Source organism: Aestuariispira insulae, from assembly GCF_003385955.1.
Classification (GTDB): Bacteria; Pseudomonadota; Alphaproteobacteria; order UBA8366; family Aestuariispiraceae; genus Aestuariispira; species Aestuariispira insulae.
This window is the reverse complement of the sequence record NZ_QRDW01000004.1, coordinates 230,686-287,360: the sequence shown is the minus strand read 5'-3', so window position 1 is coordinate 287,360 and position 56,675 is coordinate 230,686. Positions and strand designations below refer to the sequence as shown.

Here is a 56,675-nt window from a genome sequence, read left to right as displayed (position 1 = left end):
CATGAAAGCTGCGGAATAAAGGGAGGCGGATACCATGAATGATACTGGAATTGGCGCGTCCGTCAGGCGCAAGGAAGATTTCCGTTTTCTCACCGGCCAGGGAACCTATACGGATGACATCAACCGTCCGGGCCAGACATATGGTTATATCCTGCGCAGCCCGGTTGCCCACGCGAAAATCAATGGCATCGATCTGGCTGAAGCCAAAGCGGCACCCGGTGTGGTGGCGATTTTCACCGGCGATGACATGCAGGTCGGTTCAATCCCTTGCGGATGGGGCGTGAATAACAAGGATGGCTCACCTATGAACGAGCCCCCTCACCCGGCCCTGGCCCAGGGCAAGGTCCGCCATGTGGGCGACCAGGTGGCGATCGTGATCGCCGAAAGCTATGCTGAGGCACGGGCCGCGGCAGAGCTGATTGATGTGGATTATGAAGAGCTGCCGGCCGTCGCCGACCTGGCAACCGCGCTGGATCAATCCACTCTGGTTCATGATGAAGCGCCCGGAAATCTTTGTTATGACTGGGAAATTGGCGAAGAGGCTCAGGTTAATGCAATCTTTGAAAGCGCCCATCATGTGACCTCGATGGATATCGTCAATAACCGCCTTGTGCCCAATGCCATGGAGCCCAGGGCCGCCATCGGCGAATATGATTCCGCAACGGGCGAATATACCCTCTATACCACCAGCCAAAACCCGCATGTGATCCGGCTCTTGATGGGGGCATTCGTGCTCCAGATCCCGGAACATAAACTGCGGGTCGTTGCCCCCGATGTTGGCGGCGGCTTTGGCTCCAAGATTTTTCATTATGCGGAAGAAGCAATTGTCACCTGGGCAGCGCAAAAGGTTCGCCGTCCAATCAAATGGCGCGCGGAACGCTCGGAATCTTTTCTGTCCGATGCCCATGGTCGCGATCATGTGACAAAGGCGGAGCTGGCTTTGGATCAAGACGGAAAATTCATCGGCCTGCGCTGTTACACAAAGGCCAATATGGGTGCCTACCTCTCCACCTTCTCCACCTGTGTTCCAACCTATCTGCATGCCACTTTGTTGGCCGGTGTTTACACGACACCTGCCATTTATTGCAATGTGAAGGCGGTTTTCACCAATACTGTGCCGGTGGATGCCTATCGTGGCGCCGGTCGGCCGGAGGCAACCTACCTGCTGGAACGGCTGGTGGATCGGGCGGCCCGGGAAACAGGGATGAGCCAGTCGGAAATCCGGCGCAAAAACTTCATCCCGGAAGACGCCTTCCCCTATCAGACACCGGTGGCACTGCAATATGATTCAGGCAATTACACGGCCACCTTGGACCGGGCCGAAGAGCTTGCCGATGTAGCCGGTTTCCAGGCAAGACGGTCGGAAGCGGCCAGCCGGGGCAAGTTGCGGGGCCTGGGCTATTCCACTTATGTGGAAGCGTGCGGCATTGCCCCAAGCGCTGTTGTCGGCTCGCTTGGGGCACGCGCAGGGCTTTTTGAATCAGCCAATATCCGTGTGCATCCCACAGGATCGGTGACGGTCTATACCGGTTCCCACAGCCATGGACAGGGGCATGAAACCACCTTCGCCCAACTGGTTTCCGACAGTCTCGGTATCCCGATCGAGAATGTAGATATCAGCCACGGTGACACCAACAAAGTGGCGTTCGGCATGGGGACCTATGGCTCCCGTTCACTTGCGGTCGGCGGTGAGGCCATCATGAAGGCGCTGGACAAAGTCATCACCAAATCCAAGAAGATCGCAGCCCATGTGCTGGAAGCTGACAGTGCCGATATCGAATTCAAGGATGGTAAATTCACTGTGGCCGGCACGGATCGGGAAATGGCTTTTGGCGATGTGGCGCTGACCGCCTATGTGCCTCATAACTTCCCCCATGACGAGCTGGAACCCGGGTTAGAGGAACAAGCCTTCTATGACCCGATGAACTTCACCTATCCCGCCGGCTGTCATATCTGCGAGGTGGAAATTGACCCGGATACCGGCGTTGTCGAGGTTGTGGCCATGACCGCCATGGATGATGTCGGCCGAGTGATCAATCCGATGATTGTGGAGGGGCAGATCCATGGCGGGTTGGCGCAAGGGATCGGCCAAGCTTTGATGGAAGGTGCCCGTTATGATGATGACGGACAACTGCTGACCGGATCCTATATGGATTATTGCATGCCGCGTGCCGATGACCTGCCGGATTTCAAGGTCGGCACCACCACTACGCTTTGCACCCATAACTCGCTGGGGGTGAAAGGCTGCGGTGAAGTGGGTGCCATCGGCTCTCCACCAGCCGTGATTAATGCGGTCGTGGATGCGCTCTGGGATCAGGGCGTTCGGGATATTGCCATGCCGGCCACACCAAACGCCGTCTGGAATGCGCTCAACGGTGCAAAAACCGCCATGGCCGCGGAATAAGGAGGGAGATGGATCATGTATGAATTCAACTATCATAAAGCCAGTTCCGTCTCTGATGCGGAGCAAGCCCTGAGGAATGCCAGTGACGGCAAGATTGTGGCCGGCGGCCAGACATTGCTGCCAACGCTTAAGCAGCGGTTGGCCTCTCCCAGTGACCTTATTGACCTTGGCGGTTGCAGTGAGCTTTGCGGCATCTCTGTCGATGGCGATACTGTCACCATTGGGGCCATGACTACCCATGCCATGGTCGCTAATTCAGCAGAGGTTCAATCGGCAATACCGGCTCTGGCGGGGCTGGCCTCCAATATCGGCGATGCGCAGGTGCGTAATCTGGGCACGATCGGCGGCTCTATTGCCAATAATGATCCTGCAGCGGATTATCCAGCGGCCTGTCTTGGTCTTGGGGCGGTAATTGTGACTGACAAGCGTGAAATTGTGGCAGATGACTTTTTCACCGGCCTGTTTGAAACAGCGCTGGATGAGCATGAAATCATCACAGCCATCCGATTTCCCAAGCCGGAAAAGGCCTGTTATCAGAAGTTCCCCAATCCGGCTTCGCGCTATGCCTTGGTCGGTGTGATGGTGGCCAAGATGTCCAGCGGCGTCAGGGTTGCTGTGACCGGAGCCGGGGCTGACGGCGTTTTCCGGGTTGATGCTTTCGAGTCGGCTCTAGACGGCAGTTTTTCGGCCTCCTCCCTTGATATCGAAATGGTTCATCTACCGGACCTTCTTGAGGATATCCATGGCAGTCCCGGTTATCGGGAAAATCTGATCCGGGTCATGGGGAAGCGGGCTGTGGAAGCCTGCGGTTAAGCTGCATTTTCCTCGGTTTCATTCTATGAGAGCAGGCTTCGGTCACTACCGGAGCCTGTTTTTCCTTTCTTGCCTTACTATTTGGAATTAAAGTGTATTCCCAAACTAATGAGCTGTTATGAGGCTGGATTAGCCTATGAATTTGCATGGGGTGAAAAAATCCCGGATCAAGCTACCGGAAGGTGAGACGCTGTTCTCCGAGGGGGATCCCAGCGATTGCGCGTTCTTGTTGAATACTGGAAGCGTTGAGGTCTTCAAGAATATCGATGGCGAAGACCGACCGCTGACGGTACTTGGTGCTGGCGAATTGCTCGGTGAGATGGGGTTGATCGATGGTCAACCACGCAGTGCTACTTTGATCACTAAAACCGAAGCCACCCTGGACCGAATTGAAAAAGAAGATTTCCTTCGGGAGCTGGAAGAAAATTCACGCTTCGCGGCTGAGGTGATGGGCATCCTGGTTCAACGTCTGCGGGGGCAGTTACCAGCGGAAGGCAGTCCAGTCCTGTTGCAGTCCGGTGAGGATATTTCTAATAATACCAACAATTTAAAAGATGGTTCCTCCGAAGATGAAAAAGACAAGACCGCTGCTAGCGGCAGTGTCAGACCGGAATTGCAAACTCGACAATCCGCTGCCGACGGACGAGTGATCCTGCCGATGGTTCTGGGTGACCGGGATGGACGCATTACCGGTATGCTGGCGGACCGTCTGCGCAATTGTTATGGCCTGACGGTTATCGGACAGGAGAAACAGGTCGGCAAAGCTGGCTCCTTTGCGGATCCTGTCCTGATGCAAAAGGCCGCGGCCAATGCCAGGCGCATGCTAGCGGAAAAGGATGCTGCTGTCCTTCTGCATGCCATGGTGGATGATGGTATGGCAGAAGATGCCATGATCTCAATTAGGATTGTTAGTCGGTGGCTGGATGAAGAAGGTCGCCTGGGCGGGGTATCCATCTTCGATCAGATGGAGTTGCCTGTTGATTTTGAAGGACCGGCAGGTGATCTGTTTGCCGCGTGGGTATTGGCTGGAACCCAAATGAGCGGTGAAGAAGCTGCAAAAGCTATCTCGCACTTATTGCCGGATACGATGCAAGAAGCGCTAAAAACAGGCGCGATAGATCAAAGCCGGTGTTCGAAACAGCAATATGTCCGGATGCTTTCCTGCTATGGTAATACGGCCGCGAAAGCCTCAATTTTATGTCAGAAAGCAGAATGGCTTGTGGAAGCATCCGCCGCATTCAAGCTTGCATCCCAGTTGAGCGATCCGGATTATCCTATTGAAAACGCAACTATTTTGCTTCACATGGCCGTGATTCTAAGCAGCATGGGTGAACGGGGCCGAAGCGAGGAAATTCTCAGGGCTGCGGCAGAAGCCTGCCATGAGGCAAGCGAATTGCTGGATCCGAAAATCGTGCCGGTGCAAGCATTGACTGCCCTGGCCCGGCTGGGCGCAATCCATTATCGGACAGCAGTTCTGGATTGTGACATTGAAAGATGTCGTCAAGGCGTAGAAGCATTTCAGGCAGCGCTTGCGATAAGTGATCGTCAGGCACTCCCCGATCAATGGGCTGATGTCATGAATGGATTGGGACAGATCCTTCAACTGTTTGGGCGGCTGTCCCACAAAACTGATCTGCTGAAATGGTCCATCAAGGTCTGTCTGTCGGCTCTGGAAGTGCGCTCTCAGGACCATAATCCGCTGGGATGGGCGCGCACACAGAATAATATCGGCACGTCTCGTTATCTGCTGGGCTCTCTATCCGAGGATAAAGAACAGTTGGCGCTATCGATCGACTGTTTTCGGGGAGCAGAAGCCGTCTTTCACGACAAGCATCAATCCAGCATGGTTGAATTGGTCAGGCGCAACCGGCATGCGGCAGAGCGTGAAATTGATGCGATGAAATAGCCTGCTGGAATTGAGGCTCTCACCTATTCCAGCTGTTGCACCCGATTTCACCATGCGGGATAATAAGCCGATGAAACATAATAATAATCATTGGACAGGATGATGAGTACCCTACCCGATTCCGTTGATGAAACCGGCCAATTGCTGCGAGATGGTCGATATGTAGCCGACCGATCGCTGGCGACTGCGCTTTATTTATCTTTAAGTCTGGGCAGGCCTCTATTTCTTGAGGGGGAAGCCGGTGTTGGTAAAACCGAGATTGCCAAAGTTCTGAGCCTGCAGTTAAAGCGGCCGCTCGTACGGTTGCAATGCTATGAAGGCCTTGATGTGGCTTCTTCGGTTTACGAATGGAATTACGCCCGCCAGATGGTTGAAATCCGCCTGGCGGAGGTCACAGGAACCGGGGATAAGGAAAAACTGAGTTCAGATCTGTTTTCAGAAAAATTCCTGGTGAAGCGGCCGATCCTGCATGCGCTGGATAAAACACCGGAAGGTCCGCCTATTCTGTTGATTGATGAATTGGATCGCACAGACGAGCCGTTCGAAGCTTTCCTTCTGGAAGTTTTGTCCGATTTCCAGGTTACAATCCCGGAGCTTGGCACCATCAAGGCACAAGAGCCGCCTCTGGTCATTATTACCTCTAACCGTACTCGCGAGATCCATGATGCGATCAAGCGGCGCTGTTTCTATTATTGGGTTGATTATCCGGATACAGAACGGGAGCTTGAGATCCTGTCATTCAAAGCGCCGGATATGCCGCAAAAGCTAAGCACCCAGATCGTCGCTTTTGTTCAAACGCTGCGGGATATGGATTTGTTTAAACTGCCGGGCGTCGCGGAAACTATCGATTGGGCGCATGCGCTGGTACAGCTTGACCATTTGACCCTGTCGCCGGATGTGATTAACGATACGTTGGGTACTTTGCTTAAATATCAAGATGATATCGCGCGCATTAAAGGCTCCGAAGCAGCCCGTATCCTTGATGAGGTCAATGCAGCTCTGCAAGTGGGCCAGAGATCCGGATAATGCAAAATCCCCCCACACTTCCTTGCTTGCCTGAAACCGGAGAGGCACAGGGCCGTCTCGACGAGAATATCATGCATTTTGGCCGGGTGCTGCGACAGGCTGGTTTGCCGGTGGGACCCGGCAAAATCCTTGATGCTTTAAAGGCTGTTGAAGCGGTTGGTTTGGAAAACCGTGATGATTTCTATTGGGCGCTGCATGCCGTCTTGGTGAATCGGCAGGATCAAAGACTGATTTTCGACCAGGCATTTCATTTTTTCTGGCGTAACCCAAAGCTATTGGATCGGATGATGGGGATGCTTTTGCCCACCTTTCGTGGCGAGGAATTGCTGCAACAGGAAGATGAAATCCTGCGTCGGATAGCCGAAGCCCTTGCCCCTTCTGATTCCTCTGGCCAGGTGGGGCAAAACCAGCCGGACCAGGATGAAGACACCAGGATCGAACTGGACGCGAGCTTGACCTATTCCGCTAGGGAACAATTGGCGGAGAAGGATTTTGAAAAAATGTCACTGGATGAACTGGCTTCGGTCCGTGCTGTCATGAAACGACTGGCCTTACCGATGAAGCCCTATCAGACACGCCGGTTTCAGGCACATGCCAATGGTCGTAAAGTGGATATGCGTAACAGCATGCGTGCTTCCGCAAGGCGTGGCGGCGAAGGAATCTGGCTCAAGTATCGCCGGCAACGCACGGTCAAACCGCCGCTGGTTGTCCTTTGCGACATTTCAGGTTCGATGGACCGTTATGCCCGGACCATTTTGTTTTATCTTCATGCACTGAGCAATGACCGGGATCGGGTGCATACATTTTTATTCGGCACCAGACTGACCAACATTAGCCGTCATCTACGGCGCAAAGATCCCGACCAGGCTCTTGATCTTATCAGCAAGCAAGTTCAGGACTGGTCCGGTGGCACTCGAATTGGAGATGCCTTGCAGAGTTTCAACAAAGACTGGTCCCGGCGTGTGTTGGGTCAAGGGGCCGTGGTATTGTTGATTACTGACGGTTTGGACCGTGCCGGCGCTGAGGGGGTTTCCAAGGAGATGGAACGGCTGCATAAATCCTGCCGCAAACTAATTTGGCTCAATCCGTTGTTGCGATTTGACCAATATGAACCCAAATCTAGGGGCGCGCGGGCTATAATGGCGCATGTTGATGAATTCAGGCCGGTGCATAACCTGGTGAGTGTCGCCCAGCTTGGGCAGGCCTTGAGCGGGAACGGATGCATGTCGGATCTGGAAATGGCTGACTGGAAAAAGAGAGCATCATGATGACGGAAAACGCGCCGCCATTCGGCCTGGAGGAAGATGTTTTGAAACAAGCAGCCAGATGGTTTGGTGACGGAAAAAAAGTGGCGATCGCAACTGTTGTAAAAACGTGGGGATCGTCTCCAAGACCGGTTGGCAGTCAATTGGTTGTGAATGAGGATTCTTCATTTGTCGGTTCTGTTTCGGGCGGCTGTATCGAAGGGGCTGTGGTAACTGAAGCACTGGATATTATGACAAGCGGCATGCCAAAGCTATTGTCCTTTGGTGTCTCCGACGCCATGGCCTGGGAGGTCGGACTCGCCTGCGGCGGTGAAATTGAAGTCTTTGTTGAAAGACTGGAAATATGAAGCTCTCAACACTTGATAATCTTCTCAGCGAGAAAGAACGAAAACTGCCCTGCGTTCTGGTGACAAGGCTTGGTGATGGGCATCAGGTTTTGTGGTCGGAATATGCCAATCTGTCCAAAACTGAATTCCCCGAAATTCTGGCAGATGCTTGCCGCGACGCTTTGCTAAAGGACAAAGGGTGCCAGTTTGAGTTGGCCGATGAGCGCTACTTTCTGCAAGTGCATAATCCACCCAAACGGCTTCTGATTGTCGGTGCCGTCCATATTTCGCAATTCCTGGCTCCAATGGCCGTTATGTCCGGATATGGGGTTACCCTGATTGATCCCAGGGGAGCCTGGGCAACACAAGAACGTTTTCCCGGTATTCCACTTGATAAACGCTGGCCCGATGAGGCTTTGGCAGATCTGGCACCTGATGCCCGAACAGCGATTGTTACATTGACCCATGACCCAAAGTTGGATGATCCGGCGCTTGAGTTTGCATTACGTTCAGAGTGTTTTTATCTAGGGGCGTTGGGCAGCCGGAAGACCCATGGCAAGCGAGTGGAAAGATTGGCAGCCATTGGTTTTGGCGAAGCGGATACCCGTCGAATTGCGGCCCCGGTCGGCCTGGATATCGGCGCCATATCCCCCGCTGAAATTGCTGTTTCAATTTTGGCTGAAATGACCTTGTCTCTTCATGGTCCTCGGCGGAAAACGATATAACAGAATGGATTTTGCAAAAAAAACGATTGCGAACATCCGACCAGGAGCCATCCTGGCGCATAGTCTGGCATTGGAAGGGCGGCGGCTCAAAAAAGGCCATATCCTCTCAGAAACCGATCTCAGCCTCATCCGTCAATCGGGCGTTGCTTCCTTGGTCGTGGCGGAATTGCAGGACGAAGACAGTCACGAGGATTTAGCCGCAGATCAAATCGCCAAAGCGATTGTCGGCAGCAATTTAATGTTAAGCCGGGCATATACCGGACGGGTAAACCTGCTTGCACAAGAACACGGGCTATTAGCCATCGACACATTATTGCTGAACGAGCTGAACCAGATTGATGAAGCGATCACTGTCGCTACCTTGCCGAACTTCGAACAGGTTGTGCCAAACCAGATGGTGGCAACAATCAAGGTCATTCCATTTGCAGCGTCAAAAGAAAGCCTGTTGGACTGGGAGGGGCGCACCTACGGTCAGCCGAAAACCATTGAATTGAGGCCATTTCAACGGAAGCGAGCTTTTCTGGTTCAAACCACCCTACCCGGCACAACGGAAAAAATTCTCGATAAGACGGCATCGGTCCTGGATTGGCGGCTTCAGGAATTGGGTAGCAGCCTGATCGGGGAGACACGTTGTTCCCATGAGGTGGAAGCTGTCCGCGAACAAATTGAGCATTTAGCATCAGATAAGCCTGATATCTTTCTGGTTAGCGGTGCCTCCGCCATTACTGACCGGCGGGATATCATTCCTTCGGCATTGGAAGCTGCTGGTGGCACGGTTGCACAGTTTGGTATGCCGGTGGATCCTGGAAATCTGCTCATGCTTGGAAATATTGACAAAACCCAGGTGATTGGCATTCCCGGATGCGCGCGTTCACCCAAAATCAACGGGTTTGACTGGGTCTTACAGCGCCTATGTGCGGACATTGCTGTGTCAGGCCGAGATATCCGCGCCATGGGGGTTGGCGGTCTGTTGAAGGAAATCCCAACACGCCCCCTGCCCCGTGGCCATGTAGCGGAACACAATCGGGGCGCTGTCAAAAAATCCAGAAATATTGTGCCTTTGATTCTTGCAGCCGGCCGATCGTCACGCATGGAAAACGGAAACAAGCTTCTGACGGTTTTCCGGGACCGACCTTTGATCCTTCATATCATGGAGACCTTGGCCAGTTGCGGGATGGCCCAGCCATCTGTTGTTACCGGGCATCAATATCGCGATGTTGAGGCGTTACTGGCCGATCATGACGTCAAATTGATCCATAATCCGGATTTTGCCGATGGCATGAGCAGTTCACTGCGCAGGGGAATTTCCCATATGCCGCTGGATTGCGACGGGGTTTTGGTTTGTTTGGGGGATATGCCCATGGTTTCCTCAGACACTTTGGAAAAACTGGCTGTAGAATTTGACCCGGACGAAAAACGGGAAATCTGTGTGCCAGTTCATGACGGCAGGCGTGGCAATCCCGTTCTGATCGGGCGGCGTTTTTTCTCGGAATTGCTGGAAATTCGAGGTGACAAAGGTGCCCGTGAGCTCATCCGCGCCTATCCGGATCAGGTTCATGAGGTTCCGGTGCAGGATGGCGGTATCCTGGTGGACCTTGATGACCGGAATGCCTTTGAACGCCTCAAGGATTAGAGCCTGATAGGAACGCGAATACGGCGTCGGCCATGCCATGATCATATAGATCCGCGTGCCCGGCATCCGGCAATATTTGAAACTGCGCACCTTCTGGCGCCGCTTGATAGAGCCTTTCGGCATATTTGAGAGGAATAGTCCTGTCTTTGGCACCATGGACAATCAATATCGGCGCCGTGATCCGGCCGATCCTGTCTGTTGACGGAAACGGATCATGCACCAGCCAACGGGCCGGCAAAAACCAATATGTGCCCTGGGCAACATCGGCGACACTGGAATATGGCGCTTCCAGGATGACGGCCGCGGCTTCACGTTGTGCGGCTATGGCAACAGCTATCCCGGATCCAAGGGATTCACCATAAAGTATGATTTGATCCGGCGCATATCCCTGCTCCAGCAGCCATTGATAAGCGGACAGACCATCAGCAATCAGCGATGTTTCACTGGGTTCGCCACCGTTTCCTGCGTTATAGCGATATGATGGCAGTAGAACCCCGAAACCTTTACTCACAAATTCCTGGGCTTTATTCGAACGGCCGGCAATGGTCCCCGCATTGCCGTGAAAGTAGAGAATGATCCTGTTCTCAGAGGCAGAGGGTTTCTGATACCAACTAAACAGCGGCAGCGTATCATGACCGGGTATTGCAAGAGATTGCGCTTCAAAAAGACGGTAACGGGCTGGAACCGGCCTGTCTTGATCTGGATGATACATCAGTTTTCGTTGAAAGGCGTATAGTCCCGTCAACAGTAAGCCATAGCCGATGACTAGAAAAATCAGGACATTTAGCAAAGCGGACCGCACCCTTTAATACCCCTGGAAACGTTTCGTTTAGAATAATTGTGCTAAATTGTTGCTTTATAGAGTTTAACGGATGTTGTATTACGTCAATTGCGGGTGTTTATCCATGTTTCCTTTTTGCAGCCATTGCTTGGCTGTTTTGAATATGCGTTATCCCCGGAAGAGACCCTAGGAATGTAGATAGCAAATCGAGCCGCAGAGAATATGACCGATCTATCCCGTGATGAATTAAAAGCCCATCTATCAGCCGTGGAAGCACAAGTGCGTGCCGCGCTGCGGATTGTTGCGGCTGAATCAAAATCGGTACAGCAGGCGCATAGCGCCCTGCGGGCAGATTTGGCTGCAGCGTTGGTTCGGTTGCAGGCGGATATGAATGCCGGCAACAATCAGTTGGAAAGCAAGGTTAACAAAATCCAGTCTGATGTTTTGAACCTGGGACGCCAGCGCAGAATGATTGTATCCATTCTTGCCGCGTTGGCTGTTCTTTTTGGCATCTCGGTAGGCCTATTGGCAGGTGGAAGCTGGTATCTTCTTCAGGATAAATTTGACTTCGATATGATGAAATCCAGCACTGAGATTACCATGCCGCTGCCGAAATCGCCGGATCTGGGCGAATAATTCTCCCGAAATCTGTTTTACCTACCCCTGATTCAGGGGGTTTTATTTACTATGCAATATTGTCCGCGCGCTTTCAGTTGCTGACACAAAGAGTCCGCACTGGCACGGCTGGTTGTCGGGCCAACATACAAACGGTAGTAGACCCCCTTGCTTCCCAGATCGACCCGCTTCGAACTGAAAGACATGCCCGACAGCTGTGTTGGGAATTTCTTCAGCAAATCCTGCTGGCCCCTTTCCAGGTTGGCCTGCTGCTTGTAGGACGCGAGATGTAGGACAAAACCGTTTGAGGAGGCTGCTGGTTGCGTCATCGTGGGCTTGGCCTCACCTGTGACGGGTTTCATAGCGGTTTCAGCTGGATTTTTCTCCATTTTGGCTTCCCCGGAAACAGGCTGCGTGCCCTCCTCTGCTTTTGCAGGCTCTTCCGGCTTTCTGGCCATTTCCTCTTCCGGCTTATCCATCTCCGGCATTGTCTCGGTGGTCACCTTGGCCGGCTCTGTCATGGCGGGCATAGCCGCAGCCATTGCCGGTTCAATATCGCCATATGCTACCGCATTTTTCACATAACCCTTCAGGGTGCGGCTGCTGGTGGCACCGTTTTTCAGTCCCGTTGCCTCCATCTTGACATAATATCCGATCCGCGGGGCGTAGTAGAAAATCCATTTTTCTGGTTCCTGACGGCTGCATTCAACGCGAAACGTATCGAATACACCCATGGCGATTTGAACCTGTTCTTCACCGGCAATCATGCATTTCCAGTCAAACTCCCAGGCATATGGTGGTTTGTCCGTATTGACGGTTGTTTTGAAATGAACCTCATTCCCGGTACGCAACGGAAAAAATTTCCCCTTCATGTTGCTGATCAGCCGCTTACCTTTGCCCCTGGAGCGGCTGTTCCATTCGATGGCGGGCAACAATGGGTTCACGGTGGTGATTTGTTGTTCGCCGGTATCGCTTTGCCACTGGATGGACTGATCCGAAACGTCAATCACCTGCCATGTCATATCCTGGTTATCAAAACGAAAGCGGTCGCCTGCCTGAAAACGTGGCGGGTTGGTCGCTTGAGCGGCGGTGTAATCCCGTTGATCATCGTCAATCGCAGCATCATTGCCGTCGAGCAGGCCCCCCATGCCGGAGCAGCCAGCGATGAGGAAGGATGTGCCGAGCGCCAGAAGGCGTAATTTCAATGTCACAGGCTTTTGCAGGAAAACCACCGATACCTCACTTAAATTCTTCGTTTTATTCTCACGGTTATTCAAATCGGAAACCGAATGGCCGTTTCTGTCGCAACTTTCCTATGATTCTGGTACTCGGTTCAATCGGTAGTTTTTCCCAACGGGGCCGTTTTCATCAAAAACACAAAAAAATCCTTCTGCCACTGGAACTTATTTGACGACTTTTTAAGGTTTTGACACTAAGCTCAACGTCATGTCAGGGGATCAATCCGATACTGGCGGCACCCAAGGTGGCGCGCCTTCCAAAAACCGGAAAAAATCCGGCAGCAAAAGTGCGGCCTGGTGGATCAGCAAGATCGGTACCGTTGCCGCCCTTGGGATCATGGCACTGGGAATTGTCATCAGAGTGATTGACCCTGAACCAATCGAGGCTTTGCGGTTAAAGACGTTCGATTTGTATAATCGCCTTGAACCACGCCCGAGTCTGAGCCGGGAGCAAACCCCTGTCGCCATTGTCGATATCGACGAAAAGAGCCTCGCCGAGTTGGGGCAATGGCCCTGGCCGCGAACGGTTCTGGCTGATCTGCTTGCAGCATTGCGTGATCAGGGTGCTGTTGTTGCCGGTTTCGATATGGTGTTTGCAGAGCCTGATCGCACATCTCCTGGCAGGATTGCCGAAAGTATTCGGGGTGCTGACCCTGAAACGGTTGAGCAATTGCGCGCATTGCCCAGCAACGATGCGGTCATGGCGTCGGTCATGCGCACCTTCCGTACAGTTGTCGGGCAGGCCGGTACAAAAACGGAGGCCGTGGAAAAACCTTCTGAATTGGCATTGAGCACAACATTTAAAGGGGTTCGTGCGGTTCAAGGCGCGGACTCAAAGCTGTTTGATAGCCATGTTTTCACCCAGACATCCCTGGTTGCCAATATTGAAGATCTTGAGCAATCCGCCTTTGGCCGCGGGCTGTTTTCTGTTGAGGAAGAGGTTGACGGTGTCGTCAGGCGGGTTCCGATCCTGATGAAAGTGGAAGGCGCGATCAAGCCGACCCTAACGGTTGAAATGCTGCGCGTCGCTTTCCAGGGAAACAGTATTTTTGCCTTCATGAACCAAGGTGGCATCCAGGATGTGCGGCTTCAAACTACCCAGGGAGCCTATCAGATACCGGTTGATGGCAAAGGTCGGGTCTGGGTCTATTTCAGTGAACCTGACCGGTTTAATACGCCGGATAATTCTGGCAGGCTTTATGTTTCTGCTTCGGATGTGATTAACAACAAGTTGCCAACAGGAAGGCTTGCCGGGAAATTGATCCTCATTGGCACTTCTGCTGTCGGCCTGCTCGATATCCGGTCGACCCCGATCTATTCCAGGCTGCCCGGGATCGAGGTTCACGCCAATTTGCTCGAAACTATTTTAACCAACAATTTCATCAAATATCCGGTGGAAATGGCGGGTTTTGAGATGATCGGGATGATATTGGCGGGGATTATCATGATCCTGTTGATACCTCGTGTCGGTCCGATCTGGACGTTGCTCGGTTTGTTGGCGGCGGCAGGCACTTTGGTCGGCGGCAGTTGGTACATGTTCACAGAGAAAAAGACACTGATTGACGTTACCTATTCCGGCATCCTGGTTTTTGCGACCTATTTTGTTCTGACATTTACAAACTACATGCGTGATGCGGTTGAAAAGCGCCAGGTCCGCGGCGCTTTCAGTCAATATCTTTCACCGGACTTGGTGGAGCAACTCGCCGAAAACCCCGATCAACTCACCCTGGGCGGGGAGTTGAAACGCATGACACTTTTATTCTGTGACGTGCGCGGCTTTACCACGATATCGGAGAGCTTCAAGGATGATCCACAAGGGTTAACGAAGCTGATCAACAGGCTGCTCACCCCGTTGACCAATGAAATTTTGAAACGCCGGGGCACAATCGACAAATATATGGGCGATTGCATCATGGCTTTTTGGAATGCCCCGCTGGAGGATGAGAAGCAGGAGGTTCATGCCTGCGATGCTGCGCTGGCGATGTTTAAAGCCCTTGACGTTTTGAATGCGGAACGTGAAGCCGAGGCAAAGGAACAAGGGGTTGAATTCCTGCCGCTTAAGATCGGTGCAGGTATCAATACAGGCGACTGCGTGGTCGGTAATATGGGGTCTGATCAGCGGTTTGACTATTCGGTGCTGGGGGATTCGGTCAATCTGGCATCTCGCTTGGAAGGCCAGTCAAAGAGTTATGGTGTCGATGTTGTGCTGGGGGTAGAAACACAAAGCAAAGTGACCGATCAGTTCGCCACGGCGGAATTGGACCTGATTGCGGTAAAAGGCAAAACGGAAGCGGTGCGGATCTTTGCGCTGCTGGATCAGCGAGAAAACCTGGACCCGGCTGAATTCAAGGCTTTTGAAGAAAAACATACTCAGTTCCTGGAATTGTATCGTGCCCAAAACTGGGATGAAGCCGAGAAGCTTGGCGAGCAGAATAAAGCCAGGCTCGGTGGCAAAATGGCCAAGTTTTATGAGATTTATCGGCAAAGAATGGAGGAATTCCGGTCTTCCCCCCTGCCCGCTGACTGGGATGGCGTATACGTGGCAACGACCAAATAGTCCGCCTTACTTCTCGCAAGTGAGGCTTATGAAGAATGCGCGCCTTTGATCATCATTTGTTTGATGATCCCAGCAACTTTGAAATCAGTGCCTGAAATTCTGAGCGCATCTGCCTGATTTCCTTGATAATCCACGCATGAAAGAAATCCAGGAAAGCCTGTTTTTCCCCTTCGGGCAAACGCCTGCTGTAGAAATATCCAAACTGCAACACTAACATCAAAGTGCCTTTGTTGAGCCTGACCGCACATTGCCGGACGGTGTCATCTTCCAGTTCCAGCAACGGTTGGAAAGACTGGATCAGGTTTTCGACACTGTTGGGCACTGACAGGGACAGTAGATTCTGATACCAGCCATCCACAGCCAATTGATAATCGCGCAATTTGCCCTCAATGACGGCTCCTTTTGGATCGACCGGTTGGAAATGTGAAAGAGATTTCCTCATTGCCCTCTCCGGGATTGATGGTGGTTCTGGCAAGCGAACCAAGTCCGGCGGCAAGGGGGCCGCGCCATCGATCCTGGCGCCGTCACTGCAATTGAAGAAACGGCAGGACCCATGGCGGCGAATGATACTGTGAAAGTGAGTGCGGGTCTGGGTGAATAGGGCATTGGAATAGACTTTTTCCCGAAGATTGCCGGGAACTTCCTGATCCATCTCAAGCATCCCTAGTCCGCTCTTCCAGAAGTCGTCGTCAGATCGATTATAGACCGATTGATCGGAATGATGTTTTCCTCTGTCGACGGCCCCGAGATCGATCCCGAAAAGATAAATGCGCGAAACGCCCAGACCGATCGCGACCCGGCTGGCGAAATTTGCAATGGTCGGGCCGGTATTTATGATTTGATCTGGGGCTGCCAGCAAAAGCGATGACGTCACCGAATCCCGGTAAACAAAGGTGGTTTCGTCAAATTCATCAGGGATGCGCGGATCGACTGTCGGCGAAGCAAAGAGATGAATCCCTTTGAAATCCTGGCCGCCATCCTTGTGGCCGAGAACCGCCTGGTAAACGATAGGCAAATTTTCCAACTCGCAATGAATATGCGGCTTGATCCCAGCGCGCAACAAAACACCCAGGCCGGTGCCTGCACTGATGATCAGTGCTTTCTCCCTGTTATTGCGGATGACCTCCAATGATTGGTCAACAGACGGTCCACTGCCCACAATGATCGCGTTATGCCCTTTCAGCCCCTCTTTTTCATTCAGATCCTTAAATAGGGCTCGTGACCCGGCGTTTAGATTCTGAACGGAGTGATCCAGCATGACCAATTCGTCTTCGAAAAACCCTTCCGACATGCCAAGGCCGGGCAGCATTTCCCGGAAAAGCTGGTTTGCTTGATCAAGGAAAGGACTTGTGTAATGCCGAAAAACATAACTGCCGTCGATCAGGGCGAACTGGTCGCCACGCAGGGCAATATAGAGCCGGTTTGACAGGCGGACCGGGTCGTCATCGATCAGGAACCGGATGTTTCCTCCCCGTTTGGCCAAGATACTGAAAAGCTCTTCAAGATTATGAATTTGGCAGCTGAAATAGAAAAACTCCCAAAATTGATCGCAGATGATTAACTCTTTAAAATCAAATTCTTCAATTAACAATTTAAGGTGATGGCCAAGTCCGAGACCGAATGAAATGCAATAGCCTGCTGACGGATCATCCAGCCTGTTCGCCTGGACAGAATCAATTATGCCAAAGGTTTCATAAGCTGTGCGGTATAGGGCCTCTTCCCGCATAAGGAACTCGCTGCCAAATTTGGGCGGCTGAACAAAAAACCGGTTGGGTTTCTCTCGATAAAGCGTGATCTGGTTTTTTGCGAATTCCCAGGCGTTTCCCTGGTAAAAAAAAGATCCGCCGAGATCGATATTCTGACCGCTTTCCTCTTCGATCAGTTTGATGGCAGGTTCCGGCATTTGTTCCAGGTAATCGGCTTCCGCATGATATCCATGGGACCTGAGTGTGCTTAAATTTTCGGTGAATAAGGTCTTGGACATGCGTTCAGGCCGGGATCAGTCATCTTCAACGGTATAGTGGGACTGTCGGCCCAAGCCTTCAATTCCAAGCTCCACCTTGTTTCCTGCTCTCAAATAGACCGGTGGCGCCATGCCCATGCCAACGCCAGGCGGTGTGCCGGTGGCAATCACATCGCCGGGATGCAGGCTCATGAACCGGCTGAGATAGCTGATTAGCAACGGCACCTTGAAAATCATCTGTCCTGTATGGCTGTCCTGAAATCTGTTGCCATCAATTTCCTGCCAGATAGCTAAATCAGATGGATCAGCAATTTCGTCCCGTGTGACCAGCCAGGGCCCCAGTGGCGCAAAACTGTCTGCGCTTTTGCCTTTTACCCATTGCCCGCCCCGGTCCAGTTGGAAGTGGCGCTCGGAAATATCATTGAAGACGGCATAACCGGCGACATGCTCGAGAGCATTCGCCTCTTCGATGTATTTTCCCTTTTTGCCAATGATCACGGCAAGCTCTGCCTCCCAATCGACGCGGCTAGCATTACGGGGCAGGATGATATTGTCATTAGGCCCGGTCAAGGCGCTGGTTGCCTTCATGAAAACCACCGGCTCTTCAGGCACCTGCATGCCCGCTTCCTTGACATGATCAAGATAGTTCAGGCCGATGCAGATGATTTTCCCAACACCGGTTACACAGCATCCCAGGCGGACATGCTCCTGGACCAGGGGAAGTTCATCTTCTTTCAAAGCCCGGAGTTTATTCAAGCTGGCATCGTCCAGGACAGCCGGATCAATATCCCCGATATGGCCGCTGAGGTCCCGTATTTCTCCCTTCTGATCAATCAAGCCGGGACGTTCTTCTCCAGGATGGCCAAAGCGTACCAGTTTCATGGTTGCTGTTCCTTCAATTGCCGAGGGAAACAGATTGCACGTTTCCTCAGGAATCCGCAATGATTTCAATTGCCTTCAGGTCCAATGAAAATCTCGGTTGACAGAAATGGTCGCTTGGTTTCATAACTTGTATATACAAATTGGATGAAGGAGAAATCATCATGTCGGACCAGGCCCCCGTTCCGCGCTATAAAATGGTGCGGGATCATATCATCCGGAATATCCGATCCGGAGCCTGGGCTGCGGATTCCAAAATCCCATCTGAGAATGAATTGGTAAGGGAGCTGGATGTCAGTCGCATGACCGTCAACAGGGCACTTCGTGAGCTGACGTCTGAAGGGATGTTGCGCCGGGTTCAGGGATTGGGCAGTTTTGTCGCCGGCCCGCAGCCGCAATCAGTATTGCTGGAGTTACGCAACATCGCCGATGAAATCCGCGAGCGTGGGCACGCTTATCATGCCGAGATTCTCTGCCTTGAGGAAGAGGCGGCTTCCCCTGCCCTGGCGGCTTACATGTATCTGGAGGGTGACAATAAAGTTTTCCATTCCATGATCGTGCATCATGAAAACGAAATTCCCGTCCAATTGGAAGACCGATATGTCAGCAAGGCCGTCGTACCGGGGTACAGGGATAATGATTTTACCTCTATCACACCCAACGAGTTTTTGGTGAAAGCAGCACCTGCGGAAGAAGTCGAGCATCTGGTTGAGGCCTGTTTGCCGGATGAAACCGTTGCTGATGCGCTGCGCATGGAACCCGGCCAGCCGTGTCTTCTGCTGCACCGGCGCACATGGTCCTCCGGCAAGGTGGTTTCCAGCGCTAAACTTTATCATCCGGGTGATCGCTATCGCCTGGGGGCCCACTTTCATTCATCGCCCACCGGCCAGCCCGTCGATTGACCGGGCAACCGTTTATTCTAGCCTAGAAGGATATCTGAGATGAGTTCAAATCCCCGTTTGGACAATAACCGCGAAATCCGAAGCCCGCACGGTCCTGAACTGACCTGTAAAAGCTGGCTTTCCGAAGCGCCGATGCGCATGCTGATGAACAATCTGGACCCGGATGTAGCCGAACATCCCCATGAGCTGGTGGTCTATGGGGGGATCGGTCGCGCAGCCCGAAACTGGGAATGTTATGACAGGATCGTGGAGAGCCTGAAAACCCTTTCCGATGATGAAACCCTTCTGGTTCAAAGCGGCAAACCGGTTGGTGTGTTCCGCACCCATGAAGATGCGCCGCGGGTTTTGATCGCCAACTCCAACCTGGTACCTCATTGGGCCAATTGGGAACATTTCAATGAACTGGATGCCAAGGGGCTGGCCATGTATGGCCAGATGACCGCCGGGTCCTGGATCTATATCGGCAGCCAGGGCATCGTCCAGGGCACTTATGAAACCTTTGTTGAAATGGGCCGGCAGCATTTTAGTGGCGACCTGAAAGGCAAATGGATTCTGACAGCTGGTCTTGGTGGCATGGGCGGTGCACAACCCCTGGCCGCGACTATGGCGGGTGCCTGCATGCTGGCCGTTGAATGCCAGCCGAGTCGGATTGATTTTCGCCTGCGCAGCGGCTATCTGGACAAGAAGGCAGATACGCTTGATGAAGCAATGGCGATGATTGATGAAGCTGTTGCGAAAGGTGAAGCGATCTCTGTCGGCCTGTTGGGTAATGCCGCTGAAATCCTGCCGGAAATGGTCGAAAAGGGCATCCGCCCAGACGCGGTGACCGATCAGACGTCTGCTCATGATCCGGTGAACGGTTATCTGCCGATCGGCTGGACACTCGACCAGTGGCAGAGCTTGCGCGAAAGCGATCCCAAACGGGTCAGCGATGAGGCCAAGAAATCCATGGCTGTTCATGTCCGCGCCATGTTGGAATTCCAGAAAATGGGCATCCCAACCTTTGATTACGGCAATAACATCCGCCAGGTCGCCAAGGATGAAGGTGTCGAAAACGCCTTTGATTTCCCGGGTTTCGTCCCGGCCTATATCCGCCCCCTCTTCTGCCGCGGCGTCGGTCCGTTCCGCTGGGCCGCTCTTTCTGGTGATCCGGAAGACATATACAAGACCGACCAGAAGGTGAAAGAGCTGATCCCGGATGATCCCCATCTTCACAACTGGCTGGATATGGCGCGTGAGCGAATTCAGTTCCAAGGCCTCCCGGCCCGTATCTGCTGGGTTGGTCTGGGCCAGCGGCATCGCCTGGGACTCGCCTTTAATGAAATGGTCAAGAATGGTGAATTGAAAGCGCCGGTCGTGATTGGCCGCGACCACCTGGACAGCGGTTCGGTGGCCAGTCCCAACCGTGAAACCGAAGCGATGAAAGATGGTTCGGACGCCGTTTCCGATTGGCCACTCCTGAACGCTCTTCTCAATACTGCCAGTGGCGCAACCTGGGTCAGTCTGCATCATGGCGGCGGTGTCGGTATGGGCTTTTCCCAGCATTCCGGTGTGGTGATCTGTTGCGACGGCACGGACAAAGCGGCGGAACGGATTGGCCGCGTGCTTTGGAACGATCCGGCAACCGGCGTGATGCGCCATGCGGATGCGGGCTACGAGATCGCGCAGGAATGCGCGCGTGAACAAGGGCTTAACCTCCCAATGCTGGAGTCATAATTCAATGTCTGAAACGATTACAATCACCCCGGGTCAACTGACTTTGAACCAGGTTCGCCGGATTTATGACGGCGCAAAAATCAAGTTGGATGAAGCGGCCCGCCCTGCGGTCGAGCAATCCGCTCAGACGGTTGCTGATATTATTTCCGCCGGCAAGACGGTTTACGGGATCAATACCGGCTTTGGGCGGTTGGCAAAAACAACGATCCCCAATGACAAACTGGTGGATCTCCAGAAAAACCTGGTTATGTCCCATGCGACCGGCATAGGCGCCCTTCTGGATGACGATATCGTTCGGGTCATCATGGCGCTGAAGGTCAACGCATTGGCGCGGGGCCATTCCGGCATTCGCTGGTCGGTGATTGAAAGCATTGCCAAACTGATGAATGAAGGAATTTACCCCTGTATTCCGGCCAAAGGCTCTGTGGGCGCGTCCGGTGATTTGGCTCCCTTGGCGCATCTTTCCTGCGCCTTGCTTGGGATCGGCAATGTGCGGGTCGGCGGCAAAATTATCCCCGCCAAGCAAGGGCTGGCCATGGCCGGGCTGGACATCCTAGAATTGGGGCCCAAGGAAGGCTTGGCATTGCTGAACGGCACCCAGACCAGTACGGCACTGGCGTTGGTCGGTCTTTTCCAGGGGGAGAATGTCTTTGCTTCCGCCTTGGTGGCCGGCGCCTTGACGGTTGATGCGGCCAAGGGTTCCGATGCGCCTTTTGACCCGCGGATCCAGTCCGTGCGCGGTCATCAGGGCCAGATGGATGTGGCAAAGGCCTATCTGTCCTTCCTGCAAGGCAGCGAGATCCGTGACAGCCACTTGAACTGTGACCGGGTTCAGGACCCCTACTCCCTGCGCTGTCAGCCGCAGGTTATGGGGGCCTGCCTGGATCATCTGCGTTTCACAGCCCAGACCTTTGGAATTGAAGCCAACGCGGTTTCCGACAATCCGCTTGTATTCTCAGAGAATGGCGATGTGATTTCCGGCGGCAATTTCCATGCGGAACCAGTCGCCATGTCTGCAGACGTTTTGGCGATCGCGCTATCTGAAGTCGGCGCGATCTCTGAACGGCGCATCGCCCTGATGATGGATCCGGCGCAAAGTGGTCTGCCGGCCTTTCTGGTGGAAGATGGCGGGGTCAATTCCGGTTTCATGATCGCACAGGTCACTGCAGCGGCTCTGGCCAGTGAGAATAAAACGCTTGCCCATCCGGCCAGCATCGATTCCCTGCCCACCAGCGCCAACCAGGAAGACCATGTCTCCATGGCAACATTCGCGGCCCGGCGGCTTGCCGACATTAACGAAAATGTTGCCGGTGTTATTGCTGTTGAAATGCTCTGTGCCGCACAGGGAATTGACTTCCACGCCCCCATGCGCACGTCAGAGAAATTGCAAAAAGCCATGGACGCCATTCGCTCTGTCGCGCCGCATTATGATAAGGACCGGTATTTCCATCCGGAAATGGAAGCCGTTAAGGATATGGTCTTGAAAGGGGCCTTCCAGGGCCTTGCGCCGGAAGGGCTCATGCCAAGCTATTGATCTTTTGTTCTTTCCGGAAACGCCGCCGCTCTGGCGGCGTTTCCATTTTTGGGCTATCAAGGTTTCTGAAAAGCAGCGGAAAGAAGCTTAATGACGCAGCAACAAGAAGGAACCCTGGTCCTTGTGGTTGGCCCCAGCGGCAGCGGTAAAGACAGCCTGATCCGTGCTGTCCGGGAAAGGCTTGCCGGCGATTCTCGTTTCCATTTCGCCAAGCGGGTGATCACCCGCGCGGAACATGATGGAATTGAGGATCATATTCATACGACTATGGATGGTTTCCAGCTTTCCGAAGAAGGAAACGCCTTCCTTTTGCATTGGCATGCCCATGGACATGCCTATGGTATTCCCGGTCATATCCGGCATGTTTTGGAAATGGGTCAACATGTGATTGTCAATGTTTCGAGAGGCGTCATTGAGCAGGCCATGGCACAATATGGCCATGTGAGGGTCATCGCGGTTCAAGCCAGCCTGGAAACCGCGTTTAAACGTCTGAAGGAACGGGGCCGGGAAAGCGAAGAGGAAATTGCCCAACGGTTGAAACGTTATGATTTCCCCATACCGGCAATCGCCAATGTGTTTCAGGTCGACAATGACGGATCTTTTGACGATGCCGTTACCTGTTTTACTGAGTTTCTTTTTGAATTGGCCTGATTTAGTCGCGTAGCGACGTGGAATCTGATCGCTTCAAAGGGCTTTTCCTTGAAAGCATGCGCCATTCCGGCTATATCGCGGGCGCTAATGATCTCTGGAGAATAAGACCGTGACCCAGTCCGCTGCCGCCATCGCCGCCAGCCAGCGCCGTACCTTCGCTATCATCTCTCACCCGGATGCCGGTAAAACCACGCTGACCGAGAAACTGCTTTTGATGGGCGGTGCCATTCATCTTGCCGGTGAGGTACGTGCCAAGGGCGAACGCCGTCGCACCCAATCCGACTGGATGAAGATTGAACAGCAACGCGGAATCTCGGTCACCACCTCCGTCATGACTTTCGAGCGTGAAGGTATCACCTATAACCTGCTCGATACGCCGGGCCATGAAGATTTCTCCGAAGATACTTTCCGCACCCTGACGGCCGTGGATGCCGCAGTCATGGTGATCGATGCCGCGAAAGGTATCGAGCCACAGACCAGGAAGCTCTTTGAAGTTTGCCGGTTACGCGACATCCCGATCATCACCCTGGTCAACAAGATGGACCGCGAGGCCAAAGATCCATTCGAACTGATGGACGAGATCTCCGAAACCCTGGCCCTGGATTGCGCGCCCATGGTGTGGCCCGTCGGTATGGGGCGTGAATTCAAAGGAATCTATGACATTCACAACAACCGCTTTGTCCGTATGACTGAAGATGGTTATGAAGATATAGCAGTCAGCGGCACAGAAGATGAAAAACTCACCGCCTATATGTCCGAAGATCAGCAACTGACCCTGCAGGAAGAGGCCGAGTTGGCCAAGGAGGCCTGCCCGCAGTTTGACATGGATAGTTTCCGTGAGGGGCATTTGACACCGGTCTATTTCGGCAGCGCCCTGAAGAATTTTGGCGTGAAGGAATTGCTGAACGGTATTGGTGCCGCAGCCCCCTCTCCCGGTCCCCAGCCATCTGTCGGCCGTATTGTTGATCCGGGTGAAGACAAAGTCACCGGATTTGTCTTTAAGGTTCAGGCCAACATGGATCCGAACCATCGCGACCGGATTGCCTTTGTCCGACTGGTTTCCGGCAAGTTCAAGCGCGGCATGAAGCTGAAACATGTAAGAAGTGGCAAACCGATCGCGATTTATAATCCGATCATGTTCTTTGCCCAATCCCGCGAATTGGCCGAAGAAGCCTGGCCCGGCGATATTATCGGTGTGCCGAACCATGGCACCTTGCGGGTTGGCGATACATTAAGTGAAAGCGAAGATCTACGCTTTACCGGGATTCCAAACTTTGCGCCGGAAATTCTGCGTCGGGTGCGCCTTGATGACCCGATGAAATCCAAACATTTGAGAAAAGCGCTTGAGAGCCTTGCGGAAGAAGGCGTCACACAGGTTTTTAAACCGTATTTTGGCGCCAATTGGATTGTCGGTGTTGTCGGCCAGTTGCAGTTGGATGTATTGGTCACCCGGATCGAGCAGGAATATTCCATCAAAGTGGGCTTGGAAACAGCCCCTTACGAAACTGCGCGCTGGGTCTCCGGTCCCGATGACGCTGTAAACAAATTCATTGATTCCAACCGTTCGGCCATGTCCGAGGATCGTGACGGCGCGCCGGTATTCCTGGCAAGGAATTCCTGGGAGTTGGGGCATCAGCAGCAAACAAATCCTGATGTTAAGTTTGAAAAGACCAGGGAACGTTCCTAAGCACTTTTCCGATTGCTTATCAGATAGAAGGCAGCGCCGGGGCATTTCTCCCGGCGCTGTTTTACCGATCGTTAAGTCTTGATCTGCTATAGTCCCCGGCAAAGGGATGTATCGGGATGATTCGGATAGGGTTCACGACAGCAAGCAGCGTGACCGGGTTTCCCAAGCAAAAACGGCAGTTCGTGGCGTGGCGTTTCACGAAGAAATAAGAAGAGAAAGATCAGCCCCCTCACCTGAGGAGATTGTCGCGCAGTTGCGTGGCGAATTCCTCATTGAGGCACGGGAACGGCTTGAGAGCATCGAGAGGATCCTCAATGATTTTCATACCGACGCAATCGATCCCAACACCGTTAACCGGCTGGTCAGGCAGGAAGCCCACAATTTGAAAGGCATGGGCGCGACATTCGGGTTTCCTGTTGTCAGCCATGCCATGCACCGACTGGAAGATTATCTTGAAATCAATCCGATGAAGGATAAGCGTGACCTCTATCTCACACAGCGCTTCATCGATCCGGTAGACCGCATCATTGATGTCGGGATCCCTCTGAGCGAAGAGGAAGGCCGGGAAATTCTTGAAAACCTTCCGATTGCGCAAAATGATGAACAGCCGGTGTTTGACTATGTTCCTGACCGGTTGCGTGCACTTCTTATCGTGAATTCCAGAACAGTTGGCCTGAAGCTCAGCATCGAACTCGAGGCCTATGGGTTTGAGGTTGTGACTGAGTTGGATATGGATGATGTGCTCCCGAAAATTGTGCGTCTCAAGCCTTCAATCGTCATTTCATCATTCAGCATGACCGGATTGAACGGCGTTGATCTTGCCCGGGCTGTTGTCGGGATGTCGGACACCCAGCACGTGCCAATTGCGATACTGACCAGTTTTGACGCAGAGGCACCGGAACTGTCAAAACTGCCGAAAAATGTCCCGATCATTCATCTTGGCGCCAATATCGAAGCCGAAATTTCAAAGGCTTTGACCGCGATAGAGTTCCGCTGGCCAGTCAATCCAACTTCAGAGGGAATTGCAGATGAGTTAGACGGGAGATAACCCCACAAAAACCCGGTGGAATATCAGCCGGGAAGATTCGCGAAATATTGTTTGTTATCTAAAGCTTATTGCGAAATTTAGAAAAATAGTTAATAGCCTTTGCCTATGGCAACCTGTCAGGGCATAGCATTCGTGCATCTTCTATATTGACTCTCCCTGCCTCTCGTGGTGAGCTTCCACCACAATTATAGAGAGGGGGAAAAGCATGCTTGTTTCAATCTCCCTCCGTGAAAAAGAACAAAAAAGAACCACAGAGTGCATCGCAATTTGTAATCGAGGGAGAATACAGTGAAAAAGAAACTGCTGACAGCCGTGGCTGGCGCTGGCATGGCTTTGGCCCTGTCTGCCGGTGCACAGGCGAAGACTTTGGTTTTCTGTTCCGAAGGCAGCCCGGAAGGCTTCAACCCGTCCCTGTTTACCGCAGGCACCACCTTTGATGCCTCTTCCCGCCAGGTATACAACAAACTGGTAGAGTTCGAGCGCGGCACCACTAAGATTACTCCGGCGCTGGCTGAATCCTGGGAAGTTTCCTCCGACGGCCTGGAATATACCTTTAAACTGCGTAAAGGCGTTAAGTTCCACAGCAACAAGGCGTTCACGCCGAGCCGCGACTTCAACGCCGATGACGTTGTTTATTCCTTCAAACGTCAGGGCGACGAAAGCCATCCCTACCATAAGGTTTCCGGTGGTAGTTATGAGTATTTCCAAGCCATGTCCATGCCGGACCTGATCAAGGACATTGTTAAGGTTGACGACTACACCGTCAAATTCGTCCTGACCCGTCCGGAAGCACCGATGATTGCCAACCTGGCAATGGATTTTGCCTCCATCCTTTCCGCAGAATATGCTGATAAGATGATGGATGCCGGCTCTCCGGAGAAAGTTGACCTGGAACCGATCGGCACTGGTCCGTTTAAAATGGTCGGCTATCAGAAAGATGCGATGATCCGTTTCGCAGCTCATGAAGACTACTGGGCTGGCAAAGCACCGATTGATCGCTTGATCTTCTCAATCACCCCGGATGCTTCCGTGCGTTACCAGAAGCTGAAGGCCGGCGAATGCCACGTAATGCCTTACCCGAATCCGGCTGATCTGGAAGCTATGGATTCCGATCCGAACATCAACCTGATGCAACAGGAAGGCCTGAACGTCGGTTATCTGGCATATAACACCAAGATGGCACCGTTTGATAACCCGAAGGTCCGTAAGGCCCTGAACAAGGCTATCAACAAAAACGCAATCCTGGATGCTGTATTCCAGGGTGCTGGTAAAGTTGCCAAGAACCCGATTCCGCCGACAATCTGGTCCTATAACAACGCGACCGAAGACGACAGCTATGATGCAGCTGCTGCTCAGAAAATGCTGGAAGAAGCCGGTGTATCCGGTCTGAAAACCAAAATCTGGGCAATGCCGGTACAGCGTCCTTACAACCCGAATGCCCGTCGTATGGCGGAACTGATTCAGGCTGACTGGGCGAAAATCGGCGTGGAAGCTGAAATCGTTTCCTACGAATGGGGTGAGTATCTGAAACGCTCCAAAGCTGAAGACCGTGACGGTGCGGTTCTGTTGGGCTGGACCGGTGACAATGGTGACCCGGACAACTTCCTGGCCGTGTTGCTCGGCTGTGATGCTGTAGGCGGTTCCAACCGCGCCCAGTGGTGCCACAAGCCGTTTGATGACCTGGTTCAGAAAGCGAAAGTAACCTCTGATTCTGCAGAGCGTACCAAGCTGTATGAAGAAGCACAGCTGGTCTTCAAAGAGCAGGCTCCGTGGGCAACCATCGCTCACTCTGTCGTGTTCAAACCGGTTCGCAAAGAAGTTAAGAACTTCAAAATCGATCCGTTCGGTGGCCATGTCTTCTACGGCGTAGACATCGAATAAGAGCTGACAGTAATGCAGTGAATATAGAACGGGGAAGGTTTGATACCTTCCCCGCTCTTGTTATTCGTTTGATAAGATCAGGATCATGATTCGTTTTATTATATCCAAGCTCGGATTGCTCATTCCGACATTTATAGGTGTGACGCTGATTGCGTTCGCCTTTATCAGGGTGCTTCCCGGTGACCCGATTGAATTGCTGGCTGGTGAGCGCGGGGTTTCTCCGGAACGCCATGCCGAATTGATGGCCCTCTTCGGTTTCGATAAGCCGATGTGGGAACAATATATTATTTTTCTTGGAAATATATTGCAGGGTGATCTTGGTCAGTCCTTCATCACCAAGCAACCCGTTCTTGACGAGTTCCTAACCCGCTTCCCGGCAACGGTTGAACTGGCCCTCTGCGCCATTATTTTTGCAACTCTGATTGGGTTGCCGGCAGGAATCATCGCGGCGGTAAAGCGCGGTTCCGCGTTCGACCATTCCTTGATGGGGGTTTCGCTGGCTGGGTATTCCATGCCTATTTTCTGGTGGGGCCTTCTGCTCATCATTCTGTTTTCCAGCCCTGACATGCTTGGCTGGACCCCCGTTTCCGGTCGAATGTCGGCCATGTTCTGGGTGGAACCGACCACAGGTTTCATGTTGATTGACACCCTTTTCTTCAGTGAAGAAGAAGGTGCTTTTGGCTCTGCAATCCATCACCTGATTTTGCCAACGATTGTACTTGGCACGATTCCAATGGCGGTTATTGCCCGTCAGACACGCTCTGCCATGCTTGAAGTGTTGGGTGAGGATTATGTCCGGACGGCCCGGGCGAAAGGCCTTCCTGTTGGCCGGGTTATCGGCCTCCATGCGCTTCGAAACGCACTGATCACAGTTGTGACCGTTATTGGTCTTCAGGTCGGTGTGTTGCTTGCCGGCGCGATCCTGACGGAATCCATTTTCAGCTGGCCCGGTATTGGTAAATGGATGGTTGATGCCATTTTCCGACGCGATTATTTCGCCGTTCAAGGTGGCCTTATCATGGTGGCGGGTATCGTGATGATCGTGAACCTGGTCGTCGATTTCCTCTACGGGTTAATCAACCCGCGTATTTTGCACACGAGGTAAGGAAATGAGTGAGTTGCAAGCCGAAGTGCAAAATAGCACACAACAGATCAGCCCGCTGCGACAACAGTTGAAGGAATTCTGGTTCTATTTCTCAGAAAACAAGGGTGCCGTCGTCGGTCTGTTCTTTTTCCTCTTTATCGTTTTGGTGGCCATTTTGGCGGATGTTATTTCGCCCCATGCCCCCATTGAGCAATACCGAGAATTCATCCTGATCCCGCCGGCCTGGCAGGAAGGCGGAAACTGGTCCTTCATCCTGGGAACGGATGCGGTTGGTCGTGATATGCTCTCCCGGTTGATCCATGGTTCTCGATATTCCCTCTATACCGGTTGCATCGTTATTGCTGTGACCTTGACCATCGGTGTTTCTCTGGGGCTCTCCGCCGGTTTTTTCCGAGGGTGGTGGGAAGTAATCCTAATGCGGATTATGGACATCATCCTGGCGGTCCCTTCCCTTTTGATGGCACTTGTTTTGGTGGCTGTTCTTGGCCCGGGGCTGGAAAATGCGATGATTGCTATTTCCGTGACTTACCTGCCGCACTATGTCCGGCTGTCGCGAGCATCCGCGGTTGCTGAAAACGCCCGTGACTATGTAACCGCTAGCCGGGTTGCCGGTGCCGGCAAGCTGCGCTTGATGTTCATCACCATCCTGCCGAACTGTATGGCACCGTTGATCGTTCAGGCAACTCTGAGCTTTTCGTCAGCCATTCTGGATGCGGCCGCTCTTGGCTTCCTCGGTATGGGCGCACAACCGCCGACACCGGAATGGGGCACCATGCTTGCGGAAGCACGAGAATTCATCACAAGTGCCTGGTGGGTTGTTACCTTCCCCGGTCTGGCGATCCTGTTGACCGTGTTGGCGATCAACCTGATGGGCGACGGTCTGCGTGATGCGCTGGACCCGAAAATGAAGAGGTCTTAAAGAAAATGAGTCTTCTTGATATTAAAAACCTCTCTGTCGAATTCCAAACAGCCCATGGCATGTTCCGTGCTGTGGATGGGGTGAATTTCAATGTCGATAAAGGCCAGATCCTCTCCATTGTCGGCGAATCTGGCTCCGGTAAATCCGTCTCCATGCTGGCCCTGATGGGGCTGCTGCCTTGGACCGCTAAAGTGACTGCCGATGTGATGACCTTTGACGGCATCGATTTGCTGTCCATTAGCAAAAAAGAGCGGCGCAAGATCATCGGCAAAGATATCTCGATGATCTTCCAGGAGCCGATGACCAGCCTGAACCCCTGTTTCACCGTCGGCTACCAGATCATGGAAGTCATGAAGGAACATCTGGGCGGCACCAAAAAGGAGTTGGAAAAACGTGCCGTCGAGCTTTTGGGAATGGTCGGGATCCCCGCCCCTGAAAGCCGGTTGAAAGCCTATCCCCATCAGATGTCGGGCGGCATGAACCAGCGTGTGATGATCGCCATGATGATTGCCTGCAAGCCGCGTCTCTTGATCGCGGATGAGCCAACGACTGCTCTTGATGTGACCATTCAGGCCCAAATCCTGGAACTTCTGGTCGAACTGCAGAAGAAACAGGATATGGCCCTGGTTCTGATCACCCATGACATGGGGGTTGTGGCGGAAACAGCCGAACGAGTGGTTGTTCAATATGCCGGCCAACAGGTGGAAAAACAGGAGGTCAAAGGCCTGTTCAATCATCCAGGACATCCCTATACCCACGCATTGCTCAACGCTTTGCCCGAGCGGGCGACGGACAAACACCTGCCCTCTATTCCGGGTGTCGTGCCGGGCCAGTTGGACCGCCCAAAAGGCTGTCTCTTCAGCCCGCGGTGTGAATTTGCAACCGATCTCTGTCATGCAACCCCACCGACCACCACAAACGGCGTTCTGTGCCATTATCCGCTCCAGGATGGTGTTCCCACAGGTCACCCGGGTGGTCAGCAAAGCAAAGTTGCAGGAGGAAACGGATAATGACGGCAGAAACCGTTCTGGAGGCCCGTGACCTCCATCGCTTTTATGAAGTTAAAGGCGGCATGTTCAGCCAAGGGGGAACCGTAAAGGCTCTCTCCGGCGCTACTTTTAACCTGGAAGCCGGTAAGACGCTTGCTGTGGTTGGTGAATCCGGTTGTGGTAAATCGACCCTGGCACGTTTGGTGACCTTGATTGAAAATCCAACATCCGGTGCATTAAAGTTGGGCGGAATGGATGTGGCGACAGCCACTTCCGCTGAAGATCGCCGTACGCTTCGCCAGATGGTTCAGATCGTTTTTCAGGATCCTTACGGTTCGCTGAACCCGCGTCAGAAAATCGGTGCCATTCTGGAAGAGCCGCTCAAAATCAACACCAGCATGAGCGCGCCTGAGCGCAAACAGGCCGTAATGGACATGATGGCCCGGGTTGGCTTGCGCCCCGAGGCCTATTACCGTTATCCGCATATGTTCTCCGGCGGCCAGCGCCAGCGTATCGCCATTGCACGCGCGCTGATGCTGAAACCTAAGATTGTGATCCTGGATGAGCCTGTTTCCGCATTGGATGTATCCATCCAGGCGCAGGTTTTGAACCTGCTCACAGATCTACAGCAGGAAATGAACCTGGCCTATCTGTTTATTTCCCATGATCTGTCCGTGGTCCGTCATATCGCGGACGAAGTCATGGTCATGTATCTGGGGCGTCCGGTGGAATATGGTACCAGGGACCAGATCTTTTCTGATCCGCAGCATCCCTATACCCGGGCATTGCTGTCAGCCACGCCCATGGCCGATCCGAACAAGAAACGCGAGCGGATCAAACTGATCGGTGAGCTGCCCTCCCCGCTCAGCCCTCCTTCGGGTTGCGCTTTCCATCCACGCTGTCCGCTGGTCAATGATCGCTGCAAATCGGAAGGTCCGGTACTGCATCATGCAACCAGTGGCTGGGATGTTTCCTGCCACGCGGTAGAGGAAGGCCGGAAGGGCTGATTAAGCGAGTTTATTCTCTCACTTTTTTGAAAACCCTCTGTCTTATTGGCAGAGGGTTTTTCTTTGGAAGAATGCGGTTAGCTCATTTGCGGAATGTACAATCCGATCAGCACCGGCTTCTATGAGATCGCTCCCCTTGCCGTCAGGCGCCAGGCCGACAGTCATCATACCCGCAGCTTTGGCCGCATGAATACCCATCGGACTATCTTCAACGACCATGCAATTTCCAGGCGTTATCCCCAGTTTATCGGCAGCCAACAGGAAAAGGTCAGGGGCCGGTTTAGGAGCCGGAACCATATCAGCCGAATAGACATGTCCTTTGAAATAATCCCAGAGGCCGGTTTTACCGAGAGACGTGCGCATTTTCTCGACGGATCCCTGGCTGGCAACGGCAATGGGGATCGATTGGGAGGTCAAAAACCGTACAAATTCGGCTGTTCCCGGAACAGTTTCCAGAGACAGCCGAAAGGCTGCGGCTATTTTTTGTTCCAAGGCATGCAACCATTTGTCAGGCAAAGGTGCATCCAGTCTCATTTCAATGAGGGTACATACCCCCATCATCGTGTTGCCTTTAAAAGCCTTGATGGCACCGGCCAAATCCAATGGCCAGCCAAGCTTTGTGACTTCCTCTGCAATCACTCGATTGGTGATCGGCTCACTATCCACCAAGACGCCGTCACAATCAAAAATAACCGCTTCCGGTGTCATGGATTTGTTTTCTTTGCTGATTCAAATGCAAGAATGGCCCCGGCAAGATCCTCGCAGGCCGCTCCCACCGATTTAAAAAGCGTGATTTCATCATTCGAAATCCGCCCTTCATGCTGTCCTCGGCTGAGACTGTAAAGATCGGCTTTGATATCATCCGTCGACAGAACCCCCTGCTCGATCGGTTGTGTGATGTCACCCGCTTCTTTCGTCGCCCCCGCCAGGGTATCGACAAAGACGCTCGCGCGTCCAATCGCCCGGTCATCTGTTTCACGCATGGATGGTTTAAACCCACCGACCAAATCCAGATGGCAACCCGGTTTTAGCCAGTCCCCCAGAATGACGGGATCCGTCGCTAGCGTGCAGCAGCTTATGATATCCGCGCGTCCGGCCGCTTCTGCCAAATTATCCACGGGATGAGCGTTCAGACCCAAGGCGCCGAGTTCTTCACATAACGCGTCCGCTTTGGCGATATTCCGGCCCCAGACATTGATGCGGGTAAGGTCTCTGACCGTGGCATGAGCCTGCGCCAGATTTATAGCAAGCCGGCCGGTGCCGACAATCAAAAGCTCTTTTGCGTCTCTTCGGGCCAAGTAGGATGACGCCAGGGCGGACGCAGCGGCCGTCCGTCTTGCTGTTAACTCTCCGCCATCAATCAATGCCAGCAACTGACCGCTCTGGCCGGAAGAAAGAACATAATTCCCAAAAACAGCCGGCAGCCCCCGGGTCGCGTTGCCGGGGAAAACGGTGGCCAGTTTGATTCCCAGGTATTTCCCCGGGACCCAGGCCGGCATCAGCAGCAAAGTCGCATCCTCTTCGCCGGGCACCGCCATGTCATGATGATGGCGAACAGGCATCTCGCAGCCTTCACGGAAAATTGCCCGAAGAGCATCGATCAAACCGGACCAAGGAAGATATTGACGTGTCTGGCTTTCATCTAGGATAATCATATAATTCTCAATAACTTATATCTGTTTCATGAGTTCTGAAACCAGCTTGATACCGGGTTCAATACGCTCGGTCGGGATGGAAGAAAAGCCAAGCCGAATGAAATTCCGGGGGCCAGGCGTTTCTTCGAAGAAGAAGTCGACGCAAGGGTCCAGCGCAACGCCTTTTTCCAAGGCGTTCTGGGCAAATGCAAGAGAGTCCATCCCTTCAGGGCCCCGCACCCAATAGCTGGAGCCGCCAAAAACCGGTGCTTCGGATGCATTCGGAAGATAGCGTTGCAAGGCATCGCCCATAACTTCCCAGCGTTCCCGATAGGTGCGTTGAAGTTTCGTCACCAGTGAATCATAATGGCCAAGCCCCAGGAACAAAGCGGCTGTCCTTTGATTATTGCCGGGCGGATGGCGATACATAAGCCGCCGCAAGGCCCGCAATTCCTCAATCACGGCACTTTGTGCAACGATGTAACCTAGGCGCAGACCGGGAAACAGGCTTTTTGAGAAGCTGCCCATATAGATCACGCGCCCCTGCCGATCGAGTGATTTCAACGCAGGTGCCGGGTTGGATATAAAATTTGTTTCCGGCTCATAATCATCTTCAATCAACAGAAAATCATGCTTGAAAGCCTTATCAAGCAAGGCTTTCCTTCGTTCCAGACTCATGGTCACAGTGGTCGGGAAATGGTGGCTTGGTGTTGCCAGCACATAGCGGCACTCATCGAGGGTTTCATCCACCACCAAACCACTGTCATCGACGGCTAGAGGAACAACCTGATCTGTAAACTGCCTGAAAATATGCCTTGCATCCGGATAGCCCGGATTCTCAACGCCTACACGGTCATGATCCCTGACCAACAGGGAGCCGATCAGGTAAAGGGCGTTTTGAGCACCCAGTGTTACCAGAATTTCTGATTGTGATGCGTTGATCCCGCGCCTTGGCAATAACCGGCTGCGGATCTGTTCGATCAGATCAGGATCATCCCGATCATAAGAATCCGGGGTCACTGATTCCATTGTTCTGGTACCCATTGCCTGTCGCGAGCATTCCCGCCAGGCAGACAAGGGAAACAAGGAATAATCCATCTGCCCGTATAGGAAGGGATATGGCAGGTCTTGCCAGCGTTCCGTACGATCAAAATGCCATTGTCGCCGCATGATCGGGTTGCGCAGTCGTCCCTGCCAGTCGACGGTTTCGGACGGCTCTTCGTCCGCGAGGCTGGCTTTGCCCTGCTCTACACGCCCTTTCAGTATTTCCCCATTCACGAAAAAACCGCTGCGCTCCCGCGCAATCAGATAACCATCATCCACAAGCCCCTGATAGGCCAACACGACGGTATTACGGGAGACCCCCAACTGCTTGGCCAGAGCCCGGCAGGATGGCAGTGCCTCCTGATCGGGTAAATCACCTTTTAGGATATGAGAAACAAGCATTTCCCGAATCTGGGACTGGATACTGGCTGTCGGCCGTTTTTCCAGATGAAACAAAGTTGAACGCATGGCCTAATCAAACATGATCTGTCGGAGTCGCAATACCGGTTTTAGCCCGGCTTGCCGTAACTGCGATTCCAGGGAAAGATGCCGTCCGTAGTGTCGAGGCAATAAGAGAAAGTCATTAGATATTGGATATGCGCCTTGCCGCCGGTTAAGGGCAAAACCAGTCGCTGATAACCGTAATTGGCCGGTGGAATATCGATATCCACATGCCAGAGTGTGGGGGCCTCTTCATCCAGGCTGGCGGACAGGGCCTCAGTTACGGCAGTGCTGTAGATTTCTGGTGTGATTTCGCTCACCGGCCTTCCCGTCATATCCACCGTGACGGCACTGGCGATATTAGAACCATCCAGGCGATATATAAAATCCAAAGGCTGCTGCTGAACCTCGAGCAAGCAAATCCGGCCAAGCTTTTCCTGAATATCCCAAGGCTCAATATCCGATTTCCCCGGAAAGCCATCGTCTTTACGTTTGGATTGCCAGTAATCCAGGATTTCCCGGACACCGTCGATCGCCTTATCCAGATCGATCCGCGTATTGATGATTCCTGTCATTTCTATCCAGTATTCAGCCGCTTTGATCATCCAAGAGCAATCTCAGCATGATCGCTGGGCAATGGATGCGCAATCAATTTGTCACGTTCTTTAATTCAGGCAAAGAAAAACGCCCTGAAAAGGGGCGTTTTTCCACTATTGGCCTGTTCTTATCAGGCTGGAATAGCAACTTTTTCCAGGGAACGTTTGGCGCGCTGGCTGCTCTCGGTCAGGCGTTTAGACTGATCCATCAGATTCTGGAGAGTTTCTTCAATTTCGGAAGTCGCCTTGCTGGTCTGACCGGACAATTGCTTCACTTCCCCGGCGACCACGGCAAATCCTTTGCCGGCATCACCGGCACGGGCCGCTTCAATGGTGGCGTTCAGCGCCAGAAGGTTGGTCTGTTTGGCAATGGCATCGATTTGCTTGGCAAATTCACCAATTTTTTCAATTTCTTCCGACAGCAAACCCAGCTCGCGTTCAACAGTGTCGATCGCCTGGGTTGCTTCTGCCAAAGTGGTTTCGCTGGACATCTATAAATAACCTCGGTTTGGGAAAACAGATCCAATATTCAGCAGTTTGCCGGATGTTTATGACGGTTGCAATCTGCATATGCATCTTTGACGGATCATAAGATTATAGACGCAAACAAAAAGCCCCGACCGGCTGGCCAGGGCTTTTAAAATATGGGGTGGCTAATGGGACTTGAACCCACGGCCTCTGGTGCCACAAACCAGCGCTCTAACCAACTGAGCTATAGCCACCATATTGTTGCTTGCCGATGTATCATCGTTGCAGGGGGGCTTTTAAGCCTATCGATGGCCGCCGTCAAGATCATTGGTGCGGATAAAATGACATAATTTTCATTTTTTTGACACCCTCATCTGATTGGGGTTCATGTCGCCCAATATTAGTGCAATTGCCTAAAAAATAGTCATGAACGCCTGTTGTATTTTTGTGCATCTATCGTTTATAGCATTGATTTTAATAGCTTATTTCAGCTCCAGCAAACTGGCACGCCCCATGCAATAAAGGGCTCAGAGAAAACAAAACGCCCTGGCGCGGTCATTGAACTGCGGCAAGGATATCGCGGGAGCGCAGAGATAAAAGATGAAGAAAATCGAAGCGATCATTAAGCCCTTCAAACTGGATGAGGTTAAAGAAGCCCTCCATGAAGTCGGCATCCAAGGAATTACCGTGACGGAAGCAAAAGGGTTTGGCCGGCAGAAAGGTCACACCGAGCTTTATCGCGGCGCTGAATATGTAGTGGACTTTCTGCCCAAGGTGAAACTGGAAATCATCCTGGATGATTCTCTGGCAGAACGGGCAGTGGAAGCCATCCAGAATGCAGCCCATACCGGCCGCATTGGGGATGGCAAAATCTTCGTATCCAGCATCGAAGAAGTGATCAGGATCCGCACCGGTGAAACCGGCAGCGACGCCATCTGACACCCCGACCCCATCAATTTTGATGCATTCGCATCATCATTCAAACCAATCTCCGGTTACCGGAGTGGCAAATGAGACAAACTAGAGGAATTAGAGTCATGTCTGACGCCGTTAAAAAAGTCTTGGAAATGATCAAGGAAAACGACGTGGAATACGTCGATCTGCGTTTCACCGACGCCCGCGGCAAGTGGCAGCACACCGCACAGCACGTTTCCACCATCGATGAAGATGTCTTCAAAGACGGCATCATGTTTGATGGCTCCTCCATCGCAGGTTGGAAGGCTATCAACGAATCCGACATGATCCTGATGCCCGATCCGGAAACCGCCGTCATGGATCCGTTCACCGCACAGCCGCAGATGATCCTGTTCTGTGATATCGTAGAGCCGTCCACCGGCTTGGCTTATGATCGCGACCCGCGCTCCATTGCTAAAAAAGCCCTGGCATATACCGAGAGCCTCGGCCTGGGTGACACCGTTTATTTCGGTCCGGAAGCTGAATTCTTCATCTTTGACGATGTTCGCTGGAACACTTCCCAGAACGACATGGGTTACAGCTTCGATTCCGAAGAAGGCCCCTATAACACCGCTTCCGAATATGAAGGCGGTAACATGGGACACCGCCCGAAAGATAAAGGCGGCTATTTCCCCGTAGCACCGGTCGATTCTGGCACCGATATCCGCGCGGAAATGGTCACCGTCATGCGTGAAATGGGCCTGGACATGGAAAAGCACCATCATGAGGTGGCGCCGTCCCAGCATGAGCTCGGCATGAAGTACGACACCCTGATCTCCATCGCCGACCAGATGCAGATTTTCAAATATGTCACCCATATGGTAGCCCATTCCTACGGCAAGACCGCAACCTTTATGCCGAAGCCGGTTGTTGGTGATAACGGTTCTGGCATGCATTGCCATCAGTCCATCTGGAAAGACGGTAAAAACATGTTTGCCGGTTCCGGTTATGCGGATCTGTCTGAAATCTGCCTCTATTACATTGGCGGCATCATCAAGCATGCCAAGGCCCTGAATGCCTTCACAAACCCGTCCACCAACTCCTACAAACGCCTGGTGCCAGGCTTCGAAGCACCGGTTCTGCTGGCCTATTCCGCCCGCAACCGTTCGGCTTCCTGCCGTATTCCTTATGTGGCTAGCCCCAACGGCAAGCGTGTTGAAGTCCGCTTCCCGGATCCGACCGCAAACCCGTATCTGGCTTTCACCGCCATGCTGATGGCCGGCCTCGACGGGATTGAGAATAAAATCCACCCGGGTGAGCCGATGGACAAAGATCTCTATGACCTGCCGCCGGAAGAATTGGCTGAGGTTCCGACTGTTGCCGGCTCCCTGCGCGAAGCATTGGAGTGCCTGGATGCAGATCGTGCCTTCCTGCGCAAAGGCGACGTGATGAGTGACGATATGATTGACGCTTATCTGGAACTGAAATGGGAAGAAGTACAGCGCTACGAAATGACCACCCATCCGGTCGAATTCGACATGTACTACAGCTGCTAAGCTCGAGTGAAGTCAGTCGTTTAAAAGATGAATGCCCGTCGTATTTCGGCGGGCATTCTCTTTAAGGATCACGCTTTAAAAAAAACAAGCCGAAGACAATGTCGTAACTGATTGTCGAAACATGTTTTTCTTCAAAAATCCGGCAGGCGCGCCGTAAACCTGCCGCCGACATTGGCCGATTTTCCGCGGCCCTGGCTCCAATATCCTTAAGGTAGTTCAGAAATGCCTGGGAATTCTGGAATTTCTGGGTCACGGTTTCACGTTGCCAAAACGCTTGCAGACCTGTCGGCACGGTAGCCTGGATCTCTTCGAAAGCCGGATAAGAGACTGCGACTCCCTCCTGTCCGGCCAAAACACATGCTTCACGCCATTGTATGAATGTCTGATCCGTCAGAAAGGTATGCATGATGCATCCGCCGCGTGATAAATGCGCTGATTGCGTCTGAAGCGACCCTTTCAGATCAGAGAACCATTGAGATGCCATGTTGGAGCAGATGAGATCAAATGCCCCCTCGCCCGCGCGGAGCTCAAAACGATCCGCATCCAGCACCTGACTGTGAAATAATTTGTCGTCTGCAAATTTCTGTTGAACCGTCCGGACCATCTCTGGTGACAGATCAGTCGCCAAGAGGTCGGTATCCGGAAACGTATGCCGTAAAAGCTCGGTAAATCGTCCTGTGCCGCATCCTAGTTCCATAATCGATTTGGGTTGCGGCCCGCCTTCCCGGTGCTTGCCGAGAAAAGCCAAAAGCTTCTGACCAATCTGTAATTGAACCTCTGAGGCGGAATCGTAACTCAGTGCCGCGCGGCCAAACCGTGTTGAGACCCGTTTTTTAAAATCGTCTGTCATAACTGGTCCAGGAATTCCGATGTTTTCTGAGCGCACCAATCCGGATGGCTCAGAGGGAGTAGATGGCCAGCTTCTTCATGCCAGCAGATCTCTTTCCCCTGGAAGCTATCTTGGGTCAGTTTGGGCGGCACGATAGGATCATTCTTGCTGGCAAGGGCAAGAAAATCACCGTCGAAATCTCTAAATGCCGCACGCCCGTCCCAATCACGAAGCCAGCATAGCCCCTCAAATAGACGGTCTGATTCTATTGATCTTTCTGGCTCTGCGGAACCTCCACATTTTTTCAGGAAATCGGATACCACTCGATCCGGGTTCGTTTCCAGCCCGCGTATCATGCGGGATAACACACGAACCGGGACGCCTTCCGAATGGTCGTCACTCGAACAGAATTTCGTGAACCCATTGATTGCGACGATCGCCTTGATTCGCGGCAAAACGTTTTGCAGGCCCCAAAGAAACCCGAGTGAATGGCCCACAAATACTGCTCCCTCTGCAACAGCCGGAATGGGCTGTGCCGACTGTTCCCGAAAAAATCCGAGGTCAAGGAAGGTCGTCTGATGCCCATTAAGGCCTGCCGCCATCTCTTGCCAGAGATCAGGGGCCTCAGCCCAGCCATGGACAAAAATGAGATGTGCCATCGGGGCGCCTTAGAAGGGCTGTTTCCGTATTATCATGGCCCCTCTTTTATCGTCTTTATCTGTCAGGTCAATCTTTGTCGCTTCACACCGCTTTTACTGAGTGTTAACAATCAAACCTTAGACTGTCAGATTGGTGGATTGGCACAGGGCAGTGAGTTAATGTTGTTGGCTTCCTGAAACGCTCAGGGGATTCTGGGCAGGCGCAAGGGAAACCAGCGAGAATGTGGTAGAAGGCGCTATGTCAGAAATCCCAATGATGACATCCTTTAACAGCGAACGCGATCGTTTCGTGGCCTATGCCTTTGCTGCTGCCCATATGTTTGTTGAATTGGATCCAAACGGGGTCATCAAACATGCATCCGGCACAACCAGTGGCCTGGCCAGCGGCAAATCGGATGATCTTGTTGAAAAGAAATTTGCCTCTTTTGTGGATCCGGGAGACCAGGCGTATTTCGCAGAAATATTGCTACGACTGTTCCAGCACGGCCGGATAGAACCGCGACTGATCTGCCTTACGTCCAAAACCGGCAAACGTCTGGAATTATTGATGGGTGGATTGTTGCTGCCCTCTCAGGAACAAAGGCTGTTCCTTTCTTTTACCGTGCCACCCAAGACAAATATCAAACCTAAAAATGACAGCCAGGCCGGTGGGCGCAAAACGACCGAAACAGACCTGCTCGACAAGCGGGATTTTGGCTCGGTTGCCCAAGATAAACTCGCGACTTCGGAAAGTATGGATGTCAACAGTCAGTTGACCATGCTTGTGATTGACGGCCTGGATGAATTGAGAAGCTCCGGGGATATGGAAAAACTGGCGAGAGTGCTGGAGAAACTCTCCGCTTACCTGCGTGCCATCTCATTTGATGGCACTTGCGCCAGCGAATTGGGTAGTGAGAAATTCGGCGTGCTTCATTCCGCGAATGTTGATGAAAAAGAGATCAAGGCGCGTATTGCCGAAATCATTGCTGAAGAGGCCGCGGATACCGATCTTGAGGTCAAAAGTTTTTCAATGGATTTCGACACACATGAATTGAGTGAAACGGATGCCACCAAGGCCCTGCTCTATTCCGTGCAGAAATTTGTCGATACCGACCCCAATGAATTTTCCATCACATCACTGCAATCCAGCGCCCGGGAGATGCTGAATGACGTGGTGAACCGAGTGAACCAGGTACGGGAAATCATTGACCGGCGCAATTTCGATGTGGTTTTCCAGCCTATCGTGGACATATATACCGAAGATGTTCATCATTTAGAGGCCCTGACCCGGATCACCGGCCTTGCCTCTCCACAGGCTTTCATCGAATTCACCGAAGAAGTCGGCTTGATTGAGGATTTCGACCTCACCCTGGCACAACGCGTCATGGAAGAGCTTGCCAATCACAGGAAGGGCGGCTGGAAACCACGCGTGGCCATCAACCTTTCCGCCAAATCCATGAATAGTTCCATCTTCCGGAAGAGCTTTGAAGAAGTATTGGCCCCCTTCTCCGAGATCCAGGAACAATTGATGCTGGAATTGACAGAAACGGTCAGCGTTTCCAATTTCGAGGAATTGAATAAGGTGCTGCAGGAATATCGTAACGCCGGCATGCAGGTATGCATTGATGATGTTGGATCCGGCTCTACCTCGTTCCAATCCCTGTATGATTTGGAAGTGGACTTCCTGAAGATCGACGGGCGGTTTGTCCGTGCCGCAAACACCAATGAACGAGATATGACGCTCTTGAAAAGCATCATTGAGGTCGGTAAAAAACTGAATACCAAGCTGATTGCCGAACAGATTGAAGACCGGGAACAGGCGCATTTGATGGAGAGCCTGGGTGTCGAATATGGACAGGGTTATCTCTATGGTCGGCCGACCTTGGATCATTCCACCTTTAAGCCCGGCATGAACAAACCAAAAGCAGCACTCCACGATACAGAACGCAAGTGGTGAATTCTTCTAATCCAGATGGACTTCAAATAAGTCCGGCGAAGAACCATGCCGGCTGTCGAACGCCCTGATCCGTACAACCCCAATGCCATCCGGTACCGAGACACCAATGAGTGAACGTGTGAAGGGCTGCTCATTCACATGGGGATGGTAAAGCACTCTTGTTCCCAGAATTGTGCCGTCAGGGGCCAGGACCTCCCATTTGTTGGCATAATGATCCCAGCCGGTATCACCGTGACGCAACGTTACATGAAAATCGATGCGCCCATCCCCGCCGGCGGTTGTAGTGACCTGCTCTATGATGACCTGGCCAGCTTGTACCGGACATAACCAGCCAACTGATAAAGTAAAAACTAAAAAGAAATGCTTCATTTCTCCATCCTATTGACTGCAATCGCAGTTTTCTTGTGGTTTTTTACTTTATTCTATTTTGTTTATTCTGTCTTTCGTTCTATATTGCTGTCGAAACAGGGCATATCTAGACAGCTTTACCATGAAAAAACGCGAAGAACTCAAAGAAAACTTGGCTTCTGAGATCAAACGTCTGGCACGTAGTGCCGATGTTTGTGTTTTCTCTGTTTATGATGCCGCCAGCGCCAGCCGGGATCCGATCGTGTTTGAGCAATATGAGCAAGCCAAGCTCAAAACGTCAGAAGGTGTCCCGGTCAATCTGGACTTTAATGGTATCGGCGTTTGGTATATCTGTTACCGCCATGGCGAAACATTCACCGTGCGTCACATCTTGCTGAAAATTGAGAATGGCCGGTTCGTACATCAACAAACCGGTGTGTTTGAAGGTTTTTGGGAAGATTGGCCAAAATATGTGGTCGAGGACAAATGGGTTAAATCAAACCTGGTTCGCGATATGAAACATGGTGAGGCACTCGCTGGTTAACCGATAGGTTTATGGCGATTTTTTTTATGAATAATCACTTCTTTCGATTATTAGCACTTTTGTGGGCTGCCTTTATTACCATCATGTCCCTCATCCCCGGTAATTCCGCGCCGGAAACGGGCCTGAGTGACAAATGGGAGCATGGCATCTGCTATATGGTGCTCGCCTTCTTGTTTTGTCTGGGATGGCGAAAACCGTTCATTGGCGGCCTGGCAGCAATTATGATGGGCATCATCATCGAGTTGATCCAGGGCGGCATGGGCCACCGCACCCTTGACTGGCTGGATGCGATGGCAAACGGTGCCGGTGCCGTCATGGGCATAGCAATTTATCTGGCCTTGGGGCGACTGCCATTATTGTCACGAAACCGCATTTAAATGTCCGGTCTTATTTAGCAGGACCTCCTGGCATACTTAATTAGGCAATGAAATGGTTCTTGGCCGCCGATCCTGACCGATCGCAACAAAGGTGAATTTGCCTTCTGTAACCAATTCTCGCTCCCCACTGCCCTGACGCATGACAAAAGCCTGAATATGAAATGTCATGGATGTGGTGCCCACCCGAATAAGATCGGCATAACAGCAAAGCACATCACCGACATTCACCGGCTTGTGAAAGACCATTGAATCTATCGCCACGGTAGCGACTCGCCCCCCGGCCTTTTGCCTCGCGGCCATGCCGCCCGCTATATCCATCTGGGATAACAGCCAACCGCCGAAAATATCGCCATCTGGGTTGGTGTCGGCCGGCATAGCCAGATCCCTGAGAACGAGATCGCCGCGGGGTGTTTTTGGTTCATTTTCCGACATTTAAAGATCCTTCTGGTCCACCATATCTTGTAGTATTTTAAATTACGGCTACTTTATCAGCCTTGTTCGCTGGTTATTCCATTTCTATAATGCTCTCATGTCTGACTTATTCAATACCGCAACTGCAGAAGATAGTGGCAGTTACTCCGCCAAAGATATCGAAGTTCTCGAAGGTCTCGAACCCGTTCGGCACCGTCCTGGCATGTATATCGGCGGCACGGATGAACGCGCCCTGCACCATTTGGTCGCAGAGGTGCTGGATAACGCAATGGACGAGGCTGTCGCCGGCCATGCCAGTCGCATTGAGTTGGCAATGGAGGAAAACGGCTCCGTCACCATTCGCGATAACGGCCGCGGCATCCCCATCGACCCGCATCCGAAATATAAGGATAAGTCGGCCCTGGAGGTCATACTGACCACCCTGCATTCCGGCGGTAAATTCTCGGGAAAGGCCTATTCCACCTCCGGCGGCCTGCATGGCGTTGGTATTTCCGTGGTAAATGCGCTTTCTGAGTGGCTGGATGTAGAGGTTGCGCGCGACCGGCAGCTATTCCGGCAGCGGTTTTCGCGTGGCTTGGCACAAGGCAAATTGGAAGATTTGGGCGCGGTCAATAACCGTCGCGGCACCTCGGTTTCCTTCCTTCCTGATCATGAAATTTTTGGGGCCGAGGCCAAGTTTGATCCGGCCACGCTTTATCGCATGGCAAGGTCCAAAGCCTATCTTTTCAAAGGTGTCGAGATTCGGTGGACTTGTGCCCCCAGTCTGATTGCCGAGGGCGACGAGACCCCACAGAAAGATACGCTGCATTTCCCGGGCGGCCTAGTTGATTTTCTGTCAGCCAGCCTTGGCGACAGCCAGACCATCACACCGCGCCCATTTGCGGGAGAGATGCAGTCGGATGATGATATTGGGCGCGTGGAATGGGCCATCGGCTGGGCTCATTTAGATGACGGTTTCAGCAGCTCTTATTGTAACACCGTGCCAACACCGCTTGGTGGCAGCCATGAATCGGCCATGCGCTCTGCCATGGGCAAGGGCTTGCGCGCTTATGGTGAGCTGGTCGGCAACAAAAAGGCAACCCAGATCACCGGTGAAGATGTAATGGGTACGGCTTCCAGCATTCTTTCGGTCTTTATCCCGGACCCTCAGTTCCAAGGACAGACGAAAGAAAAGCTGGCCTCGCCCGCTGCGACCAAGCTTGTTGAAACGGCAATCAAGGATCGGTTTGACCATTGGCTTGCCGAAGATCCGGCCAGTGCCAACGAACTGCTGGAATTCGTCCTCGAGCGTGTCGATGAGCGGCTGCGCCGCCGTCAGAAGAAAGAAACGGCCAGGAAAGCGCCAACACGGAAACTTCGACTACCCGGGAAACTGGCGGATTGCTCTGCGAGCAATTCAGAAGGTACCGAGATTTTCCTTGTCGAGGGGGATTCGGCTGGTGGCTCTGCCAAACAGGCTCGAAACAGGGCAAACCAGGCTATTTTGCCACTTCGAGGCAAAATCCTGAACGTCGCCAGTGCAACAACCGAGAAGCTGAAGGCCAATCAGGAGCTAAAAGATCTGATCCAGGCGCTGGGATGCGGTACCCGATCCGATTTTTCCCTCGACAAGCTGCGGTATGAACGTGTCATCATCATGACTGACGCAGATGTGGATGGTGCCCATATTGCCTCACTTCTTATGACATTCTTTTATCGTGAGATGCCCGGTTTGATAGAGGCGGGGCGCCTGTTCCTTGCCCTGCCGCCGCTTTATCGCATCAGCCAGGGTGGCAAAACCGTGTATGCACGCGATGACCAACATAAGGATGATTTAATCCGGTCCGATTTTTCCGGACGCGGGAAGGTCGATATTAGCCGGTTCAAAGGCTTGGGCGAAATGCCGCCGGGCCAGTTGAAAGAAACCACCATGGATCCGTCCAAACGCACTTTGATCCAAGTTCACATACCGGATCGCCGGGATGAGGCACAGCTGACGGAAAGCCGGGAGACCGCTCAGCTGGTTGACACTTTGATGGGAAAAAAACCAGAGCGACGGTTTAGCTTCATTCAGGAAAATGCTGAATTTGTTGAGGATTTGGATCTCTGATTGTTTCTATACCATAACAGTCAAACAGGTCGATATTTGGACTGACCTGTTACTGGATTTCTCCTGGGATCTGATAGGTCTGGCCAGAGGGGGTTGAGGCAATTTCCAAACATCATTTCCATAGTCGCCGTTTTGGCTGTTTGCTGGCGCTTCTGGTGATGCTGGATGGATGCGCCCTCGTTGGCGACGGTCCTGTCTTTTGGAACCAGTTTTATAGCGGCAGCTACAGTTATTCGACCTTTACGTTCTTGGCGAGGAAGAGCCCTGCCCTTATTCAGATAACCGGCATTCCAGAGGACAGGGATCCAGAGGTCTTCAAGGCACGCGTTAGACAAAGTATTCTCGAGAGCCATCGCCTGCATGACCTGGATGCGGTCAGCGAACCATTGAAGGATACGGAACATGCGGCACGGCTCCTAGTTGTCTTCTCGCCACGCAAGAACCTCTCTACACATGAAGCTTGCGAGCTAATGGGAGGGGAACCGTCCCTGCAAGAGTTAACCGGGGGAAACCCCGAAGGCCTGTTTGTTGCTTATTGCAACAGGGAGCGTCATATGTCTTCGGTCCGGGTCAGTTTAGAGAAACTATCCGAGCGGGATGACGATCAGATTTATCATGCGATAAGGCAGGCAATATCATTGATTTTATCGCCATACAATCCAGCAAAAGGCAGAGGCTGTTCATCCATTACAACAACAGACTGCTGATCAGGGCTTTCGAAGCAGCCAGTCACGCATAAGGGCGGTGACCGCCTGCGGTCGCTCCATGGAAGACAAATGCCCGCAATCTTCGATGATCACCAGCCTTGCCTTGGGCACATGGGCTGCGATCTCTTCGGATAGTTCAAGCGGTGTTATTTCGTCCTGCCGGCCGCAAACCACCATCGTATCCACGGCAAAACGGCTCAGATCTTCTATGCCGTCCGGTCGGTGTAAAATTGCATTCTGTTGATCAACAAAACGGGATTGGCCGACATGCGCGGCCATCTCCATCACAGCATTGGTCAGTTTCTCATCATCCAGCCGGTCGGGATGAACTAACATAGGCAGCAGACGAGGTGTAACCCCTTTAAACTTTCCCATTTTTGCCAAGTTAATCAATCCGCGTCGCCGCCTGGCCTGGCTTTCGTCATCCTTCCTAGCGGAGGTATCCAGCAACGCAAGACGCTTCACCCGCTGCGGCGCCTGCCTCATAATTTCCTGGGCCACATAGCCCCCCATGGAAAGGCCCGCCAAAGAAAAGGATCCGTCCACCTGCGCCAAGATCCTTTTGGCCATCATTTCAACCGTATGGTCTTGAAAGGTGTCCCCAATGACTATTTCTACCAGCTCTGCCAGATATTGTTTTTGATGCGACCATAAACGTTCATCACACAGCAGCCCCGGGATCAGGACCAGTTTTTCTTTTTTCATTTTATTAACTTGCTAATTTCCTTGAACATGGAGGTGCCGGCCTGTTCCAGCCATTCGAACAAGACCATTTCTGTGGAAACAATGGTAATTCCCGCCGCCCGCATACGCTCAAGAGCAAGATTTTTGTTTTCCTGGGTCCGACTGGAACAAGCGTCCGCAACGACAAACACCTCATAACCAGCCAATTGAGCATCCATGGCAGATTGCAGAACACAAACATGGGTTTCCGTTCCGCAGACAATCAACTGCCTTCTTTCCGGGGTCCCAGCAATAGCATTGGATATCTGTTGATCCGCCATGCCAGAAAAGCTGATTTTAGGCAGAAAAGTGGCATTCGAAGCCCTGAGCGATTCCGTAAGGCTTGGTACCGTGCCTCCCAGTCCTTTCGGATATTGTTCTGTGACTGTGACTGGAATCATCAATTCCGCCGCAGCCGAAATTAATTTGTTTGCACAAACGATAACCTGCTCTCCCCCGTGGATTGCAGGCAAGAGCCGCTCTTGCAAATCAACCACAATAAGCTGCGCTGTTTGAGCTTTCATCAGCATGAACGATAAACCTCCCCGTTAACCTGCTGGTGCGGCATAATTCACACGCTTTGACCGTTGCATCAAGGCAACGATGGGAAAATACCATATGATTTCGACCGTCAAGAAAGCTTCTGTTCCTTGATTCACAATTGACAGCAAGGCTGAGAAGCCTAATATCCGCGCATCTTGACGCATTTGAGCAGGAACGGTCCTGCCATCAACAACAGTCGCAAAGCGCCTATATGACAGTAAAATTTGACGATCTTGGCCTCGGTGAAGACCTCCTGCGCGCCATTGGGGATGCGGGCTATGAAACCCCGACCCCTATCCAAGAAAAGGCCATCCCCTTCGTTTTGATGAACCGAGATGTGCTTGGATGTGCGCAAACCGGAACCGGAAAAACGGCATCCTTCACCCTGCCAATGATCGATATCCTCTCTCATGGTCGTGCCCGTGCGCGGATGCCGCGCTCCGTAATCCTCGCGCCGACACGTGAACTGGCTGCCCAGGTTGCTGAAAACTTCGAGACTTATGGGAAGTATCACAAGCTGAACATGGCTTTGCTGATTGGCGGCGTGTCGTTTGGTGAACAGGAAAAGAAACTTGATCGCGGTGTTGATGTCTTAATCGCAACTCCGGGCCGACTGCTCGATCACTGCGAACGCGGCAAAGTGATGCTGACAGATACCAAGATTGTTGTTATCGATGAAGCAGACCGTATGCTGGATATGGGCTTTATTCCGGATGTTGAGCGCATTGTTTCTATGATGCCTCCTTTGCGGCAGACCGTGATGTTTTCCGCAACCATGCCCAAAGAAGTTCGCCGCCTAGCGGACAAGTTCCTGAGCAACCCGAAAGAAGTTACTGTTGATAAGCCGTCGTCAACGGCTGATACGATCGTTCAGGGCTTGGCATATGTCTCTCCGCGCCAGAAAGGCAATGTGTTGCGGCGCTGGCTTGATCAGGATGATGTCAAAAACGGGATCATTTTCTGTAACCGGAAACGGGATGTGGCAACGCTCTATTCAAGCCTCAAAAAGCGTGAATATCCGGTGGGCGCCCTTCATGGCGACATGGATCAATATAAGCGCATGGAGTGTCTGACCGAATTTCGGGAGGGTAAAATAACGCTCCTGGTCTGTTCCGATGTTGCGGCCCGCGGCTTGGACATTGCTTCTGTAAGCCACGTCTTTAACTATGATGTGCCCAACAACCCAGAAGATTATGTACACAGGATCGGGCGGACAGGCCGTGCAGGCCGTGATGGAAAAGCGTTTACGCTGGCGACGGATCGGGATGACAAATTGATTCGGGCCATCGAACATATCATTAAGAAGCCCATACCGGTTCTGGAAGATTTCACCAAGGACAAGCGAGAAGAAAAATCGCCGGATACCAAAAAGGAATCCAGCAGCAAAGACAATCGTCCTTCCCGCGATAAAGAACGCCCTGCTCGTCAAAGCCAAAAAGGCCGAGGACGAGATCGTGGCCGGAACCGCCGTGACGATGATGTTGTGATTGGTGTGGAGCCGGAATCCGATCTGCCCTTTGGCCAGACGGATGGTGTGCCAGCCTTTCTTCTTAGAAAATAAGTATCTGTGACCGGACGGGGAAGACGATGCAAACCATCTTCATTCAGGTAAAATGTGAATTGGGGCAGGCTTACAAGGTTGCCGATGCTGCCATTGAAGTTGAACAGGTTTCCGAAGTCTATTCCACGTCCGGCCATTATGATCTCATGATGAAATGTTATCTTCCGGCCGATGAAGACATTGGTCATTTTGTGAATGAAAGCATCCAACCGCTTGCCGGTATCAGGGACACATTCACCATTATTACCTTCAAGGCATTTAACTGACCGTCACCAACCATCACACTTATTCAATAATCTCATTGCGTTAATCCTCTGCTTCAACGTATTCTGTGCAGGGTAAGTGCATGAAGATGAAAGGAAGTAGTTGATGGTCAGCACAAATGCACTGGACGGCATTTCCGATGTCCGCCTGAAGAATGAGATCATCAGCCTGGTGCAATATATCCATCGGTTCCGCGAAGAAGTGGCCCAAATGGTGGCCCGCGAGAACGATCAGACCAAATTCGATTCCATGGCTGAGCAGTTGGACGCTATTGTCTCTGCGACGGAAAAAGCGACTCATTCCATCCTTGAATCAGTGGAATCCATTGATGAGATCGTTGAGAAGATTCGGTCAGCTTCCGGTGATGAGGAGCGCAATAGCCTGTGCGATGAAATCGGTGATAAGACCATGGCCGCAATGGAAGCTTGCACCTTTCAGGATATTACGGGTCAGCGCGTGAATAAGATCGTCCGTTCGATGCAGTTTGTTGAAGAGCGTGTCGAGACAATGACCCAGCTTTGGGGCAAAGATGAAATAAGCGCTATGGCCGACGGTATCGCGACCGATGAACGGGAAGGTGATGCTGCGCTTTTGAACGGTCCGGCTCTAGAAACCGAAAGCTCTATCAGCCAGGATGATATTGATAAGCTCTTTGACTGATCAACCGGGCTCATTTAATACGGCTCAGGCATATCACTAAATTGGAGCTTTCCGCTTGTCTGGAGAAAACACAGCCGGTGTCCCTTCTGCCCCAAGGCGGGCTTTTACGGCAATTATTGTTGTTGCCTATATGGCCGCATATATCTGCCTAGCCTGGGTTGCCGGTGATCATTTGACCAGCGATTCTGCTTGGTTCCAAATGGCTTATTATCCTATTGCCGGTATTTTATGGGTGCCGGGTGCCTATTGGATTATTAAGAAATTATATAAATCTTGATTGTAAGCTGACGGGCACCATCCCCTGGACACGCTTTTGCGGAATATACACTGAATGAGCAATACGGCGGACAAATTGAAAATCCAGACCGAGGACCGGCTCCGCAAATTGCTGCGGCAGGCAGAAGCCTCTCTGGAAGATTCTATGAAGCGGTGCCGCCAGATAGACCGCGATAACAGCATCCGTATCGGTGAATTGGCCCATGAGATAAAGAATCCGCTGAATGCCATCATCGGTTTTAGCGAAATTATGATGTCCGAACGGTTCGGTCCTCTCGGTCATGATCATTATCGGGAATATACAGAACTGATCCACAGTTCCGCCCAGCATCTTCTATCCATTTGTGAGCAAGAACTTTCATATGCCAAAAACAAGGCTACTGGGCACGAAATTCCCGCCATCGTTGAAAAAGTCGATGTTGAGGTCACCGGCCTGATCAACAGCACACTGACAGATCTGACAAAATTTGCCGAAGATCTTGGCGTGAAACTCAATGCTGTCGTGTCGGAGGATTTCCCGATTCTAAAAACCGACCCGACCCGCTTGAAGCAAATTCTCTACAATTTGGTGACTAATGCGGTTAAATTCACCCCGGAAGGCGGTGAAGTAACAGTCAAGGCAACAGTTGATGAGATCGACGGCGCCGTTATCCTGGTTATCCAGGATACGGGATTTGGCATGGCAGCAGAGGATGTCTTGAAAGTCATGGCGCCGTTTGAACAGGTTGAAGGCCTGGAATCCCGCGGCGACAATGGGTCTGGTCTGGGCCTCTCCATTTCAAAGCGATTGGCCGACGAAATGGGGGCTGTGCTGGAGATCCGAAGCCAGGAAGGCATCGGAACATTGGTCACATTGAAATTCCCAGACTGACACGCCGATTTTTCAATAATCAAACAATGTTTTGAACACCTGCTCAAAGCTTGTCTGATACATGCCTGATTTGGAGGTGTTATAGGCCGTCACATTGAGAGCCTTGATCAACGTCCTCTCCAGCTGCCCCTCTATGATATCCACATCAATAACGTTTATGCAGGCCATATCCTGTTCAAACGTGGCCAAGCCTGACAAGCCTGCGCCACAGATATGAGATAAGATCATTCGGTTGACCACGTCATGAGCCACAAGCAGCATGCGCTGCCAACCATCCTCAAACAGTTTTTCCTCAAAAGCTGAGATAATCCGGTCTCCGAATACCTGGAATTCCTCACCGCCGGCGAAGGCAGCGCCCGCGTTACCGGCTGTTTCAAGGCCGTAGACAAAGGCTGCTTCACGATTCTCCGGTGAAACCTGGGACAAGCGCCCTCCTCTGATCTCACGCAGTCGCTCATCATTTTCTATCTCTATTCCACGGTTTGTAGCCATGATGCTTGCTGTTTCCTGTGTTCTGGGAAGCCCTGAACACAAGATACGGTCGAGGGGTATTTCAGACAGCATTTCCCTGGCCGCAGCGACCTGTTTTCGGCCCGTTGCGGTCAACATCACTGATTCAGGGTCAACAGGGCGGCCATCAGCATCGACATAGGAAACATCGCCATGACGCATCAAATATATCCGTCTGCGGCCTTTCGTTCCTGGTAATGCCATGACAAACTCCGTTAAACTGTGAAATATTCATCTATTGTCGATTAAGCCTCTCCCAACTGACAGGTCAAATACTCTTTTCCCCAACGGCCAATGCTATGAATGACGTCACCGCTCCAGATAAAAGATTGAATGCTTATCGGCCTGATTTAGCCGCGATGGAACTGCGCGATGATGTTGTTGCGGAACGTTACACCGAGGGCAGCGCGTTTCATGTGACGGCTCCTGTCGTGAGCTTGCGCCGAGGACCAGGTTTTGAGTTTCCTCAGGATAGCCAACTGCTTTTTGGTGACAATATCCGCTGTTTCGAAGAGAAGGATGGTTGGGCATGGGTGCAAAATAACCGAGATGGCTATGTCGGCTATTGTCCTTCGTCCGATTTGAACACAGGAACCACGAACCCGACCCATTTGGTGTCATCCGCATTCAGCCTGATCTTTCCTGAACCGGATATAAAACGGCATCCAATCTTTACGTTATCTCTAGGAAGCCATGTCGAGATCATTGAAAAAAATGAAAAATTTTCAAAATTGGCGAATGGAGGCTGGGTTTATTCGCGCCATTTGGCCTCGCGCGGCGTGACGCAGCCGGATCTGGCTGAAACCGCGTCAAAATTTCTCGAATCCCCCTATCTCTGGGGCGGGAACAGCTATCTTGGTCTGGACTGTTCCGGGCTCGTTCAATTGGCCCTGCTCCGGGCTGGAATCATGGCCAAAAGAGACACCGACCAGCAGGAATATAGCGTCGGTGAATCAATAACAATCAACGCAGACCATTCAGGTCTCAAAAGAAATGATCTTGTCTTCTGGCCGGGCCATGTGGGCATCATGATGGACGATTCCTCGCTCATCCATGCCAATGCCACCGACATGAAAACTTCCATTGCGCCGCTGGAGAAGGTTTCGGCCCATATCAAAGAAATCGAAGGAACTGAGATCAGCAGCATCCGCCGCCTGGAGGAACTGGCATGAAGCTTTCTGCCAATCTGTCTTTTCTCTTCCCGGAATTATCCTTCCAGGACAGATTTCAAGCGGCAGCGGCCTGCGGCTTTCATGGTGTAGAGTTTCTCTTTCCCTACGGCAATCCTGCAGAAGAAATCAAAAACTGGCTCAAGGAAGCCAAGCTAGAATCGGTTCTTTTTAACGCGCCGCCAGGCGATTGGAAAAACGGAGAGCGCGGTATTGCCGCCCTGCCCGGCCGTGAAGAGGAATTTCAACAGAGTTTCCAATTAGCCTTAAGCTATGCCGCCAACCTCAACTGCCCCAGGATCCATGTGATGGCAGGTAACATACCGGTGGGATATGGAGCACATGATTGTTATGCCGTCCTGGCACGAAACCTTCAGTGGGCAGCCCTGCTGGCTGCGAAAAATAACATCACACTCCTGCTGGAGCCTCTGAATCCCGGAGATATGCCGGGATATCTCTATAGCCGAACCTCTGAGGTTGCCAATCTGATAGACCGGCTGGGCCAGCCCAATGTCAAACTGCAACTTGATCTATATCATCGGGAAATCGTGGAAGGCGATACCGTCGGCGCGATTGAGCAATTCCGGAACTATATCGGGCATATTCAAATTGCCGGTGTGCCGGACCGCAATGAACCGAATCTCGGAACACTGGATCTCAAAGCTATATTCAAAGCCATCCATGATGTGGGCTACCGGGATTGGATTGGATGTGAATATAACCCCATGGGCGCAACACAAGACGGCCTCACCTGGGCAGAACAGTATTTGGACCGATAACTGTGGCAAAAGCTAAAAGAGCCTGGCAGAGAATGCTAAGCGGCCGGCGACTGGATCTTCTGGATCCTTCTCCGGTCGATATCGAAATTGAGGATATTGCCCACGGTTTGGCCCGCGTTGCACGCTGGAATGGCCAGACCGAAGGAGATTGGGCTTTTTCCGTCGCCCAGCATTCGGTACTGGTGGAAGAGATATCCGGCAACCTTCAGCCGCATTTGGATATTCAATGGCGTCTGATCGCATTGCTGCATGATGCACCTGAATATGTGATTGGCGATATGATCTCGCCTTTCAAATCAGCCATAGGCGTTGATTTTAAGAATTTCGAACAAAGGCTTGAAGAAGCGATCCATTTGAGGTTTGGACTGCCAGCGAAAACCCCGAATAAAATCCACCGGCTGATTAAATCCGCAGATCGGATATCCGCTTTTTTTGAAGCAATCCAAATTGCCGGTTTCTCGGAAGCTGAGGCTAAGAAAATCTGGGGAAAGCCCCAATTAGAGATCTCCCTGGATGTCACGCCACTTTCTACCGGCCAGGCAAAACAGGCATTTCTGGACCGGTTTCACGCGCTGATGGGCGAATTGGAACGGTGATGCCTGCTGCCTAGCAATTTGTGCTGATTGGATGGCGGGATCATATTCACCTAGATCGCAGGACATGATAGGCTGGCTAGCGTCCGAAAAGCTGAAACCTGAAAATCCCGATCATGAGGCATTACAGACAATGGCCAGCGATCCAGACATCATTCTGCTAAAAGATGTAAAACCATCGCCAACGTCTGGAAGTGCGAGACCAACTGCAACCCAACGGGAATATTTGTCCCGTGGCCTTGAACAGCCAGGTGGTAAATTGCCGCTGTTCAATCAGAATGGACAACGCTACAGTGACCGGACCATTCAGTCCTGTATCGATCATGGATGGGCGGAGCCCTGGTTCAACAACCCCCTGAAACAAGAGTGGCTTGTTTGCAAGCTGACCAAAGCGGGCAAGGAACTTTTGGCCTCTGAATAACTGGGTTTTTGTGTGACTGGTGGGAACGGCTCTGTGACCAAGCGGGCAAAGTCTGGAAATCTTCCAGCAGTATTCGTGTCTATCGCGATAGCAACAGGTGTATATGCCGGAGGGCATGCCATGGACCAATGGCTTAGCCCGTATCGCGATGTAGACCTGCTGGCGCCGGCAGGCATTGAAGAGGTCCTCCCTCCTGATCCACTGCGTGAGGAAAGAACAGCCCGCGCCATTTCAAAAGGTTACATGATCACCGCGGCCCACCCGGCCGCCTCCCAAGCCGGTGCGCGATTGCTCCATGAGGGTGGAAACGCCGTTGATTCGGTTTTTGCCGCACAGGCGATCTTGAACCTTGTAATGCCACAATCCAGCGGTTTTGGCGGCGACGGTGCTCTGATCTATTGGGATGAAGCCGCGCAAAGATTATACGCGTATGATGGGCGTGGCATGGCACCATTGGCCGTGGATCGGCGAATTTTTCTGAACCCAGATGGCTCTGAACGTGCCTTGGATGAGGTTAGCAATAGCGGCGCGACCATTCTCGTGCCCGGCCTGATGTCTTTGTTGGGGCATGCCCATGCGCGACATGGCGAATTTCCCCTGGAGCAGGTTTTGGGAGATGCCATTTTTTTGTCAAAAAACGGTTTTCCCCTAAGCCCGGCACTGCATAAAGAGATCAGGAAAACACAGGTGGTTGAGCGGGAGAACAGCCGATCCAATCCCATAAAAGACGCCCTGTCCCGCCAGCTCCAGATCGGCAGCCTGATAAAGAATACTGAATTCGCGTCATTCTTGAATGTCATCGCACAATGCGGTTATGGCGCATTTTATCATGGGCCGATGGCAGACAGTTTGGTTCAGACGATTAACCATGCGCCAGGCATTCCCGGCAGCATGTCGAAGGGGGATTTAGCGTCCTACCAGCCCAAAGAGCGCAACACCATTTGCATTTCCTATCGTGGCTACCGTATTTGCGGTATGGGGCCGCCAATCTCTGGCAGCCTGTCGGTTTTACAAATCATGGGAATGCTCGAACATCATCCCATTGACAAGGAAAGTCCGGATTCAGTAGCGGCCGTGCAAATGATTGCGGAAGCAGCCCGTCTTGCAATTGCTGATCATGATCTTTACGTGGCGGATATGGACTATGTTGATGTCCCGTCGGGCGGCCTGGTTGAAAGCCGGTATCTGGCAATGCGGGCACAGGAGTTCAGTCTGGGGCCCGGTCCAAAAGGGGATGCGCGGTCCGGTTATCCACCCGGCGCATCCAATCTTCGCTACGGTCGGCAAAAGGCCCTTCCGCCCGGCACCGCCACCCAAATCGTGGCCCGGGATAAAATGGGCAATTTTGCACTGTTGACCAGTGGGTTGGAGACTCGTTTTGGCTCCGGTCATTGGGTGCATGGCTTGCCCCTGAACAGCGCTTTGCTTGGGTTTTCAAAACATAATACCGAACATGGTGTTCCTGTTAGAAACCGTATTGAGCCTGGAAAACGACCAGCTGCATCCTGGGCACCGGTCATCGTTTTTGATCCGCAAGATCGGCCTATCTTGGCGCTGGGTGCCGCAGGGGACGATCAATCCGCCCTTTACGTTGCCCGCGTGCTGGTTGCTGTCCTGGATTGGGGCTTAAGCCTGCAAAATGCGGTTTCCCTGCCCCAATTCAGCTATGCCGACGGAGCCATCCACCTTGAGGTTAAATCCTCCCTGGCCGAACTGGCGGTCAGATTGCGTAATCTCGGTTACACTGTCCGTCTTCAGGCAAAAAAAACCGGTTTGCATGGGATCAGCCTGATACAGGATCGTGGTTTGGAAGGCGGGGTGGATCCGCGCGGGGAAGGTATGGCCATTGGCGACCAAAACCTTCTGAAAAACTTAAGGGAAGCATTTGAACTTGTTGTACCAAAACAAAATTTAACGGAGCAATCCAAGGAATCATAATGACGGTAGGGGCGCTTGACGATATCCGGATTCTGGACTTTACCACATTATTACCAGGCCCGCTGGCAACAGCGATTTTTTGCCAGGCCGGTGCGGAAGTGATCAAGATCGAACGTCCGATCACGGGAGATGATCTACGGCATTACCCGCCCTTTGATGCGAAGGGTGGTCTTTCTTTTCAGTATTTGAACAAGGGAAAGAAAAGCCTGGCCATTGATCTAAAAGAGACTGATATCCTGGATA

General features: G+C 52.3%; 57 protein-coding genes and 1 tRNA gene (2 of these 58 only partly in view). 40 read left to right on the top strand and 18 right to left on the bottom strand.

Features of this window, described 5'->3' with window-relative positions; all coding sequences use genetic code 11:
- The 9 genes from DFP90_RS12180 to DFP90_RS12140 form a co-directional block, all read left to right on the top strand.
- Positions 1-19, top strand: partial view of a (2Fe-2S)-binding protein gene (locus DFP90_RS12180; RefSeq protein ID WP_115936759.1) — the final stretch only. Its footprint begins 455 nt before the window's first position; the window shows 19 of its 474 coding nt (coding positions 456-474); the start codon falls outside the window, past its left edge; it ends in the stop codon at positions 17-19.
- A gap of 15 nt (positions 20-34) precedes the next feature.
- Positions 35-2,404 carry a xanthine dehydrogenase family protein molybdopterin-binding subunit gene (locus DFP90_RS12175; protein WP_115936758.1) on the top strand — a complete coding sequence of 790 codons (2,370 nt, stop codon included), beginning with the start codon at positions 35-37 and terminating at the stop codon, positions 2,402-2,404.
- Positions 2,405-2,419: 15 nt separating this feature from the next.
- Positions 2,420-3,217, top strand: coding sequence for an FAD binding domain-containing protein (locus tag DFP90_RS12170; protein WP_115936757.1), 798 nt, complete (start codon positions 2,420-2,422; stop codon positions 3,215-3,217).
- Between the two features lie 136 nt (positions 3,218-3,353).
- Positions 3,354-5,123, top strand: coding sequence for a cyclic nucleotide-binding domain-containing protein (locus tag DFP90_RS12165; protein WP_115936756.1), 1,770 nt, complete (start codon positions 3,354-3,356; stop codon positions 5,121-5,123).
- Between the two features lie 99 nt (positions 5,124-5,222).
- Entirely contained in the window at positions 5,223-6,149 is a 927-nt protein-coding gene (locus DFP90_RS12160) for an AAA family ATPase (protein ID WP_115936755.1), read from the top strand.
- Positions 6,149-7,417 (top strand): vWA domain-containing protein, encoded by a 1,269-nt coding sequence (locus tag DFP90_RS12155; RefSeq protein WP_115936754.1) that lies wholly within the window; start codon positions 6,149-6,151, stop codon positions 7,415-7,417. The genes DFP90_RS12160 and DFP90_RS12155 overlap by 1 nt, the downstream gene beginning before the upstream one ends.
- Positions 7,414-7,761, top strand: a complete 348-nt coding sequence (locus DFP90_RS12150) for an XdhC family protein (protein WP_245957053.1) — start codon at positions 7,414-7,416, stop codon at positions 7,759-7,761. The genes DFP90_RS12155 and DFP90_RS12150 overlap by 4 nt, the downstream gene beginning before the upstream one ends.
- Positions 7,758-8,465: an XdhC family protein gene (locus tag DFP90_RS12145; protein ID WP_115936753.1), complete on the top strand. Its 708-nt coding sequence runs from the start codon at positions 7,758-7,760 to the stop codon at positions 8,463-8,465. The genes DFP90_RS12150 and DFP90_RS12145 overlap by 4 nt, the downstream gene beginning before the upstream one ends.
- Positions 8,466-8,469: 4 nt before the next feature.
- Positions 8,470-10,098, top strand: coding sequence for an NTP transferase domain-containing protein (locus DFP90_RS12140; protein WP_181905327.1), 1,629 nt, complete (start codon positions 8,470-8,472; stop codon positions 10,096-10,098).
- Here the strand turns inward: DFP90_RS12140 and DFP90_RS22875 are convergent.
- Positions 10,088-10,810 (bottom strand): alpha/beta hydrolase, encoded by a 723-nt coding sequence (locus tag DFP90_RS22875; protein WP_115936751.1) that lies wholly within the window; start codon positions 10,808-10,810, stop codon positions 10,088-10,090. The genes DFP90_RS12140 and DFP90_RS22875 overlap by 11 nt on opposite strands.
- 291 nt (positions 10,811-11,101) lie before the next feature.
- On the opposite strand from DFP90_RS22875, the gene DFP90_RS12130 reads away from it, so the two are divergent.
- Positions 11,102-11,515, top strand: coding sequence for a hypothetical protein (locus tag DFP90_RS12130; protein ID WP_115936750.1), 414 nt, complete (start codon positions 11,102-11,104; stop codon positions 11,513-11,515).
- A gap of 32 nt (positions 11,516-11,547) precedes the next feature.
- Here the strand turns inward: DFP90_RS12130 and DFP90_RS22870 are convergent, their stop codons facing one another.
- Positions 11,548-12,261 carry an SPOR domain-containing protein gene (locus DFP90_RS22870; protein WP_181905325.1) on the bottom strand — a complete coding sequence of 238 codons (714 nt, stop codon included), beginning with the start codon at positions 12,259-12,261 and terminating at the stop codon, positions 11,548-11,550.
- Here DFP90_RS22870 and DFP90_RS22865 point away from each other — a divergent pair.
- Both DFP90_RS22865 and DFP90_RS12120 read left to right on the top strand, forming a co-directional pair.
- Positions 12,235-12,693 (top strand): hypothetical protein, encoded by a 459-nt coding sequence (locus DFP90_RS22865; RefSeq protein WP_181905324.1) that lies wholly within the window; start codon positions 12,235-12,237, stop codon positions 12,691-12,693. The genes DFP90_RS22870 and DFP90_RS22865 overlap by 27 nt on opposite strands.
- Positions 12,694-12,940: 247 nt before the next feature.
- Entirely contained in the window at positions 12,941-15,289 is a 2,349-nt protein-coding gene (locus DFP90_RS12120) for a CHASE2 domain-containing protein (protein WP_115936748.1), read from the top strand.
- Positions 15,290-15,341: 52 nt separating this feature from the next.
- Here the strand turns inward: DFP90_RS12120 and DFP90_RS12115 are convergent, their stop codons facing one another.
- Together DFP90_RS12115 and DFP90_RS12110 are read right to left on the bottom strand one after the other, a co-directional pair.
- A complete protein-coding gene (locus DFP90_RS12115; RefSeq protein ID WP_115936747.1) occupies positions 15,342-17,273 on the bottom strand; it encodes a motility associated factor glycosyltransferase family protein in 1,932 nt (643 codons plus the stop codon).
- Between the two features lie 15 nt (positions 17,274-17,288).
- Positions 17,289-18,134, bottom strand: coding sequence for a fumarylacetoacetate hydrolase family protein (locus DFP90_RS12110; protein WP_115936746.1), 846 nt, complete (start codon positions 18,132-18,134; stop codon positions 17,289-17,291).
- Between the two features lie 161 nt (positions 18,135-18,295).
- Here DFP90_RS12110 and hutC point away from each other — a divergent pair, with 161 nt between their 5' ends.
- The 11 genes from hutC to DFP90_RS12055 all read left to right on the top strand — a co-directional run bounded on the left by hutC (position 18,296) and on the right by DFP90_RS12055 (position 31,570).
- Positions 18,296-19,033, top strand: a complete 738-nt coding sequence (gene hutC, locus DFP90_RS12105) for a histidine utilization transcriptional repressor HutC (protein WP_115936745.1) — start codon at positions 18,296-18,298, stop codon at positions 19,031-19,033.
- 39 nt (positions 19,034-19,072) lie between these two features.
- Positions 19,073-20,749 (top strand): urocanate hydratase, encoded by a 1,677-nt coding sequence (gene hutU / locus DFP90_RS12100; protein WP_115936744.1) that lies wholly within the window; start codon positions 19,073-19,075, stop codon positions 20,747-20,749.
- Positions 20,750-20,753: 4 nt separating this feature from the next.
- Positions 20,754-22,283, top strand: coding sequence for a histidine ammonia-lyase (gene hutH / locus DFP90_RS12095; protein WP_115936743.1), 1,530 nt, complete (start codon positions 20,754-20,756; stop codon positions 22,281-22,283).
- Positions 22,284-22,373: 90 nt separating this feature from the next.
- Entirely contained in the window at positions 22,374-22,934 is a 561-nt protein-coding gene (gene phnN, locus DFP90_RS12090) for a phosphonate metabolism protein/1,5-bisphosphokinase (PRPP-forming) PhnN (protein WP_115936742.1), read from the top strand.
- Between the two features lie 109 nt (positions 22,935-23,043).
- On the top strand, positions 23,044-24,621 hold the full coding sequence (locus tag DFP90_RS12085) for a peptide chain release factor 3 (RefSeq protein ID WP_245957052.1): 1,578 nt from the start codon (positions 23,044-23,046) through the stop codon (positions 24,619-24,621).
- Positions 24,622-24,727: 106 nt separating this feature from the next.
- Positions 24,728-25,669: an Hpt domain-containing protein gene (locus DFP90_RS12080; RefSeq protein ID WP_115936741.1), complete on the top strand. Its 942-nt coding sequence runs from the start codon at positions 24,728-24,730 to the stop codon at positions 25,667-25,669.
- A 288-nt stretch (positions 25,670-25,957) separates the two neighbouring features.
- Positions 25,958-27,550 carry an ABC transporter substrate-binding protein gene (locus DFP90_RS12075; RefSeq protein WP_425452166.1) on the top strand — a complete coding sequence of 531 codons (1,593 nt, stop codon included), beginning with the start codon at positions 25,958-25,960 and terminating at the stop codon, positions 27,548-27,550.
- Between the two features lie 85 nt (positions 27,551-27,635).
- Positions 27,636-28,655 carry an ABC transporter permease subunit gene (locus DFP90_RS12070; protein WP_115936740.1) on the top strand — a complete coding sequence of 340 codons (1,020 nt, stop codon included), beginning with the start codon at positions 27,636-27,638 and terminating at the stop codon, positions 28,653-28,655.
- Positions 28,656-28,659: 4 nt separating this feature from the next.
- Positions 28,660-29,574, top strand: coding sequence for an ABC transporter permease subunit (locus tag DFP90_RS12065; RefSeq protein ID WP_115936739.1), 915 nt, complete (start codon positions 28,660-28,662; stop codon positions 29,572-29,574).
- Positions 29,575-29,579: 5 nt separating this feature from the next.
- Entirely contained in the window at positions 29,580-30,584 is a 1,005-nt protein-coding gene (locus tag DFP90_RS12060) for an ABC transporter ATP-binding protein (protein ID WP_115936738.1), read from the top strand.
- Positions 30,584-31,570 carry a dipeptide ABC transporter ATP-binding protein gene (locus tag DFP90_RS12055; protein ID WP_115936737.1) on the top strand — a complete coding sequence of 329 codons (987 nt, stop codon included), beginning with the start codon at positions 30,584-30,586 and terminating at the stop codon, positions 31,568-31,570. The genes DFP90_RS12060 and DFP90_RS12055 overlap by 1 nt, the downstream gene beginning before the upstream one ends.
- A gap of 42 nt (positions 31,571-31,612) precedes the next feature.
- Here DFP90_RS12055 and DFP90_RS12050 read toward each other — a convergent pair whose 3' ends face one another.
- The 6 genes from DFP90_RS12050 to DFP90_RS12025 all read right to left on the bottom strand — a co-directional run bounded on the left by DFP90_RS12050 (position 31,613) and on the right by DFP90_RS12025 (position 36,007).
- Positions 31,613-32,278 carry an HAD family hydrolase gene (locus tag DFP90_RS12050; protein WP_115936736.1) on the bottom strand — a complete coding sequence of 222 codons (666 nt, stop codon included), beginning with the start codon at positions 32,276-32,278 and terminating at the stop codon, positions 31,613-31,615.
- The gene (gene lhpI / locus DFP90_RS12045) at positions 32,275-33,225 is read right to left on the bottom strand and encodes a bifunctional Delta(1)-pyrroline-2-carboxylate/Delta(1)-piperideine-2-carboxylate reductase (protein WP_115936735.1); all 951 of its coding nucleotides are present in this window, start codon (positions 33,223-33,225) and stop codon (positions 32,275-32,277) included. Before lhpI ends, DFP90_RS12050 begins: the two co-directional genes overlap by 4 nt.
- Before the next feature lie 15 nt (positions 33,226-33,240).
- Entirely contained in the window at positions 33,241-34,716 is a 1,476-nt protein-coding gene (pdxR, locus tag DFP90_RS12040; protein WP_115936734.1) for a MocR-like pyridoxine biosynthesis transcription factor PdxR, read from the bottom strand.
- Between the two features lie 41 nt (positions 34,717-34,757).
- On the bottom strand, positions 34,758-35,264 hold the full coding sequence (locus tag DFP90_RS12035; RefSeq protein WP_181905323.1) for a PAS domain-containing protein: 507 nt from the start codon (positions 35,262-35,264) through the stop codon (positions 34,758-34,760).
- Between the two features lie 152 nt (positions 35,265-35,416).
- Positions 35,417-35,776, bottom strand: coding sequence for a methyl-accepting chemotaxis protein (locus DFP90_RS23355; protein WP_115936732.1), 360 nt, complete (start codon positions 35,774-35,776; stop codon positions 35,417-35,419).
- Between the two features lie 154 nt (positions 35,777-35,930).
- Positions 35,931-36,007, bottom strand: a tRNA-His gene (locus DFP90_RS12025).
- Between the two features lie 346 nt (positions 36,008-36,353).
- Here DFP90_RS12025 and DFP90_RS12020 point away from each other — a divergent pair.
- Positions 36,354-36,692, top strand: a complete 339-nt coding sequence (locus tag DFP90_RS12020) for a P-II family nitrogen regulator (RefSeq protein WP_115936731.1) — start codon at positions 36,354-36,356, stop codon at positions 36,690-36,692.
- A 98-nt stretch (positions 36,693-36,790) separates the two neighbouring features.
- A complete protein-coding gene (gene glnA, locus DFP90_RS12015; RefSeq protein WP_115936730.1) occupies positions 36,791-38,203 on the top strand; it encodes a type I glutamate--ammonia ligase in 1,413 nt (470 codons plus the stop codon).
- A gap of 61 nt (positions 38,204-38,264) precedes the next feature.
- Here glnA and DFP90_RS12010 read toward each other — a convergent pair whose 3' ends face one another.
- Positions 38,265-39,089 carry a methyltransferase gene (locus DFP90_RS12010; protein WP_245957062.1) on the bottom strand — a complete coding sequence of 275 codons (825 nt, stop codon included), beginning with the start codon at positions 39,087-39,089 and terminating at the stop codon, positions 38,265-38,267.
- Positions 39,050-39,634, bottom strand: coding sequence for an alpha/beta fold hydrolase (locus DFP90_RS12005; protein WP_181905322.1), 585 nt, complete (start codon positions 39,632-39,634; stop codon positions 39,050-39,052). Before DFP90_RS12005 ends, DFP90_RS12010 begins: the two co-directional genes overlap by 40 nt.
- 310 nt (positions 39,635-39,944) lie before the next feature.
- Between DFP90_RS12005 and DFP90_RS12000 the strand changes: the two genes are divergently transcribed.
- Entirely contained in the window at positions 39,945-41,627 is a 1,683-nt protein-coding gene (locus DFP90_RS12000) for an EAL domain-containing protein (protein WP_181905321.1), read from the top strand.
- 6 nt (positions 41,628-41,633) lie between these two features.
- Here DFP90_RS12000 and DFP90_RS11995 read toward each other — a convergent pair whose 3' ends face one another.
- Complete coding sequence (locus DFP90_RS11995; RefSeq protein ID WP_115936726.1) at positions 41,634-41,996, bottom strand: hypothetical protein; 363 nt, start codon at positions 41,994-41,996, stop codon at positions 41,634-41,636.
- Between the two features lie 121 nt (positions 41,997-42,117).
- Between DFP90_RS11995 and DFP90_RS11990 the strand changes: the two genes are divergently transcribed.
- Together DFP90_RS11990 and DFP90_RS11985 are read left to right on the top strand one after the other, a co-directional pair.
- On the top strand, positions 42,118-42,519 hold the full coding sequence (locus DFP90_RS11990; RefSeq protein WP_115936725.1) for a hypothetical protein: 402 nt from the start codon (positions 42,118-42,120) through the stop codon (positions 42,517-42,519).
- 83 nt (positions 42,520-42,602) lie between these two features.
- Positions 42,603-42,896, top strand: a complete 294-nt coding sequence (locus tag DFP90_RS11985) for a VanZ family protein (protein ID WP_147300998.1) — start codon at positions 42,603-42,605, stop codon at positions 42,894-42,896.
- Positions 42,897-42,932: 36 nt separating this feature from the next.
- Here the strand turns inward: DFP90_RS11985 and DFP90_RS11980 are convergent, their stop codons facing one another.
- A complete protein-coding gene (locus DFP90_RS11980; protein ID WP_115936723.1) occupies positions 42,933-43,328 on the bottom strand; it encodes an acyl-CoA thioesterase in 396 nt (131 codons plus the stop codon).
- Between the two features lie 97 nt (positions 43,329-43,425).
- Between DFP90_RS11980 and parE the strand changes: the two genes are divergently transcribed.
- The gene (parE, locus tag DFP90_RS11975) at positions 43,426-45,417 is read left to right on the top strand and encodes a DNA topoisomerase IV subunit B (protein ID WP_115936722.1); all 1,992 of its coding nucleotides are present in this window, start codon (positions 43,426-43,428) and stop codon (positions 45,415-45,417) included.
- 20 nt (positions 45,418-45,437) lie between these two features.
- Here the strand turns inward: parE and DFP90_RS11970 are convergent, their stop codons facing one another.
- The 3 genes from DFP90_RS11970 to DFP90_RS11960 all read right to left on the bottom strand — a co-directional run bounded on the left by DFP90_RS11970 (position 45,438) and on the right by DFP90_RS11960 (position 47,377).
- Entirely contained in the window at positions 45,438-45,821 is a 384-nt protein-coding gene (locus tag DFP90_RS11970; RefSeq protein ID WP_115936721.1) for a hypothetical protein, read from the bottom strand.
- Between the two features lie 303 nt (positions 45,822-46,124).
- Positions 46,125-46,829 (bottom strand): alpha/beta fold hydrolase, encoded by a 705-nt coding sequence (locus tag DFP90_RS11965; protein WP_115936720.1) that lies wholly within the window; start codon positions 46,827-46,829, stop codon positions 46,125-46,127.
- Positions 46,826-47,377 carry a hydrolase gene (locus DFP90_RS11960; RefSeq protein WP_115936719.1) on the bottom strand — a complete coding sequence of 184 codons (552 nt, stop codon included), beginning with the start codon at positions 47,375-47,377 and terminating at the stop codon, positions 46,826-46,828. Before DFP90_RS11960 ends, DFP90_RS11965 begins: the two co-directional genes overlap by 4 nt.
- Positions 47,378-47,601: 224 nt before the next feature.
- On the opposite strand from DFP90_RS11960, the gene DFP90_RS11955 reads away from it, so the two are divergent.
- The 5 genes from DFP90_RS11955 to DFP90_RS11935 all read left to right on the top strand — a co-directional run bounded on the left by DFP90_RS11955 (position 47,602) and on the right by DFP90_RS11935 (position 51,022).
- The gene (locus DFP90_RS11955) at positions 47,602-48,951 is read left to right on the top strand and encodes a DEAD/DEAH box helicase (protein ID WP_115936718.1); all 1,350 of its coding nucleotides are present in this window, start codon (positions 47,602-47,604) and stop codon (positions 48,949-48,951) included.
- 26 nt (positions 48,952-48,977) lie between these two features.
- Positions 48,978-49,217, top strand: coding sequence for an Lrp/AsnC ligand binding domain-containing protein (locus DFP90_RS11950; protein WP_115936717.1), 240 nt, complete (start codon positions 48,978-48,980; stop codon positions 49,215-49,217).
- Positions 49,218-49,320: 103 nt separating this feature from the next.
- On the top strand, positions 49,321-49,875 hold the full coding sequence (locus DFP90_RS11945) for a protein phosphatase CheZ (RefSeq protein ID WP_115936716.1): 555 nt from the start codon (positions 49,321-49,323) through the stop codon (positions 49,873-49,875).
- A gap of 55 nt (positions 49,876-49,930) precedes the next feature.
- Positions 49,931-50,152: a DUF2842 domain-containing protein gene (locus DFP90_RS11940; RefSeq protein ID WP_147300997.1), complete on the top strand. Its 222-nt coding sequence runs from the start codon at positions 49,931-49,933 to the stop codon at positions 50,150-50,152.
- 54 nt (positions 50,153-50,206) lie between these two features.
- On the top strand, positions 50,207-51,022 hold the full coding sequence (locus tag DFP90_RS11935) for a sensor histidine kinase (RefSeq protein WP_115936714.1): 816 nt from the start codon (positions 50,207-50,209) through the stop codon (positions 51,020-51,022).
- Positions 51,023-51,034: 12 nt separating this feature from the next.
- Here DFP90_RS11935 and DFP90_RS11930 read toward each other — a convergent pair whose 3' ends face one another.
- A complete protein-coding gene (locus DFP90_RS11930; RefSeq protein ID WP_245957051.1) occupies positions 51,035-51,694 on the bottom strand; it encodes a histidine phosphatase family protein in 660 nt (219 codons plus the stop codon).
- Positions 51,695-51,831: 137 nt separating this feature from the next.
- Here DFP90_RS11930 and DFP90_RS11925 point away from each other — a divergent pair, with 137 nt between their 5' ends.
- The 6 genes from DFP90_RS11925 to DFP90_RS11900 form a co-directional block, all read left to right on the top strand.
- Positions 51,832-52,704: a C40 family peptidase gene (locus tag DFP90_RS11925; protein WP_115936712.1), complete on the top strand. Its 873-nt coding sequence runs from the start codon at positions 51,832-51,834 to the stop codon at positions 52,702-52,704.
- Positions 52,701-53,480 carry a hydroxypyruvate isomerase family protein gene (locus DFP90_RS11920; RefSeq protein WP_115936711.1) on the top strand — a complete coding sequence of 260 codons (780 nt, stop codon included), beginning with the start codon at positions 52,701-52,703 and terminating at the stop codon, positions 53,478-53,480. The genes DFP90_RS11925 and DFP90_RS11920 overlap by 4 nt, the downstream gene beginning before the upstream one ends.
- A gap of 32 nt (positions 53,481-53,512) precedes the next feature.
- Positions 53,513-54,076 (top strand): YfbR-like 5'-deoxynucleotidase, encoded by a 564-nt coding sequence (locus DFP90_RS11915; RefSeq protein ID WP_115936710.1) that lies wholly within the window; start codon positions 53,513-53,515, stop codon positions 54,074-54,076.
- A 130-nt stretch (positions 54,077-54,206) separates the two neighbouring features.
- On the top strand, positions 54,207-54,494 hold the full coding sequence (locus tag DFP90_RS11910) for a hypothetical protein (RefSeq protein WP_245957050.1): 288 nt from the start codon (positions 54,207-54,209) through the stop codon (positions 54,492-54,494).
- Between the two features lie 120 nt (positions 54,495-54,614).
- A complete protein-coding gene (locus tag DFP90_RS11905; RefSeq protein ID WP_115936709.1) occupies positions 54,615-56,432 on the top strand; it encodes a gamma-glutamyltransferase family protein in 1,818 nt (605 codons plus the stop codon).
- A protein-coding gene (locus DFP90_RS11900; protein WP_115936708.1) for a CaiB/BaiF CoA transferase family protein crosses the window boundary here: on the top strand, positions 56,432-56,675 show its beginning. It continues 818 nt past the right edge of the window; 244 of the gene's 1,062 nt are visible here — the first part of the coding sequence; its start codon is at positions 56,432-56,434; its stop codon lies off the right edge, out of view. Before DFP90_RS11905 ends, DFP90_RS11900 begins: the two co-directional genes overlap by 1 nt.

Excerpts from the sequence above, each read along its gene's own strand:
- DFP90_RS12175 (WP_115936758.1), top strand. The coding sequence starts at position 35 with ATGAATGATACTGGAATTGGCGCGTCCGTCAGGCGCAAGGAAGATTTC.
- DFP90_RS12170 (WP_115936757.1), top strand. The coding sequence starts at position 2,420 with ATGTATGAATTCAACTATCATAAAGCCAGTTCCGTCTCTGATGCGGAG.
- DFP90_RS12165 (WP_115936756.1), top strand. The coding sequence starts at position 3,354 with ATGAATTTGCATGGGGTGAAAAAATCCCGGATCAAGCTACCGGAAGGT.
- DFP90_RS12160 (WP_115936755.1), top strand. The coding sequence starts at position 5,223 with ATGATGAGTACCCTACCCGATTCCGTTGATGAAACCGGCCAATTGCTG.
- DFP90_RS12155 (WP_115936754.1), top strand. The coding sequence starts at position 6,149 with ATGCAAAATCCCCCCACACTTCCTTGCTTGCCTGAAACCGGAGAGGCA.
- DFP90_RS12150 (WP_245957053.1), top strand. The coding sequence starts at position 7,414 with ATGATGACGGAAAACGCGCCGCCATTCGGCCTGGAGGAAGATGTTTTG.
- DFP90_RS12145 (WP_115936753.1), top strand. The coding sequence starts at position 7,758 with ATGAAGCTCTCAACACTTGATAATCTTCTCAGCGAGAAAGAACGAAAA.
- DFP90_RS12140 (WP_181905327.1), top strand. The coding sequence starts at position 8,470 with ATGGATTTTGCAAAAAAAACGATTGCGAACATCCGACCAGGAGCCATC.
- DFP90_RS22875 (WP_115936751.1), bottom strand. The coding sequence starts at position 10,810 with ATGTATCATCCAGATCAAGACAGGCCGGTTCCAGCCCGTTACCGTCTT.
- DFP90_RS12130 (WP_115936750.1), top strand. The coding sequence starts at position 11,102 with ATGACCGATCTATCCCGTGATGAATTAAAAGCCCATCTATCAGCCGTG.
- DFP90_RS22870 (WP_181905325.1), bottom strand. The coding sequence starts at position 12,261 with ATGATTGCCGGTGAAGAACAGGTTCAAATCGCCATGGGTGTATTCGAT.
- DFP90_RS12120 (WP_115936748.1), top strand. The coding sequence starts at position 12,941 with ATGTCAGGGGATCAATCCGATACTGGCGGCACCCAAGGTGGCGCGCCT.
- DFP90_RS12115 (WP_115936747.1), bottom strand. The coding sequence starts at position 17,273 with ATGTCCAAGACCTTATTCACCGAAAATTTAAGCACACTCAGGTCCCAT.
- DFP90_RS12110 (WP_115936746.1), bottom strand. The coding sequence starts at position 18,134 with ATGAAACTGGTACGCTTTGGCCATCCTGGAGAAGAACGTCCCGGCTTG.
- hutC (WP_115936745.1), top strand. The coding sequence starts at position 18,296 with ATGTCGGACCAGGCCCCCGTTCCGCGCTATAAAATGGTGCGGGATCAT.
- hutU (WP_115936744.1), top strand. The coding sequence starts at position 19,073 with ATGAGTTCAAATCCCCGTTTGGACAATAACCGCGAAATCCGAAGCCCG.
- hutH (WP_115936743.1), top strand. The coding sequence starts at position 20,754 with ATGTCTGAAACGATTACAATCACCCCGGGTCAACTGACTTTGAACCAG.
- phnN (WP_115936742.1), top strand. The coding sequence starts at position 22,374 with ATGACGCAGCAACAAGAAGGAACCCTGGTCCTTGTGGTTGGCCCCAGC.
- DFP90_RS12080 (WP_115936741.1), top strand. The coding sequence starts at position 24,728 with ATGTATCGGGATGATTCGGATAGGGTTCACGACAGCAAGCAGCGTGAC.
- DFP90_RS12070 (WP_115936740.1), top strand. The coding sequence starts at position 27,636 with ATGATTCGTTTTATTATATCCAAGCTCGGATTGCTCATTCCGACATTT.
- DFP90_RS12065 (WP_115936739.1), top strand. The coding sequence starts at position 28,660 with ATGAGTGAGTTGCAAGCCGAAGTGCAAAATAGCACACAACAGATCAGC.
- DFP90_RS12060 (WP_115936738.1), top strand. The coding sequence starts at position 29,580 with ATGAGTCTTCTTGATATTAAAAACCTCTCTGTCGAATTCCAAACAGCC.
- DFP90_RS12055 (WP_115936737.1), top strand. The coding sequence starts at position 30,584 with ATGACGGCAGAAACCGTTCTGGAGGCCCGTGACCTCCATCGCTTTTAT.
- DFP90_RS12050 (WP_115936736.1), bottom strand. The coding sequence starts at position 32,278 with ATGACACCGGAAGCGGTTATTTTTGATTGTGACGGCGTCTTGGTGGAT.
- lhpI (WP_115936735.1), bottom strand. The coding sequence starts at position 33,225 with ATGATTATCCTAGATGAAAGCCAGACACGTCAATATCTTCCTTGGTCC.
- pdxR (WP_115936734.1), bottom strand. The coding sequence starts at position 34,716 with ATGCGTTCAACTTTGTTTCATCTGGAAAAACGGCCGACAGCCAGTATC.
- DFP90_RS12035 (WP_181905323.1), bottom strand. The coding sequence starts at position 35,264 with ATGACAGGAATCATCAATACGCGGATCGATCTGGATAAGGCGATCGAC.
- DFP90_RS23355 (WP_115936732.1), bottom strand. The coding sequence starts at position 35,776 with ATGTCCAGCGAAACCACTTTGGCAGAAGCAACCCAGGCGATCGACACT.
- DFP90_RS12020 (WP_115936731.1), top strand. The coding sequence starts at position 36,354 with ATGAAGAAAATCGAAGCGATCATTAAGCCCTTCAAACTGGATGAGGTT.
- glnA (WP_115936730.1), top strand. The coding sequence starts at position 36,791 with ATGTCTGACGCCGTTAAAAAAGTCTTGGAAATGATCAAGGAAAACGAC.
- DFP90_RS12005 (WP_181905322.1), bottom strand. The coding sequence starts at position 39,634 with ATGGCGGCAGGCCTTAATGGGCATCAGACGACCTTCCTTGACCTCGGA.
- DFP90_RS12000 (WP_181905321.1), top strand. The coding sequence starts at position 39,945 with ATGATGACATCCTTTAACAGCGAACGCGATCGTTTCGTGGCCTATGCC.
- DFP90_RS11995 (WP_115936726.1), bottom strand. The coding sequence starts at position 41,996 with ATGAAGCATTTCTTTTTAGTTTTTACTTTATCAGTTGGCTGGTTATGT.
- DFP90_RS11990 (WP_115936725.1), top strand. The coding sequence starts at position 42,118 with ATGAAAAAACGCGAAGAACTCAAAGAAAACTTGGCTTCTGAGATCAAA.
- DFP90_RS11985 (WP_147300998.1), top strand. The coding sequence starts at position 42,603 with ATGTCCCTCATCCCCGGTAATTCCGCGCCGGAAACGGGCCTGAGTGAC.
- DFP90_RS11980 (WP_115936723.1), bottom strand. The coding sequence starts at position 43,328 with ATGTCGGAAAATGAACCAAAAACACCCCGCGGCGATCTCGTTCTCAGG.
- parE (WP_115936722.1), top strand. The coding sequence starts at position 43,426 with ATGTCTGACTTATTCAATACCGCAACTGCAGAAGATAGTGGCAGTTAC.
- DFP90_RS11970 (WP_115936721.1), bottom strand. The coding sequence starts at position 45,821 with ATGTTCCGTATCCTTCAATGGTTCGCTGACCGCATCCAGGTCATGCAG.
- DFP90_RS11965 (WP_115936720.1), bottom strand. The coding sequence starts at position 46,829 with ATGAAAAAAGAAAAACTGGTCCTGATCCCGGGGCTGCTGTGTGATGAA.
- DFP90_RS11960 (WP_115936719.1), bottom strand. The coding sequence starts at position 47,377 with ATGCTGATGAAAGCTCAAACAGCGCAGCTTATTGTGGTTGATTTGCAA.
- DFP90_RS11955 (WP_115936718.1), top strand. The coding sequence starts at position 47,602 with ATGACAGTAAAATTTGACGATCTTGGCCTCGGTGAAGACCTCCTGCGC.
- DFP90_RS11950 (WP_115936717.1), top strand. The coding sequence starts at position 48,978 with ATGCAAACCATCTTCATTCAGGTAAAATGTGAATTGGGGCAGGCTTAC.
- DFP90_RS11945 (WP_115936716.1), top strand. The coding sequence starts at position 49,321 with ATGGTCAGCACAAATGCACTGGACGGCATTTCCGATGTCCGCCTGAAG.
- DFP90_RS11935 (WP_115936714.1), top strand. The coding sequence starts at position 50,207 with ATGAGCAATACGGCGGACAAATTGAAAATCCAGACCGAGGACCGGCTC.
- DFP90_RS11930 (WP_245957051.1), bottom strand. The coding sequence starts at position 51,694 with ATGCGTCATGGCGATGTTTCCTATGTCGATGCTGATGGCCGCCCTGTT.
- DFP90_RS11925 (WP_115936712.1), top strand. The coding sequence starts at position 51,832 with ATGAATGACGTCACCGCTCCAGATAAAAGATTGAATGCTTATCGGCCT.
- DFP90_RS11920 (WP_115936711.1), top strand. The coding sequence starts at position 52,701 with ATGAAGCTTTCTGCCAATCTGTCTTTTCTCTTCCCGGAATTATCCTTC.
- DFP90_RS11915 (WP_115936710.1), top strand. The coding sequence starts at position 53,513 with ATGCTAAGCGGCCGGCGACTGGATCTTCTGGATCCTTCTCCGGTCGAT.
- DFP90_RS11910 (WP_245957050.1), top strand. The coding sequence starts at position 54,207 with ATGGCCAGCGATCCAGACATCATTCTGCTAAAAGATGTAAAACCATCG.
- DFP90_RS11905 (WP_115936709.1), top strand. The coding sequence starts at position 54,615 with ATGGACCAATGGCTTAGCCCGTATCGCGATGTAGACCTGCTGGCGCCG.